The organism is Streptomyces sp. NPDC038135 (assembly GCF_055601245.1).
On the sequence record NZ_JBVJXS010000003.1, the window covers coordinates 280,748 to 337,433 of the forward strand.

A 56,686-nucleotide genomic window follows, 5' to 3' on the forward strand; every position below is an offset into this window, starting at 1 on the left:
GATCGAGGAGCTCAACTCGCTCGTGGGTATGGTCCGCGGGCGTCTGGGGCGCTGAGGCGGGGGTAGGCGCACAACCATCGTCTGCGGCCGTGTGTCGTGCATAGCAGCGGACTGTGGGCACAATTGGATTCGGCGTCGGACAGCGTGCAACGGATGGGGAGGCAGGGACGACGGTGGCGGAACGGAGCACGGCTGCCGTCGACGTGGCAGACAACAGCGGTGACAAGCCGCTGACCGCCAAGGCGGACCAGTCCACGGCCGACGGGGTGGCCCATAACCCGGAGCGGGACACGGACAGCGACGAGGCACAGGGGAGCGCCGGGACGGAGGGCCCCGGTAAGAAGGCTTCGCCGCCCGAACTGCACAGCGGTCACAAGCTCGCCAGACGCTACCGTCTCGAGGAGTGCGTCACCCGTCTGGACGGATTCAGCAGTTGGCGCGCGGTCGACGAGAAACTCCGTCGTGCCGTCGGCGTCCACATCCTCCCCGCGGATCATGCGCGGGCACGGTCGGTGCTGGCCGCCGCCCGGTCCTCGGCGCTGCTCGGTGATCCGCGCTTCGTCCAGGTCCTCGACGCCGTCGAGGAGAACGACCTCGTCTACGTCGTGCACGAATGGCTGCCCGACGCCACCGAACTGACCGCGCTGCTCGCGGCCGGCCCGCTGGAGCCGCACGACGCCTACCAGATGGTCAGTCAGGTCGCCTCGGCCATGGCCGCCGCCCACCGCGAAGGCCTCGCCCATCTCCGGCTGAACCCCAACGCCGTCCTGCGCGCCTCCACCGGTCAGTGGCGCATTCGCGGTCTCGCCGTGAACGCGGCGCTGCGCGGCATCAGCTCCGACACCCCGCAGCGCACGGACACCGAATCCATCGGCGCCCTGCTGTACGCGGCGCTGACCCAGCGCTGGCCGTACGAGAACGACGCCTACGGCCTGTCAGGACTGCCCAAGGACATCGGCCTCATCGCACCGGACCAGGTACGGGCCGGTGTGCACCGTGGCCTGTCCGAACTCGCCATGCGGGCCCTGGTCAACGACGGGGCCACCGCCTCGCGTCACGAGGCCGCGTGCACCACGCCGGAGGAACTGGTCAAGGCGATCGGGGAGATGCCCCGTATCCGCCCGCCGGAGCCGGCTTTCACCGCACCGCCGGAGTACCAGCGCACCACGTACCAGCAGGGCACCTACGGGCGTCCCACGCCGCACTCCGGCGTCACCCAGCCGCTCGTCTCCCCGCCGCCCCCGCTGCAGAGCCGCACCGGCAAGGTGCTGAAGTGGGCGGTCTCCGCCCTGCTCATCGCCGCGCTCGGCCTGGGGAGCTGGCAGCTCGCGGAGGCCCTGATGGACCAGGGCGACAACTCGAACGACACCAACAACACCCAGACGCAGGACGGCGGCGACAAGAGCCCGAAGAAGCCCACGGACGGCAAGCCCATCGCCATCAAGGGCGCCCGTGACTTCGACCCGTTCGGCACCGACCAGTCCGAGAAGCCGGCCGACATAGACAAGGTCTACGACAGCAGCACCGCTTCCTACTGGCAGACGGACTACTACCTGAGCCCCGAGTTCGGCAATCTGAAGTCGGGAGTCGGCGTCAAGCTCGACCTCGGCAAGGTCCAGCAGGTCGGCCAGGTGAGCATCACGTTCGTGGGCGAGACCTCGGTCGAACTCCGCGCCGCAGACGCGGGCGCGGGATCCGAGCCGACGACCTTCAACGCCTACAGCAAGGTTGCCGGCGGCTCGGGCACCACGGTGACGCTCAAGCCCGGCAAGTCGCTCAAGACGCAGTACCTCCTCGTGTGGTTGACCAAGCTGCCCGCGGACAACGAGGGCCACTGGCGCGGCCGAGTGGCAGACATCAAGGTGACCAGCTGAGGTCTCCACTCGGGAGGGGCCGATGGGAGATGGCGCCGGACACGGCGACGCACGGGACGAGGATCTGCTCGCCCGACACGTAGAGGGCGATCCCGATGCCTTCGCCGAGATCGTCCGGCGGCATCGGGACCGACTCTGGGCCGTGGCGCTGCGGACGCTCGGCGACCGGGAGGAAGCCGCTGACGCCGTCCAGGACGCCCTGGTGTCCGCCTACCGGGCCGCGCACACCTTCCGGGGCCAGTCGGCCGTCACGACCTGGCTGCACCGGATCACCGTGAACGCCTGTCTCGACCGAGCACGGAAGGCCGCCACGCGTAAGACCGCCCCGGTCGATGACACCGAGCGGCTGGAGCAGCTGCTGGAGCCGCATGAGTCGGCCTCGGCTCCCGCCGAGCGCAACGATCTGCACCGGCAGCTCCTCGAGGCGCTCGGCACGCTTCCCTACGACCAGCGTGCGGCTCTGGTCCTCGTGGACATGCAGGGGTATCCGGTCGCCGAGGCCGCCCGGATGCTCGACGTGCCCACCGGCACGGTGAAGAGCCGGTGCGCCCGGGGCAGAGCCAGACTCCTTCCCCTCCTCGGCCATCTGCGGCCCGGAAGCACCGAAGACGGAAAAGAACCCGCTCCGGGACGGAACCGGGTGGAGGGGACATCCGTCCCACCTGCAACGGGCCTTGGCGGCAGAGAAGCCGGGGACGCGGGTCCGAGTGATTCAGCCGTAGCGAAGGGCGGAGGTGGGCGAGCGTGACTTCCACGGCAGACACGGCCGGGCACCCGGACGTCGCGGAGATCTCCGACCTCACCGAAGGTCTGCTCCCACAGGACCGAGGCGCCGAGGTACAGCGGCACCTGGAGGCATGCGAGCCGTGTGCGGACGTCCTTGCCTCACTGGAGGAGATCCGGGGGCTGCTCGGCACCTTCGATGAAGCCCCTCGTATGCCGGCCGACGTTGTCGAGCGCCTCGATGCGGCTCTCGCCGCCGAGTCGCTACCCGTCTCGACCGTCCCTGAGCAGAGCGGTATTCGTGTTTCACGTGAAACATCGATGCAGTCGAACCGCCCCGTTGGTCGTTCCGCCGCTGCGACAGGTCCGGGACGCAAGGACGCACGGCGGGGGCGCCGCCGAAGGACCGTCGTCCTCGGCTCCCTTCTCACCGCGGCGGTCCTGGGCGCCGGGTCCCTTGTGCTGCAGTCCCTCAACGGCGGTGGGTCAGGCACGACGGCCCACGGCAGGACGACGCCGTCCGCCGGCAGCTTCTCCGGAGACAGCGTGCAGAGCCAGGTCAAGGGTCTGCTGGCCACGGGCAAGGCCAGGCAGCACCACTCGTCTGAGCCGCGGTCGGGGGTCGAGACCGAGCAGACCGGCCCTGTGTCCACCCAGAGCGCCAATACATTGCTCCAGGATCAGCCCCCGGTCCCTGACTGTGTCCGCCAGGCGATCAACAGCCGGGACGACGTCCTGGGCTCCAAGACCGGCATCTACGGCGGTAAGAGCGCCTACCTGGTCGTGGTGCCCGACACCGAGGACAGCACCCGGGTGACCGCCTATGTCGTCGACGCGGACTGTGTCCATCAGCGTCCCGACTCCGCCGGCAAGGTACTGATGAAACAGTCGTTTCCCCGGTCCTGAGGCGTCGGAGGATTTCTCGGCGTCGGCGCGGTCATCCGTACCCTGTGCCAACCCCCGTGTGCCCGGACACACCGGGAATGCGAACCCCCTAGGATCCGTTGGGTGGGGTGAGAGCTCCGCAAGGGACTCCACCGGTCGACTGACACAGACCAGAGACGAGGAATCAAGCCGTGAGCGACGTCCGTAACGTGATCATCATCGGCTCCGGGCCCGCCGGCTACACGGCGGCGCTCTACACCGCGCGCGCGTCGCTGAAGCCCCTGGTGTTCGAGGGCGCTGTCACCGCCGGCGGTGCCCTGATGAACACCACCGACGTGGAGAACTTCCCGGGCTTCCGCGACGGCATCATGGGCCCCGACCTCATGGACAACATGCGGGCCCAGGCCGAGCGCTTCGGCGCCGAACTGATCCCGGACGACATCGTCTCCGTCGATCTGACCGGTGAGATCAAGACCGTCACGGACACCGCCGGAACGGTCCACCGGGCCAAGGCCGTGATCGTCACGACCGGCTCCCAGCACCGCAAGCTCGGTCTGCCGAACGAGGACGCCCTCTCCGGCCGCGGTGTCTCCTGGTGTGCCACCTGTGACGGGTTCTTCTTCAAGGACCAGGACATCGCCGTGATCGGCGGTGGCGACACCGCGATGGAGGAGGCGACCTTCCTCTCCCGGTTCGCCAAGTCGGTCACGATCGTCCACCGCCGCGACACCCTGCGCGCCTCCAAGGCGATGCAGGAGCGCGCCTTCGGTGACCCGAAGATCAAGTTCGTCTGGGACAGCGAGGTCGCCGAGGTCCAGGGCGACCAGAAGCTCTCCGGTCTCAAGCTGCGCAACATCAAGACCGGCGAGCTGTCGGAGCTGCCGGTGACCGGCCTGTTCATCGCGATCGGCCACGACCCGCGCACCGAGCTCTTCAAGGGCCAGCTGGACCTCGACGAGGAGGGGTACCTGAAGGTCGCCGCCCCGTCCACCCGCACCAACGTGACCGGGGTCTTCGGCGCCGGTGACGTGGTCGACCACACGTACCGGCAGGCGATCACCGCGGCCGGCACCGGCTGCTCCGCCGCTCTCGACGCCGAGCGCTTCCTCGCCGCCCTCGCGGACGAGGACAAGGCTGAGCCCGAGAAGACCGCCGCCGTCTGAAGCGCCGCAGTCTGACCCTCGCCCACTCCCGCCTCACCGCACGACCAAGTTAAGGAGCCCGCCGTGGCCGGCACTCTGAAGAACGTGACCGACGACTCCTTCGAGCAGGACGTCCTCAAGAACGACAAGCCCGTCCTGGTGGACTTCTGGGCCGCCTGGTGCGGTCCGTGCCGCCAGATCGCCCCGTCGCTGGAGGCGATCGCCGCCGAGTACGGCGACAAGATCGAGATCGTCAAGCTCAACATCGACGAGAACCCGGGCACGGCCGCCAAGTACGGCGTCATGTCCATCCCCACCCTGAACGTCTACCAGCGCGGCGAGGTCGCCAAGACGATCGTGGGCGCCAAGCCGAAGGCCGCCATCGTGCGGGACCTCGAGGAGTTCATCGCCGAGTAGTCGGTCGATGCCGTCGCACCGGCGGCGCATGTTTCACGTGAAACACGAATGGGCCAACCCCGACGGGTTGGCCCATTCGCATGGTCGGGCTTCGCTGGCCGCACGTCCGCTACAGCGGCCGCAGTGCCGGCTCCTTCTGCACCGCCCCCAGCAGCCGGTCCAGCGCCAGCTCCACGTCTTCCTTCCAGGAGAGGGTGGAGCGGAGATCCAGTCGCAGACGGGGGTGCGTGGGGTGCTGCCGTACCGTCTTGAACCCCACGGCCAGGAGGTGATCCGCGGGCAGCAGACAGGCGGGCTCTTTCCAGCGGGCGTCACCGAAGGCCTCGATCGCCTTGAAGCCGCGGCGGAGCAGATCCTTGGCGACCGTCTGGACCATCACCCGGCCCAGTCCCTGCCCCTGATAGCGGGGCATGATGAACGCCGTCATGAGCTGGACGGCGTCCGGTGACAGTGGGCTCGTGGGAAAGGCCGTAGAGCGTGGCACGTAGGCCGGCGGCGCGTAGAGCACGAAGCCGACGGGAACGTCGTCGACGTAGACCACGCGGCCGCATGAGCCCCAGTCCAGCAGCACGGCCGAGATCCAGGATTCCTTCTCCAGCGCGGACGTGCCGGCCTTTACCGCGGCCTCGCCGCTGACGGGATCCAGCTCCCAGAAGACACACGAGCGACAGCGCCGGGGTAGGTCCTCGAGGTTGTCCAGCGTGAGCGGTACGAGCCGTCGCCCCATGAAAGCTGTTCCTCGCTTCCTTCACCCGCCGCATTGCGGGCTGCTGTCAGGACGCTCCGTTGTCTGAGCAGACTGCCGACGAACCCGCCGACCACCCCGATGCCCAGGCCCGCGCTCACCAATCCGGTCCGGCTCATCAATCGCATGGCCCCTGTCTCCCCACTCAGAGATCCGCCAGGTGGATGCGCCATACCCATCCGCATCGTATCCACGATGCGATTTCCTCGATACCGCCTCAAAGCAAAGAGCGGACCGCCTTCCGGTACAACCGGACGCCGTCCGCTCTTCAACTCACCAGGGCGGGGAGCGACGGTCAGTCGTCGGACCCGTCGGCTGCGCTCTCCTGAAGGCTCTGCTGGAGAGCCAGGCGCTCACCGGGGGCGAGCGTGTTCAGGATCCGCTCGAGATCCTCCGGGGAGGCGAACTCCACGGTGATCTTGCCCTTCTTCTGGCCCAGTTCGACCTTCACCCGCGTCTCGAAGCGGTCCGAGAGGCGTGTCGCCAGTTCATTGAACGCCGGAGAGACCCGGCCTCCGGCCCGGGGGCCCTTGGACCGCGAAGCTTTCTGAGGCCGTGAGCCCATCAGCGTCACGATCTCCTCGACGGCTCGGACGGACAGCCCCTCCGCCACGATGCGATGAGCGAGCCGGTCCTGCTCCTCCGAGTCCTCGACGGACAGCAGCGCCCTGGCATGACCAGCCGAGAGGACGCCCGCGGCCACCCGCTTCTGCACGGCCGGAGAGAGCCGCAGCAGCCGGAGAGTGTTGGAGACCTGCGGACGCGAGCGCCCGATCCGGTCGGCCAACTGGTCGTGGGTGCAGTTGAAGTCCTTCAGGAGCTGGTCGTAGGCGGCTGCCTCTTCCAGCGGGTTGAGCTGCGCCCGGTGCAGGTTCTCCAGCAGGGCGTCGAGAAGGAGCTTCTCGTCGTCGGTGGCCCGGACGATCGCCGGGATGGCCTCGAGGCCGGCCTCACGGCAGGCCCGCCAGCGGCGCTCGCCCATGATCAGCTCATAGCGGGCGGGCCCGAGCTGCCGGACGACGACCGGCTGGAGGAGACCGACTTCCTTGATGGAGGTGATCAGCTCGTGGAGCGCGTCCTCGTCGAATACCTCACGCGGCTGGCGAGGGTTCGGCGTGATGGAGTCGAGAGGGAGCTCAGCGAAGTGCGCCCCCACCGGCGGCGCGGGGACCTCGGCGGCCGGAGTCGCCGGGGGCTCCTCGGTTTCATGTGAAACAGACGGCAGCGTGGCCACCTTCGCCGCGGCGACGCCACGGTCCGACATCAACGGCACCGCGGACGGTGACGTGGAAACCTGGCCGCCCATCGTGGCCGGAGCCGGCTCCTTCTCGGTCGGGGCAGCGGGGATCAGTGCGCCGAGCCCACGACCCAGCCCCCTCCGTCGCTCGCTCACTGGATGCCCTCCACCATGTTCGGATCGGTCTGGGCGCCGATGTGGGCCTGGCTCGCGTCATAGCTGACGCCAATGCCCCTCAGCGCGATTTCTCGGGCGGCCTCAAGGTAGGAGAGGGCGCCACTCGATCCAGGATCGTAGGTCAGCACCGTCTGCCCGTAACTCGGCGCCTCGGAGATACGGACCGAACGGGGAATGCTCGTCCGCAGCACCTCGTCGCCGAAGTGGGTGCGCACCTCTTCCGCGACCTGGGAGGCGAGACGCGTCCGGCCGTCGTACATGGTGAGCAGGATGGTCGACACGTGCAAGGTGGGGTTGAGATGCCCTCGCACCAAGTCGACGTTGCGCAGCAGCTGCCCCAGGCCCTCAAGCGCGTAGTACTCGCACTGAATGGGGATGAGGACCTCTTGGCCGGCGACGAGAGCGTTGACCGTCAGCAGGCCCAGCGACGGCGGGCAGTCGATGAGGATGTAGTCGAGCGGCTGCTCATACGCCTGGATGGCCCGCTCCAGCCGACTCTCCCGAGCCACCAGGGAGACAAGCTCGATCTCCGCACCAGCGAGGTCGATCGTGGCCGGGGCGCAGAAGAGGCCTTCGACGTCCGGGACGGGCTGGACGACATCGGCGAGAGGCTTGCTATCCACCAGGACGTCGTAGATCGACGGGACCTCGGCGTGGTGGTCGATCCCCAGCGCGGTAGAGGCGTTGCCCTGTGGGTCGAGGTCGATCACCAGGACGCGGCCGCCGTGCAGAGCCAGCGAGGCGGCAAGGTTGACGGTCGTCGTCGTCTTACCGACGCCGCCCTTCTGGTTGGCGACCACGATGACTCGGGTCTGCTCGGGTCGTGGCAGGCCTTCGCCGGCGCGCCCCAGAGCTTCCACCGCCAGCTGGGCAGCACGACCGATGGGAGTGTCGTCCATCGGAGGCGGTGTTTCACGTGAAACATCCGCCCCCATCGACTCGGTACGGGGACCGGGGACCGGATCGGTCATCGGTCCCGCGATGTTGGCGTCGGACCGCAAGGATTCACTCTCCTCGACTTCAGGCTCGCAATGAACAGAGCCTCCCATGTCTTCGGGGTCGTGAACCAGTGAGGCCTGTTGTTCTGTGGAGAAATCCACCTCTGTGGACAACTCCGCCGCCTTTCCGAGTGAACCGAGAGGCTTACGGTCACGAGGTTCGGCCGCAGCGCGGCCCCGACTGATGATGCCGTGGAGCAGTGAGCGACGTTTCACGTGAAACACGATGCACAGCTACAGCGATCGGATCTCCGCGACACTCCGGCTTGCATGGGTTTGGCAGCTTGTGTGGAGTACGTCTCGTTCTCGGCACGACCCCGAGACGTCGGTTCTACGGGTCAGCGACGTCGTCGCGCCCGACCCGTTCGAGCGGCCTTGGCGCGCTTGGCGGCGAACCGCACCCCGCCCGGGCTCTCACCAACCTCCACCCGGACGACGGTGGACGGCGGATCCACCACACCGTCGCCGACATGAAGAATGGACGTCGACTCGGCGCCCAGCTTGCTGAGGGCCGTGGCGGCCGCCTTCAGCTCCTCCTCGGCGGTGTCCCCCTTGAGCGCGAGCATCTCCCCGTAGGGACGCAGCAGGGGGATGCCCCAGGTGGCCAGTCGGTCCAGCGGGGCCACGGCGCGAGCGGTCACCACATGGACCGGCGGCAGCTTGCCCATGACCTCCTCGGCCCGGCCACGCACCACGGTGACATGGTCCAGGCCCAGCAGTTCGACCACCTCGGTGAGGAAGTTGGTGCGCCGCAGCAGGGGCTCCAGCAGGGTGATGTTCAGGTCGCTCCGGACCAGGGCCAACGGGATGCCGGGCAGGCCGGCTCCGGAGCCCACGTCGCACACCGTCACGCCCTCGGGAACCGCCTCCGAGAGGACCGCACAGTTCAGCAGGTGCCGTTCCCACAGGCGGGGCACTTCGCGCGGGCCGATCAGGCCACGCTGCACTCCCGCCTCGGCGAGCAGCTCCGCATAGCGGACCGCATCGGCGAAGCGCTCACCGAACACTTCCCGCGCCTGTTCGGGCGCGGGGGGAAGCTCCGCTGCCTCCGTCACGGGGACCGTCCTTCCGTACAGCGCCGGGCTTCGTGCACCGGCCACCAGAACTACCAGGCTGACAAAGATCGGCCCCGTCTGCAGGCAGACGGGGCCGTGGAACGAGAGGTGCCGATCAGGCGGGCAGTACGACGACGAACCGCTGGGGCTCCTCGCCCTCGGACTCGCTGCGCAGCCCGGCGGTCTTGACCGCGTCGTGCACGACCTTGCGCTCGAACGGCGTCATCGGCTTGAGCTTCACGGGCTCGCCGCTGCTCTTGACCTCGGCGGCGGCCTTGGCACCCAGCTCCGACAGCTCGGTGCGCTTCTTGGCCCGGAAGCCCGCGATGTCCAGCATCAGCCGACTGCGGTCACCGGTCTCCCGGTGCACGGCCAGGCGCGTGAGCTCCTGGAGAGCCTCGAGCACCTCGCCGTCCCGGCCGACCAGCTTCTGCAGGTCACGGCTGCCGGCGTCGCTGATGATCGACACGGAGGCGCGGTCGGCCTCGACGTCCATGTCGATGTCGCCGTCGAGGTCGGCGATGTCGAGCAGGCCCTCCAGGTAGTCCGCCGCGATCTCGCCCTCCTGCTCAAGGCGGGTGAGGGTGTCTGCACCCTCGGCAGCGGCGGAGGTGGTGCCTTCCGTCACGGGATGGGCTCCTTCTTACTTCTTGGACGGGGACTTGGGCCGCTGCGGGCCACCCTTGCGCTGCCCGGACTGGGCCTTGCTGCGGGTGCCGGAGCCGGGCTTCTGGGGCTGCTTGGCAGCGGCGGGCTTGACGTCGTCCTGCGGCTCGTCGTCGGACTTCTCCAGCGAGGGGCCCTCGCCCGCCGGCCTGGTCGTACCGGACTGACGCTGAGCCTTGGTCTGGCGCTTGGGCTGCTGACGCCGCGCGGCGGTGGCGACCGCGGTGGCCGTACCGTCCTCGGTCTCAGCCAGGGCATGGCTCTCGCTCTTCACCACGGTGCCGTCGGCCTGGGCCGCGAGACCCGCCTTGGTCAGGCCGTTGATGAACTTGCGCTCGAACTCGTTGCGGTCACGACCCTTGGCGACGATCGCCTTGACGATGGTCTTCTCGCTGCGGCGGCGGACCTTGCCGTGCTGGCTGACGTGCTTGGTCAGACGCTCGAGGTAGGCGGCCTGAGCCTTGGAACCCGGGGTCGGGTTGTTGTGGATGACGTACATCTGCTGGCCCATGGTCCACACGTTGGTGGTCAGCCAGTAGATGAGGACACCGACCGGGAAGTTGATGCCGAAGACGGCGAACATGATGGGGAAGACGTACATCAGCATCTTCTGCTGCTGCATGAACGGCGTCTTCACCGTCGTGTCGACGTTCTTAGTCATCAGCTGGCGCTGCGTGTAGAACTGCGACGCCGACATCAGGACGATCATGACCACGGTCACGACGCGGACGTCGGTGACCGAGGCGCCCAGGGCCTCGATCGTGCTGGCGCTGTCCTTGAACTTCGCGGCGAGCGGGGCGCCGAAGATGTGCGCCTTACGGGCGCTCTCCAGCAGCGACGTGTTGATGACGCCGATGGTCTGGCCCGAGGCGATGCCGTTGAGCACGTGGTACAGGGCGAAGAAGAACGGCGACTGCGCCAGGATGGGAAGGCACGAGGAGAGCGGGTTGGTACCCGACTCCTTGTACAGCTTCATCATCTCTTCGGACTGGCGCTGCTTGTCGTTCTTGTAGCGCTCCTGGATCTTCTTCATCTCGGGCTGGAGCGTCTGCATGGCCCGGGTCGCCTTGATCTGCTTCACGAAGAGCGGGATCAGGCAGATGCGGATCAGGATCACCAGGGACACGATGGACAGGCCCCAGGCCCATCCGGTGTCGGGACCGAAGATGGCGCCGTACACCGTGTGGAACTGGACGATGACCCATGAGACGGGTGTCGTGATGAAGCTGAAAAGGCTGGCAATCGTGTCCACTAATCATGCTCCTTGGGCATGGGACGAAGTCTCTGCGGCCGGGCTCGAAGGAAGCTCGGATCGAGTCTTCTCCTCGGTGGCCGGTTCGGCGGCGGAGGTTCCGCCCTTGCGTGCGCGCCAAGCGTTGCGCAGCATTTCGTGCCACCGCGGGCGCTTGCGCGGCGGGACATGGTCCACGCCGCCCAGCGACCACGGATTGCACCGGAGGATGCGCCAGGCGGTGAGAGCCGTTCCCTTGATCGCACCGTGCCGGTCGATGGCCGTGTAGCCATAGTGGGAGCACGAGGGGTAGTACTTGCACACCGGCCCAAGGAGTGGACTGATCGTCCACTGGTACAGCTTGATCAGGGCCAGCAGTGGGTACTTCATCGCGCGCCCCCTCCCAGCAGCCGCTCGACGGCGGCGTCCAGGTCTCGGGCCAGCTGTGCGTGGTCTGCGTCGCCCGCTCCGGGCAGCGCTCGTACGACTACCAGGCTACCGGGGGCGAAAAGAGCGACTCGGTCACGCATCAGGTGGCGCAGTCTGCGCTTGACCTGATTGCGCACGACCGCGCCACCCACTGCCTTGCTCACGACGAAACCCGCACGCGTCGGGGGAGCGCTCTCCCCAGGCGCGTGCGGGTCCGTGGCACCGCTACGAAGGTGGACGACGAGGAGCGGGCGGCCGGCCCGGCGACCCCGTCGTACAGCGGTCGCGAAGTCCTCGCGCCGCCTCAGCCGATGCTCGGTAGGCAGCACGACGTCATGACCTGATCGAATCAGGCGGACAGGCTGGCGCGACCCTTGCTGCGGCGGTTCGCGAGAATCGCGCGGCCGGCACGGGTGCGCATCCGCAGGCGGAAGCCGTGGGTCTTCGCGCGACGACGGTTGTTCGGCTGGAAGGTGCGCTTGCTCACTCGGGGGCTCCAGAAAAGAATCGGTGGTGGCGGGGTGCCGTCCTGGCTGTCACCGTGCGCCCACGAGTAGCTCGCTTCACGCCCGAGTGCACCGCTTCCCGATCACCTGCTAGTGATCTGTGCCCATCGGAGGCAGGCGGCAGCAGCCATCGACAACTCGACCTGGTTACGGTACGCGGGGCCGCGCCATTCGGTCAAACCAGCAGCCAGGAGGGACACTGTCCACAGGCTGGGGACAACAACTTGAACCCTACCCGCCGCGCTGACTACCGTGGCTGGACTCCGATTCGTTCCTTTGTCCCCGCCCGAGCGGGATCGCCCCACCCGTCCACCCGATCTTCATCCCGAACCCGTCCCCGAACCACACGTTCGTGGGACCTGCGAGAGAGCGTGCCCTGTGGCTGACGTACCTGCCGATCTTGCCGCAGTGTGGCCACGAGTACTGGAGCAGCTCCTCGGCGAGGGTCGTGGCCAGGGCGTCGAGGTGAAGGACGAGCACTGGATCCGGCGCTGCCAGCCGCTCGCGCTGGTCGCGGACACCGCCCTGCTCGCGGTGCCGAACGAATTCGCGAAGGGCGTACTGGAGGGCCGTCTCGCGCCGGTCGTGAGCGAGACCCTCAGCCGCGAGTGCGGGCGCCCCATCCGCATCGCGATCACCGTCGACGACTCCGCGGGCGAACCGCCGACCCCGCAGCCGTCCGCACCGCAGTCGCAGCCGCGCTACGAGGAGCCCGAGCTGCCCTCCGGACCGTACGAGGGCTACGGCCGCCACCGTGCCGCCGATCCGCAGCAGGGCGGCGAACCTCCGTCCCGCGGTGACCAGCTCCCCACCGCGCGGCCCGCCTACCCGTCCGAGTACCAGCGCCCCGAGCCCGGCGCCTGGCCGCGGCACGCACGGGACGAGTACGGCGGCTGGCAGCAGCCGCGGCTCGGCTTCCCCGAGCGCGACCCCTACGCCTCCTCGCAGGACTCGTACGGCGGTCCCTCCCAGGACAACTACGGGCCGCCGGCGCAGGACTACCGCTCGCCGGGCCGGGAACGCCAGGCCTACGAGCAGCAGCGCGGCGAGTACGACGGCCCCCGCTCCGACTACGACCGCCCGGAGTACGACTCCCGGCAGGACTACGAGCGCAAGGACCGCAAGGACTACGAGCGCCCGGAGCGGCAGGACTACGACCGCCCGGACTACGACGCGCCCCGCGCCGACTACGACCAGCGCGACCCGGTCCGCCGCGAGCTGCCCGACCAGCCGTCGGGCGCCGGTCCCGCGCGCCGCGGCGGCCCGGTCCGTCCGGACCTGCCGCCGGCCGGCAAGGGCGGCGCCCCCGGCCCGCTGGCCGCGCAGCCCGCGCCGGCGAGCGGCCCCGGCGAGCCCACCGCGCGACTGAACCCCAAGTACCTCTTCGACACCTTCGTCATCGGCGCCTCCAACCGGTTCGCGCACGCGGCCGCGGTGGCCGTCGCCGAAGCGCCGGCGAAGGCGTACAACCCCCTCTTCATCTATGGCGAGTCGGGGCTCGGCAAGACGCATCTCCTGCACGCCATCGGGCACTACGCGCGCAGCCTCTACCCGGGCACGCGGGTGCGGTACGTCAGCTCCGAGGAGTTCACCAACGAGTTCATCAACTCCATCCGCGACGGCAAGGGCGACAGCTTCCGCAAGCGCTACCGCGAGATGGACATCCTGCTCGTCGACGACATCCAGTTCCTCGCGGACAAGGAGTCGACGCAGGAGGAGTTCTTCCACACCTTCAACACGCTCCACAACGCCAACAAGCAGATCGTGCTGTCCTCCGACCGGCCGCCCAAGCAGCTGGTCACGCTGGAGGACCGGCTGCGGAACCGTTTCGAGTGGGGTCTGATCACCGACGTCCAGCCGCCCGAGCTGGAGACGCGCATCGCGATCCTGCGCAAGAAGGCGGTCCAGGAGCAGCTCAACGCCCCGCCGGAGGTGCTGGAGTTCATCGCCTCCCGGATCTCACGCAACATCCGTGAGCTGGAGGGCGCGCTGATCCGGGTGACGGCGTTCGCGTCGCTCAACCGGCAGCCGGTGGACCTGGGTCTGACCGAGATCGTGCTGAAGGACCTGATCCCCGGCGGTGAGGACTCCGCCCCGGAGATCACGGCGCCGGCCATCATGGCGGCCACCGCCGACTACTTCGGTCTGACGGTGGAGGACCTGTGCGGCACCTCGCGGGGCCGTGCGCTGGTCACGGCCCGGCAGATCGCCATGTATCTGTGCCGTGAGCTGACCGACCTGTCGCTGCCGAAGATCGGCGCGCAGTTCGGCGGCCGCGACCACACGACGGTCATGCACGCCGACCGGAAGATCCGCGCGCTGATGGCCGAGCGGCGCTCGATCTACAACCAGGTGACCGAACTGACGAACCGGATCAAGAACGGCTGACCCAGCCGCAGGTCCGCACAGAAGACAAGAGGGCGCCCCCGGGAGGAGATCCCGGGGGCGCCCTGCTGTGCGTCCGGACCTGGAAGGCCTTGCGCTGTCGTCGCGGCCCGGGACGGCCCTTCGCTGTCGTCGTGACCGGGACGGCCCCGCGCTGTCGCCGGCATCCCACGGCGGCGCTTCCACGACCGTCTGCCGACGTGTGGGCCGCCTCGATCGCCCCCGTTCACCGCCGTCGGCCGCCGTTGTCCGCGCTCGCGACCGTCCCTCCCCGGCCACCTGGTGTTCGAATACCTGCGTGGTTACGGCCGCTCTCCACAGATTCACCGACTTTCTTCCCTCCACATGCTGGGGACTGCGGAGTTGTCCCGAACCGCGTCCACAGGAACGCTGGGGAGATGACGTCCGTGCAGCTCAGCGGCCTGTGGAATCGTGGACGAAGGATCTCCACAGACTGTGGACGAGCCGGAGATCCACAGGCTGTGCACGGAGTTGTCCACGGGTGGCCCACAGGCCGGCGGCGGTTGTCCCCAGCGATCACCGGCTTCTCCACATGGCTGTCCACTGTTCGGCAACGCCACGCGCCGGATCACCGCGTCGAGTGAAAGCCGTCACACGAGGCTGCCGGATTGGGGTGTGGGAAACGTGGGTAAACCTGGGGACGCAGCTGGGGAGAACTGCGCTCGGGCTGTGGGCGGTGTGTGCAGAACTTTCCGTTCTCCACAGAGACCCCTGGTTGTCCACCGCCTCCACCCACAGGGTCAGTGGACAAAATTCCGGCGCTGAGCTGGGAAAACGTGGTTATCCACGGTATCCACAGCCCCTACTACTACTCCCGACTAGAGAGAGCTGGGAATCCGTTTCGAAGCGGGGCCTGTGCACAACTCGCCGTCTCGAGCCCGGCTGCCCCTCGGAGCGACTTGACCCCGACCGGCACCTACTGTCAGTGCGGTGCGTCAGACTGGTCCCCGGTGTCCTTCCCGTCGCTGTGGGCGGTGACACCGAGTCGGAGGACTCAGTAGCAACAGCAGGAGGCGGCTTACGGTGAAGATCCGGGTGGAACGCGACGTACTCGCGGAGGCAGTGGCCTGGGCGGCACGCAGCCTCCCGGCCCGTCCGCCGGCGCCTGTCCTCGCCGGCCTGCTGCTGAAGGCCGAGGACGGCCAGCTGAGCCTGTCGAGCTTCGACTACGAGGTCTCCGCGAAGGTCAGCGTCGAGGCCGAGGTCGACGAGGACGGCACCGTCCTGGTCTCCGGCCGCCTGCTCGCCGACATCTCCCGCGCCCTCCCCAACCGGCCGGTGGAGATCTCCACAGACGGTGTACGGGCGACCGTGGTCTGCGGTTCCTCGCGGTTCACACTCCACACCCTGCCTGTGGAGGAGTACCCGGCGCTGCCGCAGATGCCGAACGCGACCGGCACCGTGCCCGGCGAGGTCTTCGCGGCCGCCGTGTCCCAGGTGGCCATCGCCGCCGGCCGCGACGACACGCTGCCCGTCCTCACCGGTGTGCGCATCGAGATCGAGGGCGACACCGTCACCCTGGCGTCCACCGACCGCTACCGCTTCGCGGTCCGCGAGTTCCTGTGGAAGCCGGAGAACCCGGACGTCTCCGCGGTCGCCCTGGTGCCCGCCAAGACGCTCCAGGACACCGCCAAGGCGCTCACCAGCGGGGACAGCGTCATCCTGGCGCTGTCCGGCTCGGGCGCCGGTGAGGGCCTGATCGGCTTCGAGGGCGCCGGCCGGCGGACGACGACCCGTCTCCTCGAGGGCGACCTGCCGAAGTACCGCACGCTGTTCCCGACGGAGTTCAACTCCGTCGCGGTGATCGAGACCGCCCCCTTCGTGGAGGCCGTCAAGCGTGTGGCCCTGGTCGCCGAGCGGAACACCCCGGTGCGGCTGAGCTTCGAGCAGGGCGTGCTGATCCTGGAGGCCGGTTCCAGCGACGACGCACAGGCTGTGGAAAGGGTCGACGCCCAGCTCGACGGCGACGACATCTCGATCGCCTTCAACCCCACGTTCCTGCTGGACGGCCTGAGCGCGATCGACTCCCCGGTGGCGCAGCTGTCGTTCACGACGTCCACCAAGCCGGCGCTGCTCAGCGGCAGGCCCGCGCTGGACGCGGAGGCGGACGACGCCTACAAGTACCTGATCATGCCGGTGCGGCTCAGCGGCTGAGGCCGTCCACAGCTGTGCACAGTCGTCGGGCGCCGTCGCGGCGCCCGACGGCGTGACCGGGCGACGAGCCCCGCAGCCGGATGGGATTCCGCAGGTCAGACCGTGCGTGTGAGCGCGTATGCCCACAACTGTGCACGCGCGTCCGGGTTTAGGCTCGGCTCGGCACTCCGGTGCCTGTCACGGCACACACCGACCTAAGGAACACAACTGATGGAGCTCGGTCTCGTCGGCCTCGGCAAGATGGGCGGCAACATGCGCGAGCGGATCCGCCGCGCGGGCCACACCGTCATCGGATACGACCGCAACGCGGACCTCGCGGACGTCCACAGCCTGGAAGAGCTTGTGGGCAAGCTCTCCGCTCCCCGCGTGGTCTGGGTGATGGTCCCGGCCGGCGAGCCCACCCAGAGCACGGTCGACCAGCTGGCCGAGCTGCTGGAGCCCGGTGACGTGGTCGTGGACGGCGGCAACTCCCGCTGGACGGACGACGAGAAGCACGCCGAGGAGCTGGCCGCCAAGGGCATAGGTTTCGTGGACTGCGGCGTGTCCGGCGGCGTCTGGGGCCTGGAGAACGGGTACGCGCTGATGTACGGCGGCGACGCCGAGAACGTCGCCAAGGTGCAGCCGGTCTTCGACGCGCTCAAGCCGGAGGGCGACTTCGGCTCGGTGCACGCCGGCAAGGTCGGCGCGGGCCACTTCGCGAAGATGGTCCACAACGGCATCGAGTACGCGATGATGCAGGCCTACGCCGAGGGCTGGGAGCTGCTGGAGAAGGTCGACTCCGTCACGGACGTGCGCGAGGTCTTCCGCTCCTGGCAGGAGGGCACCGTCATCCGTTCCTGGCTGCTCGACCTCGCGGTGAACGCGCTGGACGAGGACGAGCACCTCGACGGCCTGCGCGGTTACGCACAGGACTCCGGTGAGGGACGCTGGACGGTGGAGGCCGCCATCGACAACGCGGTGCCGCTCCCCGCGATCACCGCCTCGCTGTTCGCGCGGTTCGCCTCCCGGCAGGAGGACTCGCCGCAGATGAAGATGATCGCCGCGCTGCGCAACCAGTTCGGCGGCCACGCCGTAGAGAAGAAGTAATCCACAGGATCCCTCCGGGATCCACAACCCTGGGGGAGGTCGGCGGACGACCATGCACGTGACGCATCTTTCGCTGGCCGACTTCCGCTCGTACGCCCGGGTCGAGGTCCCGCTCGACCCGGGCGTCACCGCCTTCGTCGGCCCCAACGGGCAGGGCAAGACCAATCTCGTCGAGGCCGTCGGCTACCTCGCCACCCTCGGCAGCCACCGGGTCTCCTCGGACGCACCCCTGGTCCGCATGGGCGCCGAGCGCGCGTTCGTCCGGGCGCAGATCCGGCAGGGCGAGCGGCAGCAGCTGATCGAGCTGGAGCTGAACCCGGGCAAGGCCAACCGGGCCCGGATCAACCGTTCCTCGCAGGTCAGACCGAGGGACGTGCTGGGAATCGTGCGGACGGTGCTGTTCGCGCCGGAGGACCTCGCGCTGGTCAAGGGCGACCCCGGTGAGCGGCGCCGGTTCCTGGACGAGCTGATCACCGCGCGCTCTCCGCGCATGGCGGCGGTGCGCTCCGACTACGAGCGGGTGCTCAAGCAGCGCAACACCCTGCTGAAGTCCGCCGCTCTCGCGCGCCGGCACGGCGGACGCTCCATGGATCTGTCCACCCTGGACGTCTGGGACCAGCATCTGGCCCGCGCGGGCGCCGAGCTGCTCGCCCAGCGCCTGGACCTGATCGCCGCGCTGCAGCCGCTGGCGGACAAGGCGTACGAGCAACTGGCCCCCGGCGGCGGTCCGGTGGCGCTGGAGTACAAGCCGTCGGCGCCCGGTGAGGCCCACACGCGCGAGGACCTCCACGGTCAGCTGATGGCGGCCCTCGGAGAGGCGCGCAAGCAGGAGATCGAGCGGGGCGTGACCCTCGTGGGTCCCCACCGGGACGATCTGGTCCTCAAACTCGGTCAGCTGCCGGCCAAGGGGTACGCGTCGCACGGCGAGTCCTGGTCGTACGCGCTCGCGCTGCGGCTGGCCTCGTACGACCTGCTGCGCGCGGAGGGCAACGAGCCGGTGCTGGTGCTGGACGACGTCTTCGCCGAACTGGACGCCCGCCGCCGGGAGCGGCTGGCGGAGCTGGTCGCGCCCGGCGAGCAGGTGCTGGTCACCGCGGCTGTGGACGACGACGTACCGCATGTGCTGGCCGGAGCGCGGTACGCGGTGGCCGGCGGGACGGTGGAGCGCGTATGAGCACCGAGGAACCCACCCCGAAGAAGGACGAGCCGTCCGGTGTCGACCTCGCGCGCGTGGCGTTGCGCGCGGCGAAGGAGCAGGCACGCGCGCGGGGGGACGCGGCGCGGCAGAAGAAGCAGGCGCGGCGCGGCGGCGGGCTGCGCTCGGGCGCGCGGGCCGACGGCCGTGACCCGATGGCGCTCGGCGCGGCGATCAACCGGCTGCTCACCGAGCGGGGCTGGGAGACGCCGGCCGCGGTGGGCGGCGTCATGGGCCGCTGGCCGCAGATCGTCGGCGAGGACCTGGCGAAGCACTGTGTGCCGCAGCGGTACGACGAGGACGAGCGGGTGCTGTCGGTGAGCTGCGACTCGACGGCCTGGGCGACCCAGCTCCGGCTGCTCGCGCCGACGCTGGTGGCCCGGCTCAACGAGGACCTCGGGCACGGCACGGTCCGGCTGATCAAGGTGAACGGTCCGGGCGGTCCTGCCCGGCGTTACGGGCCGCTGCGGGCCCCCGGGAGCACCGGGCCCGGCGACACCTATGGGTGACGTACCTCACGTCCCGATGCCTCCGCGCGGTGCCGTTCCGGCCCGTGTGGCAGGGCTGTGCACAGGTGTGGATCACGTGCTGACCCGCCAGTAGCCAAGGGTTGACGGCTCGAAGCGCTGAGTGCCGCTGTGAGCCCCTTGGAGCCCCCTTCCGTATATCGGTACCCGGCGGAGACCGGTTCAGGGCGGCACATGGGGACTCAGGTACCCGCAAACCCCCATCACTGTCGGCGCTACCGGTAGACTGGGAGACAATCCCGCCCCAGTCGTGGGGACGTCCGGGAAAAGCTGAGCAACGCTGATCAAGGCTTACCGACGCAACATGCCGCAGCCGCTCCGGTAACCCCTCTCCAGGGAGGGGTCGTCCCAGGAGCCTGGCTCGTGCTGTGCCAGAAAGGGCGCTTCGTGGCCGATTCCGGCAACCCCAACGAGAACATCCCGTCCACCGACGCCGGCGACACCGGCGAGGCCGCGGCACCCGGCACGGTCTCCGCCTCCTACGACGCCAGCGCCATCACCGTGCTCGAAGGGCTGGACGCGGTCCGCAAGCGACCCGGCATGTACATCGGCTCGACCGGTGAGCGGGGCCTGCACCACCTGGTGTACGAGGTCGTCGACAACTCGGTCGACGAGGCGCTGGCCGGTCACGCGGACACCATCGACGTCACGATCCTCGCCGACGGCGGCGTGCGCGTCGTCGACAACGGGCGCGGCATCCCGGTGGGCATCGTGCCCTCCGAGGGCAAGCCGGCCCTGGAGGTCGTGCTGACCGTGCTGCACGCGGGCGGCAAGTTCGGCGGCGGCGGCTACGCGGTCTCCGGTGGTCTGCACGGCGTCGGCGTCTCCGTCGTGAACGCCCTGTCCTCCAAGGTCTCCGTCGAGGTCAGGACCGACGGTCACCGGTGGACGCAGGACTACAAGATGGGCGTCCCGACCGCCCCGCTGGCCAAGCACGAGGCCATCGAGCAGACCGGTACGTCGGTCACGTTCTGGGCCGACCCGGAGATCTTCGAGACCACCGAGTACTCCTTCGAGACGCTGTCGCGGCGTTTCCAGGAGATGGCGTTCCTCAACAAGGGCCTGACGCTCCGGCTCACCGACGAGCGCGAGTCGGCGAAGGCCACCAGCGGCGCGGACGAGGCGGGCGCGGACGAGAAGGCCGAGGTCAAGTCGGTCACGTACCACTACGAGGGCGGCATCGTCGACTTCGTGAAGTACCTCAACTCCCGCAAGGGCGACGTGGTGCACCCCACCGTCATCGACCTGGAGGCGGAGGACAAGGACAAGAGCCTGTCCCTCGAGGTCGCGATGCAGTGGAACAGCGGCTACAGCGAGGGCGTGTACTCCTTCGCGAACATCATCCACACGCACGAGGGCGGTACGCACGAGGAGGGCTTCCGGGCGGCCCTCACGAGCCTGATCAACAAGTACGCGCGTGACAAGAAGCTGCTGCGCGAGAAGGACGACAACCTCACCGGAGACGACATCCGCGAGGGTCTGACCGCGATCATCTCGGTCAAGCTGAGCGAGCCGCAGTTCGAGGGCCAGACGAAGACCAAGCTGGGCAACACGGAGGCGAAGACCTTCGTGCAGCGGGCGGTGTACGAGCACCTCAACGACTGGCTGGACCGCAACCCGGTCGAGGCCGCGGACATCATCCGCAAGGGCATCCAGGCGGCCACCGCGCGCGTCGCGGCCCGCAAGGCGCGCGACCTGACCCGGCGCAAGGGCCTGCTGGAGTCGGCGTCGCTGCCGGGCAAGCTGTCCGACTGCCAGTCGAACGACCCCACCAAGTGCGAGATCTTCATCGTCGAGGGTGACTCCGCCGGCGGCTCGGCCAAGTCGGGCCGCAACCCGCAGTACCAGGCGATCCTCCCGATCCGCGGCAAGATCCTCAACGTCGAGAAGGCCAGGATCGACAAGATCCTGCAGAACCAGGAGATCCAGGCGCTGATCTCCGCGTTCGGCACCGGCGTGCACGAGGACTTCGACATCGAGAAGCTCCGCTATCACAAGATCATCCTGATGGCGGACGCCGACGTCGACGGACAGCACATCAGCACCCTGCTGCTGACCTTCCTGTTCCGCTTCATGCGGCCGCTGGTCGAGGCCGGGCACGTGTACCTCTCCCGCCCTCCGCTGTACAAGATCAAGTGGGGCCGCGACGACATCGAGTACGCGTACTCGGACCGCGAGCGCGACGCGCTGATCGAGATGGGCCGGCAGCGCGGCAAGCGCGTCCGCGAGGACTCGATCCAGCGCTTCAAGGGCCTCGGCGAGATGAACGCCGAGGAGCTGCGCGTCACCACGATGGACCAGGAGCACCGCGTCCTCGGCCAGGTCACCCTGGACGACGCCGCCCAGGCCGACGACCTGTTCTCGGTCCTCATGGGCGAGGACGTCGAGGCCCGCCGCGCGTTCATCCAGCGCAACGCCAAGGACGTCCGCTTCCTCGACATCTGAGTCGGTCTCAGCTGACCGCACCAGGAAGGATCTTCACCAGCAATGGCCGACGAGAACACTCCGGAAACCCCTGAGACCGAGGGCGGCGAGCTCGCGATGCGCGTCGAGCCCGTCGGGCTCGAGACGGAGATGCAGCGCTCGTACCTGGACTACGCGATGTCCGTCATCGTGTCCCGTGCGCTGCCCGACGTCCGGGACGGTCTCAAGCCCGTCCACCGCCGCGTGCTGTACGCGATGTACGACGGCGGCTACCGCCCCGAGCGCGGCTTCTACAAGTGCGCCCGTGTCGTCGGCGACGTCATGGGCAACTACCACCCGCACGGCGACTCCTCGATCTACGACGCGCTGGTCCGCCTCGCACAGCCGTGGTCGATGCGGATGCCGCTGGTGGACTCCAACGGCAACTTCGGCTCCCCGGGCAACGACCCGGCGGCGGCGATGCGCTACACCGAGTGCAAGATGGCGCCGCTGTCGATGGAGATGGTCCGCGACATCGACGAGGAGACCGTCGACTTCACGGACAACTACGACGGCCGCTCCCAGGAGCCGACCGTCCTGCCGGCGCGCTTCCCGAACCTGCTGATCAACGGCTCGGCCGGTATCGCGGTCGGCATGGCGACCAACATTCCGCCGCACAACCTGCGCGAGGTCGCGTCCGGCGCCCAGTGGTACCTGGAGAACCCGGAGGCCTCCCACGAGGAGCTGCTGGACGCGCTCATGGAGCGCATCAAGGGCCCGGACTTCCCGACCGGCGCCCTGGTGGTCGGCCGCAAGGGCATCGAGGAGGCGTACCGCACGGGCCGCGGCTCCATCACGATGCGCGCGGTGGTCGAGGTCGAGGAGATCCAGAACCGCCAGTGCCTGGTGGTGACCGAGCTGCCGTACCAGGTGAACCCGGACAACCTGGCGCAGAAGATCGCCGACCTGGTGAAGGACGCGAAGATCGGCGGCATCGCCGACGTCCGCGACGAGACCTCGTCCCGCACGGGCCAGCGCCTGGTCATCGTGCTGAAGCGGGACGCGGTCGCCAAGGTCGTCCTGAACAACCTGTACAAGCACACCGACCTGCAGACGAACTTCGGCGCCAACATGCTGGCGCTCGTCGACGGCGTGCCGCGCACCCTGTCCCTGGACGCGTTCATCCGCCACTGGGTGGCGCACCAGATCGAGGTCATCGTCCGCCGGACCCGGTTCCGGCTGCGCAAGGCCGAGGAGCGGGCGCACATCCTGCGCGGTCTGCTGAAGGCCCTGGACGCCATCGACGAGGTCATCGCGCTGATCCGGCGCAGCGACACCGTCGAGATCGCGCGCGGCGGCCTGATGGGCCTGCTGGAGATCGACGAGATCCAGGCCAACGCGATCCTCGAGATGCAGCTTCGGCGGCTGGCCGCCCTGGAGCGCCGGAAGATCGTCCAGGAGCACGACGAGCTCCAGGCGAAGATCAACGAGTACAACGAGATCCTCGCCTCGCCGGTCCGCCAGCGCGGGATCGTCAGCGAGGAGCTGGCCGCGATCGTCGAGAAGTACGGCGACGACCGGCAGACCAAGCTGATCCCGTACGAGGGCGACATGTCCATCGAGGACCTGATCGCCGAGGAGGACATCGTCGTCACCGTCACGCGTGGCGGCTACGTCAAGCGGACCAAGACGCACGACTACCGGGCGCAGAAGCGCGGCGGCAAGGGCGTGCGCGGCACGAAGCTGAAGGAAGACGACATCGTCGACCACTTCTTCGTCTCCACCACGCACCACTGGCTGCTGTTCTTCACGAACAAGGGCCGGGTGTACCGGGCGAAGGCGTACGAGCTGCCGGAGGCCGGCCGGGACGCGCGCGGACAGCACGTGGCGAACCTGCTCGCCTTCCAGCCGGACGAGGCGATCGCCGAGATCCTCGCGATCCGCGACTACGAGGCGGCGCCGTACCTGGTCCTCGCCACGAAGTCGGGTCTGGTCAAGAAGACGCCTCTGAAGGATTACGATTCGCCCCGCGCCGGCGGTGTGATCGCGATCAATCTGCGCGGGCGGGAGGACGGAACCGACGACGAACTGATCGGTGCCGAACTCGTCTCCGCCGACGACGATCTGCTCCTGGTCAGCAAGAAGGCGCAGTCGATCAGGTTCACCGCCTCGGACGACACTTTGCGACCGATGGGCCGTGCCACCTCGGGCGTCAAGGGCATGAGTTTCCGTGAGGCGGACGAGCTTCTCTCGATGAATGTCGTTCGACCCGGTACGTTCGTGTTCACTGCTACGGACGGCGGGTACGCGAAGCGGACCGCCGTCGACGAGTACCGCGTCCAGGGTCGCGGCGGCCTCGGCATCAAGGCCGCCAAGATCGTGGAGGACCGCGGCTCGCTCGTCGGCGCGCTGATTGTCGAGGAGAGCGACGAGATCCTCGCCATCACCCTGTCCGGCGGTGTGATTCGTACGCGAGTCAGCGAGGTCAGGGAGACGGGCCGTGACACCATGGGCGTCCAACTGATCAACCTGGGCAAGCGCGATGCCGTCGTCGGCATCGCACGTAACGCCGAGGCGGGGCGCGAGGCGGAGGGGGTCGACGGCGAGGACGCCGCCGACGAGACCGCCGAGGCGTCCGCGCTCACCGGCACGGACGAGGGTGAGGCGCCCTCGGCCGAGTAGCACGAGGAGAGAGTCATCGTGAGCGGAGCCACGGGCGCCGGATCGGCCGGTACCCCCACGGGTACGGAAACGGGCGGCGGCCGTGGCTCCGCCGCGCACGGGGCGGGTGCGGCGGACCCGCACACGACCCAGCTGAGGGCGGTCAGGCCCGCGGCGAAGGACTCGCCCTCCACCGATACGCCGGCATCCCAGGGGGGAACCGTGACGGACACCCGAGGCTCGCAGACCCAGCCCGCCGAGGGCCAGTCCGCCTCCCCGCTCCCCGGTGAGCGGCGCTCCGAGCAGCAGTCCGGTCCCTACCACCCGCCGCAGGCGTACCCGGCGCAGACGCCCACCGGCGCCGTGCGCCGGCCGCGCACCGGCGCGCGGACCGCGCCGCGCACCCGCAAGGCGCGGCTGCGGGTGGCCAAGGCCGACCCGTGGTCGGTGATGAAGGTCAGCTTCCTGCTCTCCATCGCGCTGGGCATCTGCACGGTCGTCGCCTCGGCGGTGCTGTGGATGGTCATGGACGCGATGGGCGTGTTCTCGACGGTCGGCGGCACGATCTCGGAGGCGACCGGCTCCAACGAGGCGAACGGCTTCGACCTGCAGTCCTTCCTCTCCCTGCCGCACGTGCTGACCTTCGCGTCGATCATCGCGGTCATCGACGTCATCCTCGCCACGGCGCTCGCCACGCTGGGCGCCTTCATCTACAACCTGTCCGCGGGCTTCGTGGGCGGCGTCGAACTGACGCTGGCCGAGGACGAGTGACCGGCTGCCGGCCTCGCCCGGCAGCCCCCTGACAACCGATTTTGGGACTGCCGCCCTCGTGCGCTAATCTTCAGGAGTCAGCGCGCGGGACACACACCGCAGAGCGCGGCGGGGCTATAGCTCAGTTGGTTAGAGCGCATCCCTGATAAGGATGAGGCCACAGGTTCAAATCCTGTTAGCCCCACATACGAGAAGACCCTCAGTCGATACCGGCTGAGGGTCTTCGGCATCCGTGGCCGGCATCAGCCCATGAGCGGGTGCTCCAGTGGCGCACGGTCCGTGCCCGGTGCCCCGCGCCCGCCGCCGCGGCCGGGAAAATCACTGTCCGATCGTCGGACCGCGGTGATAGAGAGTCCGTGTGACGACGACACTCGCGTTCCCCGTTCTGTTGCGACTGATCGACGAACGGGCGAGCGCCTTCCGCGCCGCGGTCGCCTCCGCGCCCAGCCTCGACGTGCGGGTGCCGACCTGCCCCGAGTGGACGCTGTTCGATCTGGCGCAGCACATCGGCGAGGGGCGCCGCGACTGGGCCGCCACCGTCGCCGCAGGGCCCGCTCCGGCCAAGTCCGCGGCGGAGGGCGCCCCGGCCGCGCCTCGGGAGCGCGAGGCCCTGTCGGCCTGGCTGGCGGAGTCCACGGGTCAACTGCTGGACGCGCTGCGGGAGGCCGGCCCGGACCGCGGCTGCTGGACGTGGTGGGGCGCGTCCCAGTCGCCGCGGACCTGTGGCGCCGTCGCCCGGCACCAGCTCCAGCAGATGGCGGTGCACACCTACGACGCCCAGATCACCGTGGGCGCCCCGGAGCCGCTGCCGGAGGAGGTGGCACTCGACGGTGTCGAGGAGTTCTTGTTCACCTGCGTCGCGACGTCGAGTGCCTGGCCGCACAAGCCCACTGCCTTCGACTTCCACGCCACCGAGGGCCGCTCCTGGCGCCTCACGGTCGACGGCGACGGCGCACGCTCCGCCCGTGTCCCCGCGCCCGGCACGACGCCTGTCGCCGATGGCGGCGAGGGCCCGGACGCGGCCGGTGTCTCCGTGCGTGGCACGGCCAGTGAGCTGGTGCTCTTCGTGTACGACCGCATCCCGGCGGACTCCCTGCGGATCGAGGGAGACGCAGGCCTGTTCGACCTGCTCCGCGCATGGGAGCCGGAGGAGTAGGACGGGCGCGGCATGCGGAAGGCCCGACCGCTGGCGACGGGGGATGCACCAGCGATCGGGCCATGGCCAAGGGTAACAAGGTTGGGGTGGTTGTGGGAGGCAACCGGCTTGTAGGGGCGGGGAGTTGGCCGATCTTGATCGGTCAGCGGCACGGGGGGTCGTAGGACAGGCGGGGCAGGTACTCGTGCCATTTCCGCTCGGTCAGCACGCCCCGGGTGACGGCGCAGATGTGCCGGATGGCCGCGTCGGCGTCCAGGCGCCACAACCGGACCGTGTCCGCGCCGCTGGACACCCCGAGCACACGGCTGTTGGGGCTGAACGCCAGGAAGTTGCCGGTCTTGGCGTAGGGGCTCATCGACTGGCCGATGGCGCTGGCCGACGAGGGCCGGGTGACGTTCCACAGCCGCACGGTGTTGTCGTTGCCGCCGCTCGCCAGGATGTGGCCGGATTCGCCGAACGTCAGCGACGTGACCGCCTCGGTGTGTCCGGTGAGCGGCCGCCCCGGCTCGGTCGCCGCACGGGGGTCTGCCACGTCCCAGAGCCGGACCGTGTCGTCGTCGCCGCCGCTGGCCAGGGTGTGCCCGTCGGGGCTGTAGGCGAGCGTGTTGACGGGGCCGGAGTGCCCGGTGAGCGGCTTGCCGAGCGGTGCGGCACGGGCGGGGTCGGTGACGTTCCACAGCCGGACGGTGCTGTCCGCGCTGCCGCTGGCCAGGGTGTGCCCGTCGGGGCTGAAGGCGAGCGCGTTGACGAAGCCCCGGTGCCCGGTGAGGGGCTTGCCGAGCGGTGCGGCACGGGCGGGGTCGGTGACGTTCCACAGCCGGATGGTGCGGTCGTCGTAGGCGGTGGCCAGGGTGCGCCCGTCGGGACTGTAGGCCAGCGCGTCCGGGCCCATGAACCGGGTCCGCAGGCGCAGCGGCGGCCCGGCGGAGACCGGGCGGGCGGGGTCGGCGACGTTCCACAGGCGCACCGTCCGGGTTCCGGTCAGCACCGCGAGGGTGCAGCCGTCCGGCGAGAACACCAGGGACCGCTGGTCGCCGCTCGTCCGCATGAAGGGCCGGCCCAGGGGCACGGGCCGGCCGGGGGCGGTCACGTCCCACAGCCGGATCGCGCCGTCGCGCGCGGCCGTGGCGAGCACCTTCCCGTCCGGGCGGAACGCCCCGCCGCGACCGGTCATGTCCGACGTCGGCACCGACCACAGGCGGGCCTTGCCGTCACCGTTGCCGGTGGCGAGGGTCCGGCCGTCCGGACTGAACCCCAGGGCGTACATCTCGCCGCTGCCGCCCGCCAGCGGCTCGCCGACCTGGGACGCCGACGCCGGGTCGCCGACGTTCCACAGGCTCGCCGTGCTGTCCGCGCTGGCCGCGGCGAGCCGGTTGCCGTCGGGACTGAAGGAGACGGACCAGACGGGGCCGGTGTGACCGGTGAGCGGTGAGCCGGCCGGCGTCGCGCGCGCGGGGTCGGCGACGTTCCACAGCCGGATGGTGTCGTCCGCGCTGCCGCTGGCCAGAGTGCGTCCGTCGGGGCTGAACGCCACCGAGTGCACGAGGTCCGTGTGGCCGGTGAGCACCCTGGGCAGCGGGCGCGGGTGCCGTGGGTCGGCCGTGTTCCACAGCCTGACCGTGCCGTCGTCGCCGCCGGCCGCGAGGGTGCGTCCGTCGGGGCTGAACGCCACGCAGCGCACCGCGGCCGTGTGCCCGCCCAGCGCGCCGAGCGGTTCGGGCCGGCGCGGTTCGGAGACGTTCCACAGGCGTACGGTGCGGTCCTCGCCGGCGGCGGCCAGGGTGCGTCCGTCGGGGCTGAAGGCGACCAGGTAGATCGTGCCCTGACGGCCGGGGAGGGGTTTGCCCAGCGGGGCTGGGCGGGCGGGGTCGGTGACGTCCCACAGCCTGATCGTTCCGTCGTCCCCGGCGCTGGCGAGGGTGTGGCCGTCCGGGCTGAAGACCGCGCTGCTGACCCAGCTCGTGTGCCCGGTGAGGGGCTTGCCCAGCGGCTTCGGGCGGCCCCGGTCCGCCACGTTCCACAGGCGGACCGTCCGGTCGTAGCCGGCCGTGGCGAGGAGTTTGCCGTCGGGGCTGAACGAGGTGAGGTAGACGGCGCCGTGGTGGCCGAGGAGCGGGGTGGCGAGGGGGGCGTTCACGATCGAGATCAGCCTGCTGTACGTCCCCTCGTCGTCCGGCCGCAGGTCGTGGGCGACCAGGTCCAGCTGGGCGGCCAGCGACGGATCGGTGTGCTGGACCCGGTCCGCCTCCGCGATCACCTGCTCGAACACGGCGTCGTCCCGCTGCTGCCAGGCCACCACCGCCGAACCGGCCGCCAGCACGGCGAGCACGACCAGGGCCGCCACCGCGGCGCGGCTGATCAGGACGGTGCGCCTGCGCAGCCGGACCGAGGCGGCCAGGAACTGCACCGCGCCGCGGGTCAGGTAGGTGTCCCCGGCCGACTTGGCCCAGCCGCGGGCCTGTTCCAGGCGGGAGCCCCGGTAGAGCAGCGCGCTGTCCCGGTCCGAGGCCTCCCAGGCGCGGCCGTCCTCCTCCAGCCGCTGGCGCAGCAGATGGTCGCCCCGGTCCTCGTCGATCCAGTGGCGCAGCCGCGGCCAGGCGTGCAGCAGGGCCTCGTGGGTGATCTCCACGGTCTCCGCGTCCAGCGTGACCAGCCGGGCGCGCACCAGCGCCTCGAGGGACTCCTCCGTCTTGCCGGGGTCGGCCGACTCCTGCGCCAACTGGCGCCGGGTGCCGCGCCGGCGGGTGGCCTGGGTGTCCTCGCCCAGCCGGACCAGGCGCAGCAGCAGCAGCCGGGCCGCGGTGCGGGCGGCCGGGTCGAGGCTGGTCCAGGCGCGCTCGGCGGTCGCCGCCACCGCGCCCTGGATGCCGCCCGCCGCGCGGTAGCCGGCCAGGGTCAGCCGGCCCGCCTTGCGGCGCTGCCAGGTGGCGAGCAGGGCGTGCGAGAGGAGCGGGAGCACTCCGGCGTCGTGCGCTCCGCGCGGGCCGTCCGCGCTCACCTCCCGCACGATCAGCTCCGCGAGCCCCGGTTCCAGCTCCAGGCCCACCGCCTTGGCGGGCCCGGTCACCGCCTCGCGCAGTTCCGCCGTGGTGAGCGGCCCGAGCACCATGTGCCGGTGCTGCAGCGCGTCGGCCAGCTCGGGGTGGCCGAGGCACTGCTCGTAGAAGTCGGCCCGGACGCCGAGGACCACGAGGGCGGGGGCGGCCCCGGGCGGGTCCGCGGGCGGGGTGCAGGCCGCGTGCAGTAACCGGACGAGGGCGCGGCGGTCGGCCTCGTCGGGGCAGAGGGTGAAGGTCTCCTCGAACTGGTCGACGATGATCACCGCTCGCGGCCGCGCGGCGGGGGCGGGCGGGTGCGGGGAGGGGGCGCCGGTGGCGTCGTCCGGGGTGCGGAGCGGGGCGCCGGACTGGTGCGGGATGGGGAGCGTGCCCTCGGCGCCGCCCCGGTCCGCCCGCGCGGCGGCCGTGTCGGGCCCGGGCACCCGGGTGTCCGGCGAGCCGGCCCCTGTCGGCGACGCTTCGTCGGCCTCCTCGTCCGGGGCGGAGGTCTCCCGGCGCGCCCACGCCGTGACCGCCGCGCGCACCGCGCGGGTGAAGCGCGGGGCGCCGGTGGCCGGTGCGGCCGGCCGGCCGGCCGTCTCGGTCTCGGCGGCGCGCGCGTCGGCGGCGAGGGCGGCCAGTTCCGGGATCCGGCGGCTCAGCTCGCCCAGCGGATCGGCGCCCGGCACCAGCTGGAGCACGGCCGGCGGCGGGCCGCCTGCGTCGCCGAGCGCGCCGTCCCGTACCGCGGGCACCAGGCCGGCGTTCAGCAGGGACGACTTCCCGGCGCCTGAGGCGCCGACGATCATGATCAGTCCGCCGGTGCGCTCCGCGGCGCGCAGCTGGGCCACGAGGGCCTCGGTGCTCCGCTCCCGCCCGAAGAACCACCGGGCGTCCTCCTGGCGGTAGGGAGCCAGGCCCCGGTACGGGCACACACCGCCGGCGACGGGCGGCGCCTGGGTCGGCGGCCGCCGGTTCTCCTGGGCGGGCACCGCGGGGCGGTCGCCGGCCGGATCGGCCAGCGCGCGCTCCCACAGGCGCTGCCACTGGGACAGGTCGTACAGCCCGCTGGAGACCGGGACCGGCCGGGCGCGGCGGGCCTCCGGGATGAGGATCTGCAGGACGGCCGCGAGGGCGGCGAACTGGGCCGGTACGTTCTTGGCGCGCCGCCAGTCGCTGATCCGCTGGGCGGACACCCGCACCGGCCGTCCGCGCTCGTCCACCCGCTGCAGCCGTACGACCGCCTCGGACACGCTCTTCAGGGGTGGATTGCCGGCCTCCTTGTACAGCAGCGCGAGCCGCTCGGCGAAGGCCGTGCGTGTCCCTGAGTCGGAACTCAAGGTCCCACCCCTTACTCCCCCCGCTTCAGGACGTCCGGACCGGAAAACTCACCCTATACGGCTGACCTGCGGCTAAGCCCTGGACCGGATGCCGGGACCTCCTCGTTCGGGGCCGTAAATGGCAGGATCACGACGCGGTAGCGGAACCGTCACACTCGGTCCGGACAGGCCACCGGCCCGGGTACCCGGGCGGGCGGCCCGGGGCGCCGAACGTATCCGGCCAATGTGCCCGCCGGGCGCGGTGGACGTCGACAAGCCCGAGCGCCTCGAGGTCCCGGACGCCTGGCCCCCGCGCCGATACGCCGACACGGCGCGGGCGACGCCACCCGATCCGTCCGGTAGCGGTCCCCACGAGGGGAGGGACCGGTGCCGGACGGACCGGGTACGGGCCGGCGGTTCACCGGGCGGCCGAACCGGGCAGTCACGTCCTGGCAGTCCGTCACCGACCGCCGGCCGGCCCGCGAGGGCGCCGGGGTCCCGCAAGGCTGGAGGACGCATGAAGGTCTCCGTGGACCGTGCCGTGTGCTACGGCTCCGCCGAGTGCGCGCACCGTGCCCCGTCCGTGTTCGCGTTCGAGGACGGGTACGGCGTGGTCCGGCCCGGCCGGGAGGACGCCGGGGACGACCCGTCGGTGCGCGAGGCCGCCGAGAGGTGCCCCTCGCAGGCCGTCGTGCTCACCGAATGACGCGGACGGCCGCGGCTCACCGGCCGGCCGGACAGGCCCAGCCGAGGTCCGCGAGGGCACGTGCCCGGGCCTCCACCACCGCCATGCGGGCGTCCCGCTCGTCCGGGTCGGTGTGCGCGGCCTGACCGGTCACCTGTCCCTCCCACTTCCGGTACAGCAGTCCGGCCTCCCCGTTGAACCAGCCGCGGCTGACCGCGTTCAGCGCCAGCAGCAGGCCGGTGTCCTCGGAGGCGGGCAGGGCCATCCAGCCGCCCAGGGCCGTCAGCAGGTCCCGGCGGACGCAGAGCGACGCCGGATGGACCTGCGCGCGGTACCCGTGCTCCTTCCAGAAGCGCAGGACGGCGCCGCGTTCGACGGGGCCGGCGTCCGGGTCGCCGGGGAAACCGGCCGTGGAGCCGTCGGGAAGCAGGTCGAGCGTCCGCGAGGTGGTCCAGCCGATCGTGCGGTCGGCCTCCAGGACGGCCAGGTCACGGGCGAGCGCGCCGGGCGTGAGCCGGTCGTCGGCGTCCAGGACCTTCACGTACGCGCCGTCCGCGCGGGCCAGCGCGATGGTGCGGGCGACGCCCGGGCCGCCCGGCCGGCCCTGCCGGAAACTCACCCGCGCGTCGTCCGGCACGTACGGGCGCACCTCGTCGGTCCGGCCGTCCTCCTGGATCAGCCACTGCCAGTCCCAGCCGTCCGGGAGCCGCTGCTCGCACAGGGATCTGTGGGCCTCCGGCAGGAAGCGGGCGGACGGGGCGTGGACAGCGGTGACAACGGTGACGCGCCGGGGCACGGCGGCATCCACCACCTTTCCGGGCACGTGGTGAGGAGCGGTTCCGTACGGCCGCCGGGCCGCGCGAGGCGCGGGGCCTTGGGCATCCGCCCAGGCTACGGCGCTGGGTTGGACGTGACGACCCGGTGCCGAACGCCCCCGGACAGCGCGAGACCCCCGGCCGATCCCGGCCGGGGGTCTGTCCGTGTCGACTGATGCGTACGCAAGTCGCCCTGGTGTCGAAACGTTGCGTTCTCAGTACTGCGGGGGATTCAGCAGTTCAGCGGGTCCGCGGACTGGAGGTCGGGCTCGGTCTCGGCTTCCGTCTCGGTGAGGGGGCTGTGCCGGCAGCTCGGGGACTTTCCGTGGGCCTCGGCCCGGATGCGCTGCTTCATCGTGGGGGGCAGGGCCCTGGCATGGGGCCGGGTCCAGAGATTCGCCATGGGGCTCGTCGGGACGGTCCGCTGCGCCACGCGGTCCTGCGGCGCCTCGGTCCGGGGTGCGGCCGCCGCGGCGGTGGCGGTGGTCGCGGTGACGAGTCCGAGCGCCGTGCACAGCGCGAGGAATGCGGTGACGATGGCGGTCCACAGCTGCACGACCTTGTTGTTCCCGGTCATGGCCCCTCACTTTCGGGTTGGGCGATTTGCGTACTTTGCTCATGATGTGTATGAGCGTCGCGAAGTGGTGGACCTGGAGCCGTGGCGCGTCGATGTTCTGATCAACACCACTCGGATGGACGTAAGAGACCCGGAAATCTCCAGAAACCGGTCGAGGTCGAGCGAAACGCGGGGAAAGTGACGGCCCGTGCGGGTGTGATCACCCTGCGGCGACGGCGGCGCCGGTCCGGCCTATCGCGCTCCCGGGGGGCGGGAGTTGAGGCCCGGCGCAGGTCACCGATCGATATCGGCCGGTGTGTATAGTCGGGCGCCAGAGGTCCCCTACGTCAAGGAAAGACGAGGTCGCGCGGTGAAGAAGCTGCTCCTGGTCGCACTGGCCGCCATCGGCGGGCTCCTCGTGTACCGCCAGATCCAGGCGGATCGCGCCGAGCAGGACCTGTGGACGGAGGCGACCGACTCCGTGCCCACGGGTTCCTGAGTACCGATTCAGAATCTGATCAGACCCCGGCCGCTTTCGCGGTCGGGGTTTTGTGTTGCCCGGTCCTCTTGTCCGATTGTCCTGTGGTCCTACGGTTCGTGTTGCCGGTTCGCGCGAGGTGGTGTAGGCGTCGCCGGGCCGCCCGAGGGACGAGGCTTCCCCGGTACCGGTGATTCGGACGGCCGTACGGAATCCCCGGATGGCGCAGGGGCGCTCGGGGCAGGATGGGCCACGGCCGGATGCGCGGCGCGGAACGTGAAGGAGCGGCACGTGCGGGGGCGAGGGCGTAGGACGCGGTGGCGGCGGGGCGACGGACGGCCCACGGGCGCCGCCGCCCGGGCGGGCGCCGTGGCGGCCGCGCTGTGCGCCGCGGCCGCGCTGCCCGGCGGTTTCACGGCGACGGCCGGAACCCGGGACGCGTACGCCTTCGACCCGGCCGGCCGGTCCGTCACGGGCGCCACCGGCACCGCGGGCGCGCCGCGTCTGGAGCCGGGCCGTGCCTACCGCGACTCCCTCCCGGTGCGCGGCTCGCTCACCTACCGCCTCGACCTCACCGCGGCCGAGTCCGCGTACGCCCCGGTCACCGCCGTGCCCCCGGCGGGCACCACCGGCAACGCCACCGACGGCATCCGCGTGTCCCTGGAGGACGCGCGCGGCACCCGCTGCTCCACCGCCTCCGCGCTGTTCGGCGCGGGCCTCAGCGCCCGCCCGGTGACCGCCCTGGGACAGCGGCAGACCGGGCGCTCCCTGTGCCAGGGAGCCGGGGCCTACTACCTGCGCGTGGAGCGCCTGAGCACCGGCGGCTCCGCGAGCGGTACGGCGTCCCCGGCGCCGCGCTGGGACCTGGAGATCGCACCCGTCACCGAACCGGGCCTGGCCGCCACCGGACCCACCACCGCGCCCCCGGCCCAGGACTCCGCCTCTCCCGGGCCGCTCGCCGGGAACCCTCAAGAACGCACCGGCGGCGCCGGATTCACCACCGCCCGCCCCCTGGGCCAGGGGGTCTGGCGGACCGGCATCACACCCGGGAGCACCCTCTTCTACAAGGTCCCGGTCGACTGGGGCCGCCGGATGCACGCCGTCGCCGAACTCGACGCCGCCACGAGCGGCCACGGCTACGTCGGCGGCGCCCTGAACCTCTCGCTGTACAGCCCCGTGCGCGGTTACGTCGACGGCGCCTCCCTCGGCTACACCGGCACCCGCAGGACCGCGGCCCTCGATCCGCTGCCGCCCGTGGAGTACGCCAACCGGTACGCCGTCCTCACCGGGGAGAACGCGGTGCGCTTCGCCGGCGACTACTACCTCGTGCTGCACCTCAGCGAGAAGATGGCCGACACCTTCGGAACGGGCCCGTTCCACGTGACACTGCGGGTGCGGGTCGACGGGCAGGCGCACGCCGGACCGCGGTACGCCGGGCGCCCGGAGCCGGGGGACGTCTTCACGGTCACGGAGCGGGACCGGCGGGCCGCGGCGTCCGGGGAGACCGGGGGAGGCGGCGTCGCGATGAAGGCCCTGGCGGCCGGCGGCATCGGCACCGGGACCGCGCTGCTGCTGGTGCTCGGCGGGTGGACCGTGGCGGTCCGGCGGGCTCAGACGCGGCTCAGCGCCCAGAAGCCGACGGCGTAGCAGGCCAGCGCCAGCAGCAGGATCGGGATCGCCGCCTTCGCCGGGGGCCCGGGGCGGCGGGCCGCCCGGCGGGCCCGGCGGCCGCGCCCGGCTCGGGGGTTGCCAACAGGCACGGCCGTGGGACCGGTCGCTGCGGCGGGCGGGGGGACGCGGGGGTCCTGGGCGGTGTACGACGCCGTGGAGGCGTCCGTGCGCGGCCGCTCCCATGGCGCCGGCGGCGCGGAGGCCGCCGCCGCCGCGTGAGCCGCCGGGGCCACCGGGGCTGCCGGGGGTTCCGGGGTGGGGGCCCGGCCGGGGGAGGGCGGCGGGTGGTGTGCCGGGAGGTGCGGGGCGCGGGGCTCCGTGACCGGCGTCGGCGCGTGCCCGTCGTTCCACGGCGGCGGAGAGACCGCCTGCTCCGCGTGCCGGGCGTACGGCTGCGGGCTGGGGGTCGGCTGCGGGGGCGGAAGGTGGAAGCTCCCGGTGTCCGACATCGAGCCGGTGCCGGAGTGCTCCGCCCCGGTGCTCCCCGTACCGCCGCGCCCGGCACCACGGCCGGTGTCCGTGGCCGGCGACGGCTGCCGTGCCCGCACTCCGGAGGCGGTGCGCAGCGGCCCTTCGGGTCCGAACCCGGGCGGCAGCGGGCCGAGTTGATCGAAGATCTCGATCAACTCGTCGTCCGGGCCGGGCTCCGGGAGGAGTTCGGCGGCGGAGGCGAGCGCCTTGCGCGCCCCCGTGGCGGTGCGGAATCGGGCCGCCGGAACGGGCTGGAGCAACGTGGCGACGACCTGCCAGAGCGGCTCCGGAACTCCCCTGGGCGCGCCGGGCGTTCCGTGTTCCGCGAAGTACTGCACCAGCGCCTTGGCGTCCGGCTTGGCGCCCTCGAGCAGATACAGGGCGACCAGACCCACCGCGAACAGGTCGGCCGGGAAGTCCGGTTCGGAGCCCAGCAGTTGCTCGGGCGCGAGATAACCCGGCGTCCCCACCACGAGGTTGGTCTCCGTGAGGCGGGGCTCGCCGAACCGCATGGCGATACCGAAGTCGGACAGCCGCAGCCGCGGCCGGCCGGTGCCGGTGGCCTCGAGCAGCACGTTGGCGGGCTTGATGTCGCGGTGCACGACACCCTCCGCGTGCACCGCGGCCAGCCCGGACAGAAGCTGGTCCAGCAGAACGCACACGAAGCCCGGCGGCAGCGGGCCGTAGTCACCGACGAGGTGGACCAGCGAGCCGCCCCCGACCAGGTCCATGGTGAACAGCACCTTGTCGTCGTCGGCCGCCCAGCTGGCCGGGGCGAGGACATGGGGATGATCGATGCGCAGCGCCTGCTCGCGCACGAAGCGCAGCAGTGAGTGGGCGTCGCTCTGCTGGAGCACCTTGGCGGCGACGTAGCGCCGGCGGCGGTGGTCCCAGGCGCGCCATACGGCGCCCACACCGCCGCGCCCGATCGGATCGGCCAGTTCGTACCGGCCGGCGAAGACCTCACCCATGGCAGTCCGCCGCTCCTCCCCCCGGCCCCCTCGACGAGGGACACGCCCTCGGCCCCCACCGGGAAACGGTCATTTCCCGCACCCCCCTGCGACACACCCGTGGCCCGGTCCCGGACCCCCTCCGAGGACCGGGCCGTGGGATCAGTTCTGGTGGGACTGGTAGTGCGCGACCGCGTCGGAGGTACGGCCGGCCCCGTAGACCCGGAGGAACTCTGCCAGCTCGGGGTGGGTCCGGGCGAGGCTGTCGGCGGCCTCGATTATGTCGCCGGCGGCGGCCACTGAGCGCAGCAGCGACTGGATCTCGCGCACCACGCGCTTGACCGTCGGCGCACCGGAACTGTTGGTCGTATGCGTGGTGTTGCTCAGCACCGAGCCCCCCTGGGACTTCTTGATCTCGTCCATCCGGTCGGTCGCCTCGGCCGCGCTGACGCTGCCGTCCGCGACCTGGGCCGCCAGCTCCTGCAGCAGCTGCACCCGCTGGACCACGGCGGGATTGCCGATCTTGGCGCGCTGGCCGCTCATCAGCTGCGACAGCATCGGAGCCGACAGCCCGAGCACCGCCGCGAGCCGGGCCTGGTTGAGCCCGAGATCGTCGATGAGCTTACGGAAGAGCGCCCCCAACGGCTCTCCGTACCAGTTCCGCTGCAGCTCCCGCGCTCTCGCGGTGGCTTCCTGCTGTGCGGCGTCCATTGCGTCTCCCCATCGCTTCCCCTGAAACCGTGGTTCGCTGTAGCGAACCACGTCGAGCATCTTACGGAGAGTGGTCATTCGCCGGGACCCCCAATCTTTTTGCGGGATACGGGGGGTGACCCGGTACTCTGGTGCCCGGCGCCCGCCCGGGACGAGGTTCCTCCGGCCGGACGCTTCCTTTCCGGGGCCTTAGCTCAGTTGGTAGAGCGCCGTCTTTGCATGGCGGATGTCAGGGGTTCGACTCCCCTAGGCTCCACCTGGAAAAGCCCTCCGAACTGCGGGAACGCAGCTCCGGAGGGCTTCTTTGTCTCTTGGGGGCGGTCCGTCTCACCGGCCGTTTCACGTGAAACAGCTGTGGGGCGGACGACTCGACGGTCGTCCGCCCCACAGCTGTCTCCGGGCAGGTGGAGTGCCCCCGCCTCAGTCCTTGTCGTCGCGGTCGGTGGCCTCGTCCTCGGCCTGCTTCGCCTGGACCTCCGGGTCCAGCACCGCGGAACCGCTGCCGTCCACCGAGCCCAGGCCGGACTCCGGCACCTCGGTCGCCGCGGGCGGCTCCACCAGCCAGTCGGGGTTGGCCTGCTTGTCCCACCACTTCCAGGCCGCGAACGCACCCCCCGCGACCAGGCCGACGAGCGCGAACACCTTCATGGCACGGCCGGCCCGGCAGCGCCGCTCGTTCCTGCGCGCGAGCTTCCGGATGTCCTCGGCCGTCACCTGGCCGCGCAGGGCGGCCAGAGCGGCGGCGCCCCGCGTGGCGGCCTCGTCGGCTACCGGCGCGGCCGCGGCCACGGCCTGCTCGATCCTCGGACGCGAGTACTCGGCCGCCTGCCGGGCGGCCTTGCGAGTGCGGACGGCGGCCTCGTGTGCGGCCATGTCCACCTTCGGCGGCACATGCGCACGGGCCTGCTCCAGACGTGGGGCGAGCCGGGCGTCGTACTGCTCGCGGGCCTGTTCGGCGGCCTGCGACACCACGGGCGCCAGCCGTACGCGTGCCTCTTGCGCGTAATACGCGGCACGCTCCTTGGCCGTGTCGGCGTAGGGCGCCACCACTTCCGCGGCGTGCAGCACGCTGTCCTTCGCCGAGCCGGTCGCGGCGCGCACGCTGTCAATGCGGGTCACGGGTTCCTCCTCCTCGGTGGCGTACGGTAATTCGACTTTCCACCCTTTTACGGATCATGCCTCCCGGGAGCCGGTGCGGCATGCGAGGGCGGGCATATGGGTGCAACAGGGGCTTGTCGTCGACACTGCCACGAATCGTCGCCGAGCGCTCCCTCTCCGCGGAACTCGGCACGCCGGGCGCCGCCCGATCCGCGCCGTGCGAGGATCGGGGGGTTACACGAGGACAACGGAAGGCACACCGTGGCCGAGCAGCTCTACGCCACCCTGAAGACCAACCACGGCGACATCGAGGTACGGCTGTTCCCGAACCACGCGCCGAAGACCGTCAGGAACTTCGTCGAACTCGCACAGGGCGAGCGTGAGTGGACCCACCCGGGCACCGGCGCCGTGACCACGGACCGGCTCTACGACGGCACGGTCTTCCACCGGGTGATCAGCGGTTTCATGATCCAGGGCGGCGACCCGCTGGGCAGCGGCATCGGCGGTCCCGGCTACGAGTTCGAGGACGAGTTCCACCCGGACCTGTCCTTCAACAAGCCGTACCTGCTCGCCATGGCCAACGCCGGCCCGGGCACCAACGGCTCGCAGTTCTTCATCACGGTCTCCCCGACGACCTGGCTGAACCGCAAGCACACCATCTTCGGCGAGGTCAGCGACCCGGCCGGCCAGAAGGTGGTGGACGCCATCGCCGCCGTGCCCACGACCAAGCCGAACGACCGGCCGGTCAACGACGTCGTCATCGAGTCGGTCGTCATCGAGAAGCGCGCGAGCTGATCGCGGGCGCGCTCGCGCCCCGGGCCGCCGCAGGGAACCAAACGCCCCGCTCGTCCGTATGGAAGAGCGGGGCGGGGTAGTTGCCGGGGGAAGGCCCACGACCAGCAAGGGGTGCTCATGGACCACGCCGCAGACCGCACGCACGACGCCCGGAGCGTGCCCGTGTGCTACCGGCACCCGGACCGCGAGACCGGCGTGCACTGCACCCGCTGCGAGCGCCCCATCTGCCCCGAGTGCATGGTCAGCGCCTCGGTCGGCTTCCAGTGCCCCGAATGCGTCCGCGCCGGCTCCGGCACCGGACACTCCCCGGCCGCCTCCCGCCCGCGCACGGTCGCGGGGGGCACCGTGACGGCGGATCCCCGGCTGGTCACCAAGATCCTCATCGCGATCAACATCGCCGTGTTCATCGCGGTGCGGGCCGAGAGCTCGCTGGTGGACCACCTGGTCCTCATCGGCGAGTGGCCCCCGAAGCCCTACCAGCCGACGATGGGTGTCGCCGAGGGCGAGTACTACCGCTTCCTGAGCTCGATGTTCACCCACCAGGAGATCTGGCACATCGCGTTCAACATGCTCAGCCTGTGGTGGATCGGCGGACCGCTCGAGGCGGCTCTCGGCCGGGCCCGCTACCTGGCGCTGTACTTCGTCTCCGGACTGGCCGGAGGCGCCCTGACGTACCTGCTCGAAGGGCCTTCCACGGCCTCGCTCGGCGCCTCGGGCGCGATCTTCGGGCTCTTCGGGGCCACGGCGGTGCTGATGCGCCGGCTCAACTACGACATGCGCCCGGTCATCGCCCTGCTGGTGATCAACCTGATCATCACCTTCGGCTGGGGCGGTATCGCCTGGCAGGCCCACATCGGCGGCCTGGTCGCCGGCGTCGTCACGGGCTACGCCATGGTGCACGCCCCGCGTGAGCGGCGGTCGCTGATCCAGTACGGCACCTGTGCGCTCGTACTGGTCGCGGTCGTGGTCATGGTGCTGGTCAGAACCGCTCAGCTCACCTGACGTCGAACCGTTGTCCACAGTGTGTGGCGAATCTTGTGCATACTGTGCGGGCACAGCTGCGCCCCCTGCCGCTCGGATGTGTTTCCGCAGGTGAGGCAGGGGGCGAACGGTTTTCCAGGGGCCGGTAGGGCAGTCACACCGGCGTCAACGCCCGATGGGTTATCCACAGATCGTAGTCTTTTCCCCAGGAGGGTGTGGACGACGTTGCAATCCTGTGGATAACTCAGTGAACAGCCGTGGGCAGAGCCGGTCGGGACCGGTCTACTTCCACTGGGTGGAGACGCCGAAGCCGGCGGCGATGAAGCCGAATCCGACCACGATGTTCCAGTTGTCCAGGCTGTCGATCGGCAGCGAGCCGTCCGTGACGTAGAAGACGACGATCCAGGCCAGGCCGATGAGGAACATGGCCAGCATGACCGGCGCGACCCAGGCGCGGTTGGTGAGCTTGATGGCCTGCCCCTGCTTCGCGGGCGGGGGCGTGTAGTCGGCCTTCTTGCGGATACGTGACTTCGGCACGAGGGTCTCTCCTGTCGATGCGCTGCGTGGCCGCGCAGGTAACTGGGTCGGTCCGGGGCAGCGTACAAGGGGACGCTTAGCGCTCCCCCGGGCGTCCGTTAGCGTAGTGCTTCCGCGGCGCCGAAGGAGATAAGGGTACGTTGAGCAATTCTGCCGACTCCCCCGGGACGGGATCAACGGGTTCCGGGCCCGTTCGTTCGTCGCGCCTGCGTCCGGCGCGGATTCTCACGGTGGCCGTGTTCGCGCTGGCCGGTCTGATCTTCTTCACCAGCTTCAACACGGCCAAGGGCACCGACATCCGGCAGGACGCCTCGCTGCTCAAGCTGTCCGACCTGATCCAGGAGCGCAGCCACAAGAACAAGCAGCTCGACGAGTCGAACGCGGCCCTGCGGGACAACGTGGAGTCGCTCGCCGAGGGCGACGACGGCAGCACCAGGGCGCAGGACGAGAAGCTGAGCGGTCTGGAGAAGAGCGCGGGCACCCAGCAGGTCAAGGGCAGCGCGATCACCGTCACCCTCAACGACGCCCCGCCGAACGCCACCGCCAAGCTCCCCGGCTACCCCGAGCCGCAGCCCGACTACCTGGTCATCCACCAGCAGGACCTGCAGGCCGTGGTGAACGCGCTGTGGCAGGGCGGGGCCAAGGGCATCAAGGTCATGGACCAGCGGCTGATCTCCACCAGCGCGGTGCGCTGCGTCGGCAACACCCTGATCCTCCAGGGCCGCGTCTACTCGCCGCCGTACAAGATCACCGCGGTGGGCGACCCGGAGCGGCTGCAGCAGTCGCTTGCCGCGAGCAAGGCGATCCAGACGTACATGGTGTACGTGAACGTCTACGGCCTCGGCTGGAAGGTCACCGAGGACGGGACGGCGACGCTGCCGGGCTACTCGGGCACCGTGGACCTGCACTACGCGAAACCGGTGCAGTAGCCACCCACCCGCGGGGCCGGCGGCGCGCGGTCCGGCGGAACCGCCGCGGCCGGCGTTGAGGCGATCGGCCCCCTGTCACGTACGTCCGGGTACACACGTCCGGACGGGTCCCCCGCGCTGACCACGCAGCCCGCCGAGTCAGGCCGACCAAGGGCTGCACGCCGTTAGTCTGGTGCCGTACGGCGTGGGTTACCGGTGCCGTGGCGAGACGGGAAGGGACGGCATGTACGGCTGGATCTGGCGGCATCTGCCGGGGAACGTGTGGGTGAAGGCGACGGTCTCGCTCGTCCTGGTCCTGGCCGTGGTCTACGTCCTGTTCCAGTACGTCTTCCCCTGGGCCGAACCGCTGCTGCCCTTCAACGATGTGACGGTGGACAACCAGTGAGCGCGCGGATTCTCGTCGTCGACAACTACGACAGCTTCGTCTTCAACCTGGTCCAGTACCTGTACCAGCTGGGCGCCGAGTGCGAGGTGCTGCGCAACGACGAGGTGTCGACCGCGCACGCCCAGGACGGCTTCGACGGCGTGCTGCTGTCGCCGGGACCGGGCACGCCGGAGCAGGCGGGCGTGTGCGTGGAGATGGTCCGGCACTGCGCGGCGACCGGCGTCCCCGTCTTCGGGGTGTGCCTCGGCATGCAGTCGATGCAGGTCGCGTACGGCGGTGTGGTGGACCGGGCGCCCGAGCTGCTGCACGGCAAGACCTCGCTGGTGGAGCACGGCGGCCGGGGCGTCTTCGCCGGGCTGCCCTCGCCGTTCACGGCGACCCGCTACCACTCGCTGGCCGCGGAGCCCTCGACCGTCCCGGACGAGCTGGAGGTCACCGCCCGTACCCACGACGGCATCGTCATGGGGCTGCGGCACCGTGAACTCCCGGTGGAGGGCGTGCAGTTCCATCCCGAGTCGGTGCTGACCGAGCACGGACACCGGATGCTGGCCAACTGGCTGGTGGAGTGCGGCGACGAGGGCGCGGTGGCGAGGTCGGCGGGGCTCGCCCCGGTGGTGGGCAGGGCCACGGCGTGACCGCGCTGCGCCCGGAGCGCGAGACCGATGCCTCGTACGGGGATCAGTCGTACGGGGCTTCCGGTGCGCTTGGGGACTGGCAGGCCGCGGGGCCGGCGCCGGGGGAGCCGTACCGGGCCGCCCTGGACGACGAGACGATGGCGCTGCGGCTCCCCGACCCGGTGCAGGGGCCCGGGAGCGGGGCCGCACGCGCCTCTGGAGCCTCTTCCGCCTCCTCCGTTCCCGGAACCCCGCCGGGTGGCCGCGCGGCCCGCAGGAAGGCCGCCAAGCGGCGCGGCGGGCGCCACGGCGGAGCGCACCGGGAAGCCGCGGCCCCGGAGCCGGAGACCGGGCGGCCGCTGTCCCGGGTCGAGGCCCGGCGGCAGGCGCGGCTGCGCAAGGCGAGTCCGGGTGTCATCGCGAGCCGGGCGATCGGCGAGGTGTTCATCACCACCGGCGTGCTGATGCTGCTGTTCGTCACCTACCAGCTCTGGTGGACGAACGTCCGCGCGCACGCGCAGGCGGGCAGCGAGACGCACCAGCTGCAGGACGACTGGGCGAGCGGCAAGCGGGCCCCGGGGGTGTTCGAGCCGGGCCAGGGCTTCGCGATACTCCACATCCCCAAGCTGGACGTGGTCGCGCCGATCGCCGAGGGCGTCAGCAACAAGAAGGTGCTCGACAAGGGGATGGTCGGGCACTACGGCGAGGCCCCGCTGAAGACGGGGATGCCGGACGCCAAGACGGGCAACTTCGGCCTGGCGGCGCACCGCAACACCCACGGTGAGCCGTTCCGGTACATCAACCGGCTGACGCCGGGTGACCCGGTCGTGGTCGAGACGCAGGACGAGTACTTCGTGTACAAGGTGACCTCGACGCTGCCGGTGACACCGCCGTCCAACACCAGCGTCCTGAACCCGGTGCCCAAGGGCTCGGGCTTCACCGGGCCGGGCCGCTACATCACCCTGACCACCTGTACGCCGGAGTTCACCAGCAAGTACCGGCTGATCGTCTGGGGCAAGATGGTCGAGGAACGCCCGCGCAGCAAGGGCAAGCCGGACGCGCTCATCGAGTAGGGGCAACAACACTGTGGCAGCCACCGCCGACGACACCGAAGACCACACGGACGCGCCCGGCGCGACGCCCGACCCGGGCCGCCGCGGCCCCGGCCGGGTCGCGCTGGCGGTCAGCTTCTTCGGGGAACTGCTCATCACCGCGGGCCTGGTGATGGGACTGTTCGTCGTCTACTCCCTGTGGTGGACGAACGTCATAGCGGACCGCAGGGCGGACCGGCAGGCCGACCGGGTCCGCGACCACTGGGCCCGGTCCGCCGACACCGGTCCCGGCGCCCTGGACACCAAGGACGGCATCGGCTTCCTGCACGTGCCCGCGATGCGCAACGGCGCGGTGCTGGTGGAGAAGGGCACCGACGAGGACGTCCTCGACGACGGCGTGGCCGGCTACTACACGGACCCCTTCAAGGCCGTGCTGCCCACCACCGGGAAGAAGGGCAACTTCACCCTCGCCGCTCACCGGGACGGCCACGGCGCGAAGTTCCACAACATCGACAAGCTGAAGGAAGGCGACCCGATCGTCTTCGAGACGAAGGACGACTGGTACGTCTACAAGGTCTACTCGATCCTCCCGGAGACCTCGAAGTACAACGTCAAGGTCCTCTCCCAGGTCCCCGAGGAGTCCGGCAGGAAGAAGCCGGGCCGCTACATCACCCTGACGACCTGCACGCCCGTGTACACCTCGCGCTACCGGTACGTGGTGTGGGGCGAACTGGTCCGCGTGGACAAGGTCGACAGCGGGCGGACGCCGCCGGCGGAGCTGCGCTGAGGCGCCCACCCCGACCGGCGCACTCGCCGGCAACGCGCGGCGCCCGGCCGGGAGTTCCCAGCCGGGCGCCTGCGTGAACCGCTGCGGACCGGTCCGTCGACCGTGTGCCGGCTAGCCTCCGACGCCGCCGAAGATGTTCGGGCCGCCGTTGTTGCCGTTCTGGGCCACGGTGAACAGGGTCACCGTGTCGCCCTTGTTCACGGGGCTGCCCGGCGTCGGGTTGGACGTGAGGACCCGGGCGTTGTCGTCCTGCGAGCCGCCCTGGACGGCCACCTGGAGCCCGAGGTCCTCGAGCATCTTCCGGGCGTCCTTGAGGCTCCGGTTCTGCACCTGCGGAACCTGGACCTGCTGGTTCTGCACCTTGCCGACGTTGATCGTCACCGGGGTGTTCTTGGCGACCTCGCTGCCCGCCTGCGGGTTGGTCGAGAGGACCTTGCCGTCGTCGTCCGGGTTGTCGGTGGGGGTGTCGTTGCAGGTCGCGTTCGGGGCCAGGCCCTTGGACTGCAGCTCGGCCCTGGCCTCGTCACAGGTCTTCCCGGTGACGTCCGGGACCGCGACCTTCTCCTCGGCCTTCGCGACCGTGAGGACGATGGTGGAGCCCTTCTGCCGGCTGGTGCCGCCGTCCGGGTCCTGCTTGGTGACCACGTTGGGCGTCTGGCTGGACACCTCGGTCTTCTTCTCGACCTCGAAGCCCTTCTTCCGCAGCTGGGCCTCGGCCTGGTCGTACTGGATGCCGAGCACGTCGGGGACGGTGACCTTGGGCGCGCCGGTGGACACCACCAGCTTGATGGTGTCGCCCTTCTTGACGTCCGAGCCCTCCGTCGGGTTCTGCTCGCAGACGTTGCCCTTCGGCTGGTTTGCGCAGGGCTTGCGGGTGGGGGGCGCCAGCTTCAGGCCGCGGTTCTCGGCCATCTTCTGGGCCGTGCCGTAGCTGTTGCCGACGAAGTTCGGGGCGCCGAACGTGTCGCCCTCGCCGTCGTGCGAGCTGAACACGTACTGGCCGATCAGGATCGCGCCGATCAGCACCAGGATGCCCGCGACCACGAGGAGGATCGTCGAGGAGTTGTTCTTCTTCTGCTGGCGGCGGCGGTCCGGGCGCTCGTCGTAGCCGTAGCCGCCGTCGTCGGGGCTCATCGGCGGGAGCATGGTGGTCGCCCCGCCGCCCGCGTCCGAGCGCAGCGCGGTCGTCGGCCGGTCGTCGGGGTAGCCGCCGTAGCCCGCCGCGCCCACGGCGCCCATCGCGGCCGTGGCGGCGACCGGCTGGCCGTCGAGGCAGGCCTCGATGTCGGCGCGCATCTCGTCGGCCGACTGGTAGCGGTAGTTCGGGTCCTTGACCAGGGCCTTCAGGACGATGGCGTCCATCTCGGGCGTGATCTCGGGGTCGAAGACCGAGGGGGCCTGCGGCTCCTCGCGGACGTGCTGGTAGGCCACGGCCACCGGTGAGTCGCCGACGAAGGGCGGGCGGACCGTCAGCAGCTCGTAGAGGAGGCAGCCCGTCGAATAGAGGTCCGAGCGGGCGTCGACCTGCTCGCCCTTGGCCTGCTCCGGGGAGAGGTACTGGGCCGTGCCGATGACGGCCGCGGTCTGGGTCATGGTCATGCCGGAGTCGCCCATGGCACGGGCGATGCCGAAGTCCATGACCTTGACCTGGCCGTTGCGGGTCAGCATGACGTTGGCCGGCTTGATGTCGCGGTGGACGATGCCGGCCCGGTGCGAGTACTCCAGGGCCTGGAGGATGCCGATGGTCATCTCCAGCGTCCGCTCCGGCAGCAGCTTGCGGCCGGAGTGGAGGAGCTCACGGAGCGTGGAGCCGTCGACGTACTCCATGACGATGTACGGGATCGAGACCCCGTCGATGTAGTCCTCGCCCGTGTCGTAGACCGCGACGATCGCGGGATGGTTGAGCGAGGCGGCCGACTGGGCCTCCCGGCGGAACCGGGCCTGGAAGGACGGGTCGCGCGCGAGGTCCGCGCGCAGCGTCTTCACCGCCACGGTGCGGCCGAGACGGGTGTCATGCGCGAGGTAGACCTCCGCCATGCCACCACGACCGAGCACCTGGCCCAGCTCGTACCGGCCGCCGAGGCGACGCGGCTCTTCCATAGCTACCTACCAGCCCTCTCCGTCGGTCTCGGCCGCGCACATGTCGTGTGCGGCCGGAGGCTGCCGTCCGGGCCTACCGTACCCGGCTCGCTCCGTGTGCCCTGGCCAAGCCCGGAACCCGATACAGGACCGGTATCGCAACGTGCAACGATGTGAAGGGGACGTGAGCGGGTTCACTTCTTGGAGTCGATGACCGCCTCCATGACGCTCTTCGCGATCGGCGCGGCCAGGCCGCCGCCGGAGATGTCGTCACGGTTGGCGTTCTCGTCCTCGACCACCACGGCCACGGCGACCGGCGAGCTGTTGTCGCTGAGCTTGGCGTACGAGATGAACCACGCGTACGGGTTCGCGCTGTTCGCCACGCCGTGCTGGGCGGTGCCGGTCTTGCCGCCGACGGTCACCCCGCCGCCGATCTGCGCCCGCTGGCCCGTGCCGCTCTTGACGACCGTCTCCATCATCGACTGCAGGATCTGCGCGTTCTCCGGGGACAGCGGCCGGCTCAGCTCCTCGGGGTCGGTCTTGGCGACCGGGTCGAGGTTGGAGGACTGCAGCTGGTCGACCATGTACGGCTTCATCAGCTTGCCGTCGTTGGCGACGGCCGAGGCGACCATGGCCATCTGCAGCGGGGTGGCGGCGGTGTTGTACTGGCCGATGGAGGACAGCGCGGTCTGCGACGGGTTCATGTCGTCGGAGAACACCGAGGCGCTGGAGCGGACCGGGGTGAACTGCTCGGCGTCGAAGCCGAACTTCTTCGCCTCGTCCAGCATCTTGTCGTTGCCGAGGTCGGCGCCGATCTTGCCGAAGACGGTGTTGCAGGACACCCGCAGCGCCTCGCGCATGTTGGCGTCCTTGCAGGGGATGTTGCCCTCGTTCTTCAGCTCGGTGGTGGTGCCCTTCATGATGTAGGGCAGCGGGGAGTCGGTCTTCTCGTCGGCCGACTTGTACAGGCCGTTCTCCAGCGCGGCCGCCGCGGTGACCACCTTGAAGGTGGAGCCCGGCGGGTAGGTCTCGCGCAGCGCCCGGTTGAGCGCCGGGTCGGACGGGTCGTTCTTCTTGAGGATCTTGTTCCAGGCCTTGGAGTCCTTGTCCGTGTTGCCCGCGAAGCTCGACGGGTCGTACGAGGGGTAGGACGCCAGGGCGAGGATCTTGCCGGTGGAGGGCTCAAGGGCCACCACGGCGCCCTTGCCGCCCTGGGACTTCAGGCCGCCGTACGCGGCCTTCTGCGCGGCGGCGTTGAGCGTGGTGACGACGTTGCCGCCCTGCTGGTCCTTGCCGGTGATCATGTCGAGCGTCTTGCGGAAGAAGAGCCGGTCGTCGTTGCCGGTGAGGATGCCGTCCTCGATGCTCTCCAGCTGGGTGGCGCCGAACGCCTGCGAGGAGTATCCGGTGACGGGGGCCCACATGGGCCCGTCCTTGTAGGTGCGCTTGTACTTGAAGTCGCCGCTCTTGGACTCGACCGACCCGGTTATGGGGTCGCCGTCGACGACGATGTCGCCCCGCGGGTTGGCGTACCGCTCGATGGCGACCCGGCGGTTGGCCGTGTCGGTGCGCAGCTGGTCGGCCTTGACGTACTGGAGCCAGTTGTCGCGGATCAGCAGGGCCAGGACGAGCAGGCCGCAGAAGATCGCGATCCGGCGCAGGGGCTTGTTCATGACGGGCGGACCACCTGGGTCATCTCGGCGTCGGGGTTGGCGGCGGGTGCGGGTGCCGGGCGGCGCGCGGTGTCGCTGATCCGGATGAGGATGCCGATCAGGGCCCAGTTGGCGATCACGGAGGAACCGCCGTAGGCGAGGAACGGCATCGTCATACCGGTCAGCGGGATGAGGCCCATGACACCGCCGGCCACGACGAACACCTGGAGCGCGAAGGCGCCGGACAGGCCGATGGCGAGCAGCTTGCCGAACGGGTCGCGGGCGGCGAGCGCGGTGCGCACGCCGCGCTCCACGATCAGGCCGTAGACGAGGAGGATGGCCATGACGCCGGCCAGGCCCAGCTCCTCGCCGAAGGTGGCGAGGACGAAGTCGGAGTTGGCGGCGAAGCGGATCAGCTCGGAGTGGCCCTGGCCCCATCCGGTGCCCAGGGTGCCGCCGGAGCCGAAGGCCCACAGGGCCTGCTGGAGCTGCTCGGAGTGGACCTTGCCGTCGTGGACGCCGGAGCGGCTGGCCAGGTACTCGTGCATGGGGTTGAGCCACGCCTGCACACGGGTCTGGATGTGCGGTTCGAAGCTGGCCACACCGACGGCGCCGAGGGCGGACATCAGCAGGCCGAAGACGATCCAGCTGGTCCGCTCGGTGGCGACGTACAGCATGATCACGAACATGCCGAAGAACAGCAGCGAGGTGCCGAGGTCGGTCTCGAAGACGAGGATGAGGATCGAGATCGCCCAGACGACGAGGATCGGGCCGAGGTCGCGGCCGCGAGGCAGGTACATGCCCATGACGCGGCGGCTGGCCAGGGCCAGCGCGTCACGCTTGACCATCAGGTAGCCGGCGAAGAACACGGCCAGGACGATCTTGGCGAACTCGCCGGGCTGGATGGTGAAGCTGCCGACCTTGATCCAGATCTTGGCGCCGTAGGTGAGGTCGGCGCCCAGGCCCGGTACCAGCGGGAGCAGCAGCAGCACCAGCGCCGCCGCCATGGAGATGTACGTGTAGCGCTGCAGCGTGCGGTGGTCTTTGAGGAAGATCAGCACGGCGACGAACAGCCCGATGCCCAGCGCGGTGTAGATGAGCTGGTTGGTCGCCTTGCCACCGGCGACGCCGATGCTCTGCAGCAGCTTCGACTGGTCCAGCCGCCAGATGACCACCAGCCCCAGCCCGTTCAGCAGCGTCGCCAGGGGCAGCAGCAGCGGGTCGGCGTAGGCGGCGAACTTGCGCACCACGAGATGGGCGATGCCGGCCAGCAGACCGAGGCCCAGGCCGTAGCCGAGCAGGCCGGCCGGGACCGAACCGTCGATGGCCAGGCCCACGTTGGCGTAGGCGAACACCGGGATGACCACCGCGAAGACCAGCAGGGCCAGTTCGGTGTTGCGTCGGCTCGGTGCGCCGATGGCGCCGATCGTGGACGTGTGGTGCGTCGGTGTGTTCGAAGTGCTGCTCATCGTGTGACAGGGCCTCTCACGGCGTGCTTACTGCTTGCCGCACTGATCGACGACCTTCTGCTCATTCTCGGAGAGGCTCGGGCCGGGACTGGGCTTGGCGGTCGGGGACTTCGAGGGGGACGACGGGGACTTCGACGACGCCGACGGATTCGGCGTGGGCGATGCCTTGGACGTGAAGGAGGCCGGGGTGGTTCCCGTGGTGCCTCCGGCCTCGCCCTCGCCGGTCTTGGCGTTCTTCTCCGTCTCGGCGGCCGCGCGCTCCGCCTGCTTGCGGCACGCGGAGGCCTGCACGGACAGGGCGTCGATCTTCGCCCGGGCCTGGTCCAGGCCACCCGCCGTGATCGTGTTCTTGACCTGCTTCTGCTGGTAGGGCGGCAGGTACTTGAGTTCGATCTCGGGGTGGTCCTTCTCGACCTTGGACAGCGACACCCAGGCCAGGTCCTGGCTGATGCCGCGGTACAGGGCGACGTGCTCGCCGTTGGTGCCGACGTAGTACTGGGTCTGCGTCCAGCGGTAGCCGCCGTACAGGCCGCCGCCGATCACGGCGAGGGCGAGGACGCCGTAGAACGATCTCTTCAGCCACCTGCGGTTCTTGCGCGGCTTGGTGAAGTCCTCGTCGCCGTAGTCCCCGTATCCGTCGGTGGGGACGTAGCCGGTGGTGTCGCCGGAGCCGGGCGGGCCGAACTCGCCGCCGCCCCCGGGGTGGCCCTGGCGGCCCAGGTGGGAGGCGCGGCCGGCCGGGGTCTGCATGATGCCGTTGTCGTGCAGGTGGTGCTGGTTCTCCGCGACGGCGCCGACCACGACCGGGGTGTCGGACAGCTGCCCGGCGAGGGTGTCGCCGGTGTCCAGGTCGAGCACGTCGGCGATGATCACGGTGATGTTGTCCGGGCCGCCGCCGCGCAGCGCGAGCTGGATCAGCTCCTGCACGGTCTCCTGCGGGCCCTGGTAGCTGGCGAGGGTCTCCTCCATCGTCTGGTGGGAGACGACGCCGGACAGACCGTCGGAGCAGATCAGGTAGCGGTCGCCGGCCCGGACCTCGCGGATGGACAGGTCGGGCTCGACGTGGTCGCCGCTGCCGAGGGCGCGCATCAGCAGGGAGCGCTGCGGGTGGGTGGTGGCCTCTTCCTCGGTGATGCGGCCTTCGTCGACGAGCCGCTGCACCCAGGTGTGGTCCTGGGTGATCTGGGACAGCACGCCGTCGCGCAGCAGGTACGCGCGCGAGTCGCCGACGTGCACCAGGCCGAGCCGCTGCCCGGTCCACAGCAGGGCGGTGAGCGTGGTGCCCATGCCCTCGAGCTGCGGGTCCTCCTCGACCATGGAGCGCAGCTGGTCGTTGGCGCGCTGCACGGCGTGGCCGAGGGAGGTGAGGATGTCGGAGCCGGGGACGTCGTCGTCGAGCGTGACCAGGGTGGAGATGACCTCGGAGGAGGCGACCTCGCCGGCCGCCTGGCCGCCCATGCCGTCGGCGATCGCGAGCAGGCGGGGACCGGCGTAACCGGAGTCCTCGTTGCCCTCCCGGATCATGCCCTTGTGCGATCCGGCGGCGAAGCGCAGTGACAGACTCATGCGCACCTCGCCCGTCGGCTCCGGGTACAGCCGGTCGTGTCGAGCCACACTGCCCACCCTCCGGTCGGGAGCGCGCCGCAGACCGGGGTGCGGCCTGCCGCTGCGTGCTCGCTCCGCTCGCGCTCACTCATGACGTAGCACTACTTCCGCAGCTCGATGACGGTTTTGCCGATGCGGATCGGCGCGCCCAGCGGGATCGGCGTGGGAGTCGTCAGCCGGGACCGGTCCAGGTAGGTGCCGTTGGTGGAGCCGAGATCCTCGACGATCCACTGGCCGTCGCGGTCCGGGTAGATCCTGGCATGGCGGCTGGAGGCGTAGTCGTCGTCCAGCACGATCGTGGAGTCGTGCGCCCGGCCCAGGGTGATGGTCTGTCCCTGCAGCGCGACCGTGGTGCCGGTGAGGGTGCCCTCGGACACGACCAGCTTGGTGGGGGCGTTGCGGCCGCGGCGGCCGCCGCCCTGCTGGCCGCGCTGCTGCGGGGGCGCGGACTGCTGCCGGGCGGCCTGCTGCGGCCGTGCCGCCTCCCTGCGCGCTCCGCGCTGGGTGACGCGTGTGCCGAACAGGTCACTACGGATGACCTGCACGGCCACGATCACGAACAGCCACAGTACGGCCAGGAAACCCAGCCGCATGACCGTGAGGGTCAGCTCTGACATTGCCCCCGCTTCACCCTTCGGCTTGCCGGTAAATGATGGTGGTGCTGCCCACGACGATCCGCGAGCCGTCGCGGAGCGTAGCGCGGGTGGTGTGCTGCCCGTCCACCACGATGCCGTTGGTGGAGCCGAGATCCTGGATCGTCGAGGGCGTTCCGGTCCGGATCTCACAGTGCCGGCGGGAGACGCCGGGGTCGTCGATCCGCACGTCGGCCTCGGTGCTGCGGCCCAGCACCAGGGTCGGGCGGGAGATCTGATGGCGGGTGCCGTTGATCTCGATCCAGTAGCGGGTGCGTCCGCCGGCCATGGGCGCGGCCGCGGGCCGCTGGGTGGCGGGCTGCGGGTATCCGTAGCCGCCGGGGCGGGTGCCGGGCGGCGGTGCGGACGGCATGGGGGGCGCTGCGGCGGGAGCGGCGGGCGGGTAGCCGTATCCGCCGCCCTGGGCGGGGCCGGGTCCGGGGCGGCCGGCGGGCGGCGCGGGGGGCGCCTGCTGGCTGCTGGAGGAGGCCAGGGTGCGGCTGCGCACCCGGTACAGGCCGGTGTCCAGGTCGTCGGCCTTCTCCAGGTTGACCTTGATCGGGCCCATGAAGGTGTAGCGCTGCTGCTTGGCGTAGTCGCGCACCATCCCGGCCAGTTCGTCGCCGAGCTGCCCGGAGTAGGGGCTGAGGCGCTCGTGGTCGGGCGCGCTCAGCTCCACGATGAAGTCGTTGGGGACGACCGTGCGGTCCCGGTTCCAGATGGTCGCGTTGTTGTCGCACTCCCGCTGGAGCGCGCCGGCGATCTCCACGGGCTGGACCTCGGACTTGAAGACCTTGGCGAAGGTGCCGTTGACCAGACCTTCGAGACGCTGCTCGAACTTCTTCAGGACTCCCATGGGGCACCTCCTCCGTCGCTGCCGTCGTGCCTTGCCCTGCTCTGTGCCTGCTGCGGGCCGCCGTGCCGCCCGTACTGCTCACTGATCGTATCTACGCGTCCTGCATTCAGCCGGTTCCCCGAGCGGCTCCCCTTCGAACTCCTGCAGACAGGATCGTAGAGGCGGGCAAGGACCAGTGTCCCGCACCCGGCTGTGGACCCGGGCCTCCTCATGGAGAGATGACCGGGACCGGTACGAGGTTGATACGTGAACAGGCTCTCCTCGATACGCGGCCGTCGCCTGGGCTCTCCCTACCCGGTCGGGCGGCAGGTAAGGGATGTGAATCCCACCCGTACGACGTGCTAATGTTCTGGATGTCGGAAGGCGCCGGGCCGCAAGGAACGGAGCCGGAAGACACACCCAATGCGCGGGTGGCGGAATAGGCAGACGCGCTGGATTCAGGTTCCAGTGCCCGCAAGGGCGTGGGGGTTCAACTCCCCCCTCGCGCACAGAGGAGCGTCCTCGGACCGCTCCGGTAGTACCGCTGGAACGGGCGGCATCGTGATGACGATGCCGCCCGTTCCGCGTTGCCCGGGAGGCTTCGCCGGTGGCCGGCGCAGGGGCGTCCGTCATCGGATGCCGTGGGCGGCCGTACGGTCCTTCCCGGCTCATGGTGTGTGAGGAAGCTCTCAGGGGGCGGGGCATGGCCGTTCGGGTGTGGGTCGTCGACGCGAGGACCGCCGACGAGGCGGAGGCGGCGCGGCTGTTGTCGGAGGCCGAGCTGGACCGGGCCGGGGAACTGGACGTGGCGTCGGTACGGCGGACGTTCGTGCTCTCGCGCGCCCTCCAGCGGACGCTGTGCAGCCGGTATTCGGGGGCGCCCGCCGCCGAGGTGGACATCACCCGGGCCTGCGCCCACTGCGCGCACCCCGGCCACGGCAAGCCCCGGTTCGCCGCGGCGCCGGAACTCGACTACTCCGTCTCGCACTCCGGGGACCTCGTGGCGATCGCCGCTTCCACGGACACCCGGGTGGGCCTGGACGTGGAGGCGGGCAGCCGGCACGTGGAGCCGGAGCGGATGATCCCGCTGCTGGCCACCGAGAGCGAGCGCACGGCGCTGGCCGGGCTGTCCGGGCAGGCGCTGCGCCGGGAGCTGTTCCGCCTCTGGGCGTGCAAGGAGGCCGTGGTGAAGCTCACCGGGCACGGACTGCTGGCGGTGCCTTTCACCGCGCTGGGCGTGGACGGCCCCGTCGTGCGGCTCACCGCCCCGCTGGACCACTGGCCCGACGAGGCGATCCGGCTGACCGGGCTGTCGCTGGACGAGGGGTATGTGTCGGCGCTCGCCACCACGGGGCCGCCGCCCGAGGTCGCCGTCGACCGGCTTGCGCGGGTGACGGACCTGGCCTGGTGACGTGCCGGGCGGCGGCCGCCCGGCGGCCGCCGCCCGGCGTCGTCGTCGGCGATCGTGGTCAGTACGCGTCTCTCGCCGCGTGGAGCACCCGGACGTCTCGGTAGGCGCCGGCGGCGAAGCGGTGGGAGCGCAGCAGACCGGTTTCGGTGAAGCCGTGGGCGCGGTAGCCGGAGGTGTCGAGGGACTCCGGGACGAGAGCCACGAACGAGGTGCACCGCTGGTAGGTGTGCAGGAAGTCGAGCAGGGCGCCGAGGGCGTCCGGGTCGGCGGTGGTCGCGGCGACCTCGGCCTGCCGCGGCTGGTCGGGATTGACCCGGCAGCCGAGGACGGTGTCCGCGTAGCGGAAGGCGGCGGCCCCGCCGGCCAGCTCCCGGGCGAGCAGCGGCTCGTTCTGGGTGACCGGGTCGAGTCCCAGGAACCCGCGCCCGTCGTCCCCGGCCGCGGTCAGCGCGGCCGCGGCGGCGGACGGGGTCAGCAGTTCCAGCTCAGGCATCGACGACTCCCCACACCTGACGTTCGACGGGACGGCCCGCGAGCCACAGGGCCTGCGGGATCGTGGCCTCGTGCCGGAAGCCGGCCGCTGCCAGGGCGGCGTCCGGCGGGTGCGCGGCGGGGGTGACGAGACCGTGGAGGCGGTGCAGGCCGAGCACCCGGAACCCGTGGTCGACCGCGGCCGCCAGGAGCCGGGCCGGATCCTCCGGAACGGTGTGCAGGCCGGTCTCCAGGCGGGCGCGCCGGTGGATCCAGTCGATCTCCGCGAAGCGGACGTAGCCTGCGCCGGGTACGACGCACACCTCGCTGGTGTCGTCGGCGGGGGCCGCCACCACGGACGGCTCGGCCAGCGGCGGCCGGCCGGCGACCGGCAGCCCCAGCATCTCGCCGGGCAGCCAGTCTCCGGTCAGCAGGGTGCGGTCGGCCTCTCGGTAGCCTCTCAGCCTCATGACGCGGGTGCCCAGATCTGTGAGAAGAAGACGGTGCCGCACGGCTTGCCGTCGTGCAGGGTGACGTGGGCGAGCGTGCCCTCCTCGGTGAGGCCGGCGGCCCGGGCGGCGGCGAGGCCGCGGGCGTCGTGCTCCCCCACGCGGACGGTCACCCGCACCAGTTCGCGGCGCCAGCGCAGCCCGTCCAGTACGGCCCGATAGGCCGCCGGCCACCAGTGGCCGGGCGCGCGGGCGTGCAGCCGCAGGTCGAGCTGGACATGTGATCCGTGTTCACTGCCCATGTCCTCCACGGCGTAGAGGCCGACCGGGACGGAGTCGGCCAGCAGGATGCGGGTGCCGTCGTCGAGGAGTCCGAGGAGCTCCCACTCGGCCCGGGTGTCGGGCTGGGCGGTGCGGAAGTGGAAGTCCGGCTCGGTGAAGAAGGCCAGGGCCGTCTCGCGGTCCGCCGCCCGTTCCGGGTCGTACGGGCGGGCGGACCAGTGGGGCGGGCCGGTGTCCGCGGGTGTGGTCATGGGTCCTTCCTCAGCCGTGCGGCCGCTGCCGCGTCACAGGTCGCGGGCGATCTGGAGTCGCTGGATGTTGCTCGTGCCGTCCATGAACTCGAAGGCGTACACATCGCGGCTCCACTTCTCCAGGAGCGGGTGGTCCAGCAGCGACGCCGGGCCCAGGGCCGTGGCGGCCCAGTGGGCGGTGGTCACGGCGAGGCGGGTGGCGTGCAGTTTGGCCATGGAGGGCGGGCGCTGGTCGTCGGGGTCGTGGTCGACCGAGGCCGCGGCCTCGTAGACCATCTGGCGGGCGGCGAGCAGCCGGGCCGTCATCACCTCGGCCGCGGTCAGGGCGGGCCGGTGCTCCCGCACGTACTCGGTGAGCGCCATGGCGGTGCCCAGGGCCAGTGCGGCGATGTGGACGCGCATGTAGTTGAAGGTGCGCATGACGCCCCACAGGCCGCGCTGGGACAGCCGCAGGTGGTTGCCGAGGACCATGTCCTCGGCCACGCGCACGCCGTCGAAGCTCAGTTCGCTGATGCGGGCGCCGCGCAGGCCGGTCATGTCCAGCGCGCGGCTGGTGAAGCCGTCGGCGGGGCAGTGGACGAGGACCGCGCGGATGGACAGCGGTGAGGGGCCGGTGCGGGCGAAGACGGCGCCGACGCTGCCGCGGGTGCCGTTGCTGATGTACCGCTTGGTGCCGTGCAGCCGGTATCCGCCGTCGGGGTCGCGTTCCAGGCGGGTGCTCAGCCGGGTCGCGTCGCTGCCCAGGCCGGGTTCGGTCATGCCGAAGAAGGTCCAGGTGCGGCCGTCGCCGATGGTCTCGTAGAAGTGGTCCTGCTGGGCCTCGCTGCCGAGGGCGTCGACGACCGTGCCGGCCAGGGAGGGGCCGGGGGCCGCGGTGAGCATCGCGGCGTCGCCGCGGGCGAGTTCGACGGTGCCGACCACCCGGGCCAGGCAGGTCTCCGTGTCGTAGGCGTCCAGCGGGGTGGCCGCGAGCCGGCCGCGGTGGCGCTTGGGTGTGGTGGCGCTGCGGACGATGTCGAGGCCCGGCGCGTCCAGGTGGCCGGCGACGGCGGTGGGGTCGGCGTCCACGGACAGGGCGCGCGAGCGCAGGTCGGGGACGGCGTCCGCGAAGCAGTCGCGCATCGCGCGCAGGGCCGGGTCGAGATCGGTCATCGCGTGCCTTCCCTCACGACCCAGCAGTTGGCGGTGAGTTGGGAGACGTGCGCGCTGCGGCCGGGGCTGTCGGTGAGGAAGC

Annotated in this window: 52 protein-coding genes, 3 tRNA genes and 1 pseudogene (2 of these 56 cut by a window edge); 29 read left to right on the forward strand and 27 right to left on the reverse strand. The window is 70.7% G+C overall.

Annotation, left to right across the window (positions count from 1 at the left end):
• The 6 genes from murJ to trxA all read left to right on the forward strand — a co-directional run.
• Positions 1-55, forward strand: partial view of a murein biosynthesis integral membrane protein MurJ gene (murJ, locus tag ACZ7JA_RS09715; protein ID WP_470807842.1) — the 3' portion only. It extends 2,291 nt beyond the left edge of the window; the window shows 55 of its 2,346 coding nt (coding positions 2,292-2,346); its start codon lies beyond the left edge, outside the window; it ends in the stop codon at positions 53-55.
• A 118-nt stretch (positions 56-173) separates the two neighbouring features.
• Entirely contained in the window at positions 174-1,874 is a 1,701-nt protein-coding gene (locus tag ACZ7JA_RS09720) for a protein kinase family protein (protein WP_470807843.1), read from the forward strand.
• A gap of 22 nt (positions 1,875-1,896) precedes the next feature.
• Complete coding sequence (gene sigM / locus ACZ7JA_RS09725; protein ID WP_389451876.1) at positions 1,897-2,622, forward strand: RNA polymerase sigma factor SigM; 726 nt, start codon at positions 1,897-1,899, stop codon at positions 2,620-2,622.
• A 188-nt stretch (positions 2,623-2,810) separates the two neighbouring features.
• Complete coding sequence (locus ACZ7JA_RS09730) at positions 2,811-3,503, forward strand: hypothetical protein (protein WP_470807844.1); 693 nt, start codon at positions 2,811-2,813, stop codon at positions 3,501-3,503.
• A gap of 170 nt (positions 3,504-3,673) precedes the next feature.
• Complete coding sequence (gene trxB, locus ACZ7JA_RS09735) at positions 3,674-4,645, forward strand: thioredoxin-disulfide reductase (RefSeq protein WP_351661749.1); 972 nt, start codon at positions 3,674-3,676, stop codon at positions 4,643-4,645.
• A 63-nt stretch (positions 4,646-4,708) separates the two neighbouring features.
• A complete protein-coding gene (gene trxA, locus ACZ7JA_RS09740; protein WP_351661752.1) occupies positions 4,709-5,041 on the forward strand; it encodes a thioredoxin in 333 nt (110 codons plus the stop codon).
• Positions 5,042-5,150: 109 nt separating this feature from the next.
• Here the strand turns inward: trxA and ACZ7JA_RS09745 are convergent, their stop codons facing one another.
• The 9 genes from ACZ7JA_RS09745 to rpmH form a co-directional block, all read right to left on the reverse strand.
• Complete coding sequence (locus ACZ7JA_RS09745; protein WP_351661755.1) at positions 5,151-5,768, reverse strand: GNAT family N-acetyltransferase; 618 nt, start codon at positions 5,766-5,768, stop codon at positions 5,151-5,153.
• Between the two features lie 313 nt (positions 5,769-6,081).
• Complete coding sequence (locus tag ACZ7JA_RS09750; RefSeq protein ID WP_450742557.1) at positions 6,082-7,179, reverse strand: ParB/RepB/Spo0J family partition protein; 1,098 nt, start codon at positions 7,177-7,179, stop codon at positions 6,082-6,084.
• Positions 7,176-8,249, reverse strand: coding sequence for a ParA family protein (locus tag ACZ7JA_RS09755; protein ID WP_470807966.1), 1,074 nt, complete (start codon positions 8,247-8,249; stop codon positions 7,176-7,178). The genes ACZ7JA_RS09750 and ACZ7JA_RS09755 overlap by 4 nt, the downstream gene beginning before the upstream one ends.
• A gap of 287 nt (positions 8,250-8,536) precedes the next feature.
• A complete protein-coding gene (gene rsmG, locus ACZ7JA_RS09760) occupies positions 8,537-9,253 on the reverse strand; it encodes a 16S rRNA (guanine(527)-N(7))-methyltransferase RsmG (protein WP_389300216.1) in 717 nt (238 codons plus the stop codon).
• A 115-nt stretch (positions 9,254-9,368) separates the two neighbouring features.
• Positions 9,369-9,881 (reverse strand): Jag family protein, encoded by a 513-nt coding sequence (locus tag ACZ7JA_RS09765; protein ID WP_351661763.1) that lies wholly within the window; start codon positions 9,879-9,881, stop codon positions 9,369-9,371.
• A gap of 15 nt (positions 9,882-9,896) precedes the next feature.
• Positions 9,897-11,171 carry a membrane protein insertase YidC gene (yidC, locus tag ACZ7JA_RS09770; protein WP_351661766.1) on the reverse strand — a complete coding sequence of 425 codons (1,275 nt, stop codon included), beginning with the start codon at positions 11,169-11,171 and terminating at the stop codon, positions 9,897-9,899.
• A gap of 3 nt (positions 11,172-11,174) precedes the next feature.
• The gene (gene yidD / locus ACZ7JA_RS09775) at positions 11,175-11,540 is read right to left on the reverse strand and encodes a membrane protein insertion efficiency factor YidD (protein WP_351661769.1); all 366 of its coding nucleotides are present in this window, start codon (positions 11,538-11,540) and stop codon (positions 11,175-11,177) included.
• Positions 11,537-11,908: a ribonuclease P protein component gene (rnpA, locus tag ACZ7JA_RS09780; protein ID WP_351661771.1), complete on the reverse strand. Its 372-nt coding sequence runs from the start codon at positions 11,906-11,908 to the stop codon at positions 11,537-11,539. Before rnpA ends, yidD begins: the two co-directional genes overlap by 4 nt.
• Before the next feature lie 20 nt (positions 11,909-11,928).
• Entirely contained in the window at positions 11,929-12,066 is a 138-nt protein-coding gene (gene rpmH, locus ACZ7JA_RS09785) for a 50S ribosomal protein L34 (protein WP_005482975.1), read from the reverse strand.
• 397 nt (positions 12,067-12,463) lie between these two features.
• On the opposite strand from rpmH, the gene dnaA reads away from it, so the two are divergent.
• The 10 genes from dnaA to ACZ7JA_RS09835 all read left to right on the forward strand — a co-directional run bounded on the left by dnaA (position 12,464) and on the right by ACZ7JA_RS09835 (position 26,444).
• On the forward strand, positions 12,464-14,473 hold the full coding sequence (gene dnaA / locus ACZ7JA_RS09790) for a chromosomal replication initiator protein DnaA (RefSeq protein WP_470807845.1): 2,010 nt from the start codon (positions 12,464-12,466) through the stop codon (positions 14,471-14,473).
• Positions 14,474-15,514: 1,041 nt separating this feature from the next.
• Positions 15,515-16,645, forward strand: coding sequence for a DNA polymerase III subunit beta (gene dnaN, locus ACZ7JA_RS09795; protein ID WP_351661777.1), 1,131 nt, complete (start codon positions 15,515-15,517; stop codon positions 16,643-16,645).
• A 210-nt stretch (positions 16,646-16,855) separates the two neighbouring features.
• Positions 16,856-17,731 carry a phosphogluconate dehydrogenase (NAD(+)-dependent, decarboxylating) gene (gene gnd, locus ACZ7JA_RS09800; protein ID WP_351661780.1) on the forward strand — a complete coding sequence of 292 codons (876 nt, stop codon included), beginning with the start codon at positions 16,856-16,858 and terminating at the stop codon, positions 17,729-17,731.
• Between the two features lie 52 nt (positions 17,732-17,783).
• Positions 17,784-18,905, forward strand: a complete 1,122-nt coding sequence (gene recF, locus ACZ7JA_RS09805) for a DNA replication/repair protein RecF (protein ID WP_389300226.1) — start codon at positions 17,784-17,786, stop codon at positions 18,903-18,905.
• A complete protein-coding gene (locus ACZ7JA_RS09810; RefSeq protein WP_351661786.1) occupies positions 18,902-19,435 on the forward strand; it encodes a DciA family protein in 534 nt (177 codons plus the stop codon). The genes recF and ACZ7JA_RS09810 overlap by 4 nt, the downstream gene beginning before the upstream one ends.
• Positions 19,436-19,816: 381 nt before the next feature.
• Positions 19,817-21,898 (forward strand): DNA topoisomerase (ATP-hydrolyzing) subunit B, encoded by a 2,082-nt coding sequence (gene gyrB / locus ACZ7JA_RS09815; RefSeq protein ID WP_351661789.1) that lies wholly within the window; start codon positions 19,817-19,819, stop codon positions 21,896-21,898.
• 42 nt (positions 21,899-21,940) lie between these two features.
• Positions 21,941-24,538 carry a DNA gyrase subunit A gene (gene gyrA / locus ACZ7JA_RS09820; protein ID WP_470807846.1) on the forward strand — a complete coding sequence of 866 codons (2,598 nt, stop codon included), beginning with the start codon at positions 21,941-21,943 and terminating at the stop codon, positions 24,536-24,538.
• 18 nt (positions 24,539-24,556) lie between these two features.
• Positions 24,557-25,288: a DUF3566 domain-containing protein gene (locus tag ACZ7JA_RS09825; RefSeq protein ID WP_351661795.1), complete on the forward strand. Its 732-nt coding sequence runs from the start codon at positions 24,557-24,559 to the stop codon at positions 25,286-25,288.
• Positions 25,289-25,398: 110 nt separating this feature from the next.
• A tRNA-Ile gene (locus ACZ7JA_RS09830) sits at positions 25,399-25,472 on the forward strand.
• Positions 25,473-25,646: 174 nt separating this feature from the next.
• Entirely contained in the window at positions 25,647-26,444 is a 798-nt protein-coding gene (locus tag ACZ7JA_RS09835; protein ID WP_470807847.1) for a maleylpyruvate isomerase family mycothiol-dependent enzyme, read from the forward strand.
• Between the two features lie 142 nt (positions 26,445-26,586).
• On the opposite strand, the gene ACZ7JA_RS09840 is transcribed toward ACZ7JA_RS09835, so the two are convergent.
• Positions 26,587-30,822 carry an nSTAND1 domain-containing NTPase gene (locus tag ACZ7JA_RS09840; RefSeq protein ID WP_470807848.1) on the reverse strand — a complete coding sequence of 1,412 codons (4,236 nt, stop codon included), beginning with the start codon at positions 30,820-30,822 and terminating at the stop codon, positions 26,587-26,589.
• Positions 30,823-31,318: 496 nt separating this feature from the next.
• Between ACZ7JA_RS09840 and ACZ7JA_RS09845 the strand changes: the two genes are divergently transcribed.
• Positions 31,319-31,507, forward strand: coding sequence for a ferredoxin (locus ACZ7JA_RS09845; protein WP_389451904.1), 189 nt, complete (start codon positions 31,319-31,321; stop codon positions 31,505-31,507).
• Between the two features lie 16 nt (positions 31,508-31,523).
• On the opposite strand, the gene ACZ7JA_RS09850 is transcribed toward ACZ7JA_RS09845, so the two are convergent.
• Positions 31,524-32,282 carry a glycosyltransferase family 2 protein gene (locus ACZ7JA_RS09850; protein ID WP_470807849.1) on the reverse strand — a complete coding sequence of 253 codons (759 nt, stop codon included), beginning with the start codon at positions 32,280-32,282 and terminating at the stop codon, positions 31,524-31,526.
• Positions 32,283-32,533: 251 nt separating this feature from the next.
• On the reverse strand, positions 32,534-32,878 hold the full coding sequence (locus ACZ7JA_RS09855; RefSeq protein WP_351661810.1) for a DUF6344 domain-containing protein: 345 nt from the start codon (positions 32,876-32,878) through the stop codon (positions 32,534-32,536).
• A gap of 349 nt (positions 32,879-33,227) precedes the next feature.
• Between ACZ7JA_RS09855 and ACZ7JA_RS09860 the strand changes: the two genes are divergently transcribed.
• Positions 33,228-33,356 (forward strand): DLW-39 family protein, encoded by a 129-nt coding sequence (locus ACZ7JA_RS09860; protein WP_003999697.1) that lies wholly within the window; start codon positions 33,228-33,230, stop codon positions 33,354-33,356.
• Between the two features lie 270 nt (positions 33,357-33,626).
• Positions 33,627-34,982 (forward strand): hypothetical protein, encoded by a 1,356-nt coding sequence (locus ACZ7JA_RS09865; RefSeq protein ID WP_470807850.1) that lies wholly within the window; start codon positions 33,627-33,629, stop codon positions 34,980-34,982.
• Here ACZ7JA_RS09865 and ACZ7JA_RS09870 read toward each other — a convergent pair.
• Together ACZ7JA_RS09870 and ACZ7JA_RS09875 are read right to left on the reverse strand one after the other, a co-directional pair.
• Entirely contained in the window at positions 34,946-36,448 is a 1,503-nt protein-coding gene (locus ACZ7JA_RS09870; RefSeq protein WP_470807851.1) for a serine/threonine-protein kinase, read from the reverse strand. The two genes, ACZ7JA_RS09865 and ACZ7JA_RS09870, sit on opposite strands and share 37 nt — an antisense overlap.
• A 141-nt stretch (positions 36,449-36,589) precedes the next feature.
• The gene (locus tag ACZ7JA_RS09875; RefSeq protein ID WP_351661817.1) at positions 36,590-37,138 is read right to left on the reverse strand and encodes a helix-turn-helix domain-containing protein; all 549 of its coding nucleotides are present in this window, start codon (positions 37,136-37,138) and stop codon (positions 36,590-36,592) included.
• Positions 37,139-37,321: 183 nt separating this feature from the next.
• Between ACZ7JA_RS09875 and ACZ7JA_RS09880 the strand changes: the two genes are divergently transcribed.
• A tRNA-Ala gene (locus ACZ7JA_RS09880) sits at positions 37,322-37,394 on the forward strand.
• A 164-nt stretch (positions 37,395-37,558) separates the two neighbouring features.
• Here the strand turns inward: ACZ7JA_RS09880 and ACZ7JA_RS09885 are convergent.
• Entirely contained in the window at positions 37,559-38,257 is a 699-nt protein-coding gene (locus tag ACZ7JA_RS09885; RefSeq protein ID WP_351661820.1) for a DUF5324 family protein, read from the reverse strand.
• Positions 38,258-38,497: 240 nt separating this feature from the next.
• Here ACZ7JA_RS09885 and ACZ7JA_RS09890 point away from each other — a divergent pair, with 240 nt between their 5' ends.
• Positions 38,498-39,031: a peptidylprolyl isomerase gene (locus ACZ7JA_RS09890; protein ID WP_351661823.1), complete on the forward strand. Its 534-nt coding sequence runs from the start codon at positions 38,498-38,500 to the stop codon at positions 39,029-39,031.
• Between the two features lie 117 nt (positions 39,032-39,148).
• Positions 39,149-40,033, forward strand: a complete 885-nt coding sequence (locus ACZ7JA_RS09895) for a rhomboid family intramembrane serine protease (RefSeq protein WP_389451913.1) — start codon at positions 39,149-39,151, stop codon at positions 40,031-40,033.
• Between the two features lie 261 nt (positions 40,034-40,294).
• On the opposite strand, the gene crgA is transcribed toward ACZ7JA_RS09895, so the two are convergent.
• The gene (crgA, locus tag ACZ7JA_RS09900; RefSeq protein WP_143630171.1) at positions 40,295-40,549 is read right to left on the reverse strand and encodes a cell division protein CrgA; all 255 of its coding nucleotides are present in this window, start codon (positions 40,547-40,549) and stop codon (positions 40,295-40,297) included.
• 140 nt (positions 40,550-40,689) lie between these two features.
• On the opposite strand from crgA, the gene ACZ7JA_RS09905 reads away from it, so the two are divergent.
• The 5 genes and pseudogenes from ACZ7JA_RS09905 (at position 40,690) to ACZ7JA_RS09925 (ending at position 44,316) form a co-directional block, all read left to right on the forward strand.
• Entirely contained in the window at positions 40,690-41,478 is a 789-nt protein-coding gene (locus tag ACZ7JA_RS09905) for a DUF881 domain-containing protein (RefSeq protein WP_351661829.1), read from the forward strand.
• A 195-nt stretch (positions 41,479-41,673) separates the two neighbouring features.
• Positions 41,674-41,863 (forward strand): annotated as a pseudogene (locus ACZ7JA_RS09910) (hypothetical protein).
• The gene (locus tag ACZ7JA_RS09915; RefSeq protein ID WP_351661834.1) at positions 41,860-42,498 is read left to right on the forward strand and encodes an aminodeoxychorismate/anthranilate synthase component II; all 639 of its coding nucleotides are present in this window, start codon (positions 41,860-41,862) and stop codon (positions 42,496-42,498) included. Before ACZ7JA_RS09910 ends, ACZ7JA_RS09915 begins: the two are co-directional and overlap by 4 nt.
• A complete protein-coding gene (locus ACZ7JA_RS09920; protein WP_470807852.1) occupies positions 42,495-43,550 on the forward strand; it encodes a class E sortase in 1,056 nt (351 codons plus the stop codon). Before ACZ7JA_RS09915 ends, ACZ7JA_RS09920 begins: the two co-directional genes overlap by 4 nt.
• A 13-nt stretch (positions 43,551-43,563) precedes the next feature.
• Positions 43,564-44,316: a class E sortase gene (locus tag ACZ7JA_RS09925; protein WP_470807853.1), complete on the forward strand. Its 753-nt coding sequence runs from the start codon at positions 43,564-43,566 to the stop codon at positions 44,314-44,316.
• Positions 44,317-44,427: 111 nt separating this feature from the next.
• Here ACZ7JA_RS09925 and pknB read toward each other — a convergent pair whose 3' ends face one another.
• The 6 genes from pknB to ACZ7JA_RS09955 all read right to left on the reverse strand — a co-directional run bounded on the left by pknB (position 44,428) and on the right by ACZ7JA_RS09955 (position 52,609).
• The gene (gene pknB, locus ACZ7JA_RS09930) at positions 44,428-46,416 is read right to left on the reverse strand and encodes a Stk1 family PASTA domain-containing Ser/Thr kinase (protein ID WP_389300264.1); all 1,989 of its coding nucleotides are present in this window, start codon (positions 46,414-46,416) and stop codon (positions 44,428-44,430) included.
• A 173-nt stretch (positions 46,417-46,589) separates the two neighbouring features.
• Positions 46,590-48,068 carry a penicillin-binding transpeptidase domain-containing protein gene (locus ACZ7JA_RS09935; protein ID WP_351661845.1) on the reverse strand — a complete coding sequence of 493 codons (1,479 nt, stop codon included), beginning with the start codon at positions 48,066-48,068 and terminating at the stop codon, positions 46,590-46,592.
• Positions 48,065-49,516, reverse strand: a complete 1,452-nt coding sequence (locus tag ACZ7JA_RS09940; RefSeq protein ID WP_351661847.1) for an FtsW/RodA/SpoVE family cell cycle protein — start codon at positions 49,514-49,516, stop codon at positions 48,065-48,067. Before ACZ7JA_RS09940 ends, ACZ7JA_RS09935 begins: the two co-directional genes overlap by 4 nt.
• A 27-nt stretch (positions 49,517-49,543) precedes the next feature.
• Complete coding sequence (locus tag ACZ7JA_RS09945) at positions 49,544-51,082, reverse strand: Stp1/IreP family PP2C-type Ser/Thr phosphatase (RefSeq protein ID WP_389451955.1); 1,539 nt, start codon at positions 51,080-51,082, stop codon at positions 49,544-49,546.
• A gap of 140 nt (positions 51,083-51,222) precedes the next feature.
• Complete coding sequence (locus ACZ7JA_RS09950; protein ID WP_061922349.1) at positions 51,223-51,738, reverse strand: FHA domain-containing protein FhaB/FipA; 516 nt, start codon at positions 51,736-51,738, stop codon at positions 51,223-51,225.
• A 10-nt stretch (positions 51,739-51,748) separates the two neighbouring features.
• Positions 51,749-52,609: a DUF3662 and FHA domain-containing protein gene (locus ACZ7JA_RS09955; protein WP_351661854.1), complete on the reverse strand. Its 861-nt coding sequence runs from the start codon at positions 52,607-52,609 to the stop codon at positions 51,749-51,751.
• Positions 52,610-53,013: 404 nt separating this feature from the next.
• On the opposite strand from ACZ7JA_RS09955, the gene ACZ7JA_RS09960 reads away from it, so the two are divergent.
• Together ACZ7JA_RS09960 and ACZ7JA_RS09965 are read left to right on the forward strand one after the other, a co-directional pair.
• Positions 53,014-53,097, forward strand: a tRNA-Leu gene (locus ACZ7JA_RS09960).
• A gap of 194 nt (positions 53,098-53,291) precedes the next feature.
• A complete protein-coding gene (locus tag ACZ7JA_RS09965; RefSeq protein ID WP_450748451.1) occupies positions 53,292-53,999 on the forward strand; it encodes a 4'-phosphopantetheinyl transferase family protein in 708 nt (235 codons plus the stop codon).
• A 58-nt stretch (positions 54,000-54,057) separates the two neighbouring features.
• Here the strand turns inward: ACZ7JA_RS09965 and ACZ7JA_RS09970 are convergent, their stop codons facing one another.
• The 5 genes in view from ACZ7JA_RS09970 to ACZ7JA_RS09990 are tightly spaced (at most 33 nt apart) and all read right to left on the reverse strand, a layout consistent with a single transcriptional unit that may run on beyond the window.
• Positions 54,058-54,492, reverse strand: a complete 435-nt coding sequence (locus ACZ7JA_RS09970) for a hypothetical protein (protein WP_351661858.1) — start codon at positions 54,490-54,492, stop codon at positions 54,058-54,060.
• Entirely contained in the window at positions 54,485-54,940 is a 456-nt protein-coding gene (locus ACZ7JA_RS09975; protein ID WP_393432398.1) for a GNAT family N-acetyltransferase, read from the reverse strand. The genes ACZ7JA_RS09970 and ACZ7JA_RS09975 overlap by 8 nt, the downstream gene beginning before the upstream one ends.
• Complete coding sequence (locus tag ACZ7JA_RS09980) at positions 54,937-55,452, reverse strand: hypothetical protein (RefSeq protein ID WP_351661864.1); 516 nt, start codon at positions 55,450-55,452, stop codon at positions 54,937-54,939. Before ACZ7JA_RS09980 ends, ACZ7JA_RS09975 begins: the two co-directional genes overlap by 4 nt.
• A gap of 33 nt (positions 55,453-55,485) precedes the next feature.
• The gene (locus ACZ7JA_RS09985; RefSeq protein WP_470807854.1) at positions 55,486-56,604 is read right to left on the reverse strand and encodes an acyl-CoA dehydrogenase family protein; all 1,119 of its coding nucleotides are present in this window, start codon (positions 56,602-56,604) and stop codon (positions 55,486-55,488) included.
• Positions 56,601-56,686, reverse strand: partial view of an acyl-CoA dehydrogenase family protein gene (locus ACZ7JA_RS09990; protein WP_450742536.1) — the 3' portion only. The gene runs 508 nt beyond the window's last position; 86 of the gene's 594 nt are visible here — the last part of the coding sequence; its start codon lies off the right edge, out of view; the stop codon is at positions 56,601-56,603. Before ACZ7JA_RS09990 ends, ACZ7JA_RS09985 begins: the two co-directional genes overlap by 4 nt.

Bases quoted from the DNA above. Each gene is read 5' to 3' on its own strand.
- gnd (WP_351661780.1), top strand. From the start codon at position 16,856: ATGGAGCTCGGTCTCGTCGGCCTCGGCAAGATGGGCGGCAACATGCGC.
- ACZ7JA_RS09855 (WP_351661810.1), bottom strand. From the start codon at position 32,878: ATGACCGGGAACAACAAGGTCGTGCAGCTGTGGACCGCCATCGTCACC.
- ACZ7JA_RS09955 (WP_351661854.1), bottom strand. From the start codon at position 52,609: ATGGGAGTCCTGAAGAAGTTCGAGCAGCGTCTCGAAGGTCTGGTCAAC.
- ACZ7JA_RS09980 (WP_351661864.1), bottom strand. From the start codon at position 55,452: ATGACCACACCCGCGGACACCGGCCCGCCCCACTGGTCCGCCCGCCCG.
- gyrA (WP_470807846.1), top strand. From the start codon at position 21,941: ATGGCCGACGAGAACACTCCGGAAACCCCTGAGACCGAGGGCGGCGAG.
- ACZ7JA_RS09845 (WP_389451904.1), top strand. From the start codon at position 31,319: ATGAAGGTCTCCGTGGACCGTGCCGTGTGCTACGGCTCCGCCGAGTGC.
- sigM (WP_389451876.1), top strand. From the start codon at position 1,897: ATGGGAGATGGCGCCGGACACGGCGACGCACGGGACGAGGATCTGCTC.
- ACZ7JA_RS09755 (WP_470807966.1), bottom strand. From the start codon at position 8,249: ATGGGAGGCTCTGTTCATTGCGAGCCTGAAGTCGAGGAGAGTGAATCC.
- ACZ7JA_RS09975 (WP_393432398.1), bottom strand. From the start codon at position 54,940: ATGAGGCTGAGAGGCTACCGAGAGGCCGACCGCACCCTGCTGACCGGA.
- ACZ7JA_RS09935 (WP_351661845.1), bottom strand. From the start codon at position 48,068: ATGAACAAGCCCCTGCGCCGGATCGCGATCTTCTGCGGCCTGCTCGTC.
- ACZ7JA_RS09730 (WP_470807844.1), top strand. From the start codon at position 2,811: ATGCCGGCCGACGTTGTCGAGCGCCTCGATGCGGCTCTCGCCGCCGAG.
- ACZ7JA_RS09745 (WP_351661755.1), bottom strand. From the start codon at position 5,768: ATGGGGCGACGGCTCGTACCGCTCACGCTGGACAACCTCGAGGACCTA.
- ACZ7JA_RS09810 (WP_351661786.1), top strand. From the start codon at position 18,902: ATGAGCACCGAGGAACCCACCCCGAAGAAGGACGAGCCGTCCGGTGTC.
- ACZ7JA_RS09875 (WP_351661817.1), bottom strand. From the start codon at position 37,138: ATGGACGCCGCACAGCAGGAAGCCACCGCGAGAGCGCGGGAGCTGCAG.
- yidD (WP_351661769.1), bottom strand. From the start codon at position 11,540: ATGAAGTACCCACTGCTGGCCCTGATCAAGCTGTACCAGTGGACGATC.
- ACZ7JA_RS09965 (WP_450748451.1), top strand. From the start codon at position 53,292: ATGGCCGTTCGGGTGTGGGTCGTCGACGCGAGGACCGCCGACGAGGCG.
- recF (WP_389300226.1), top strand. From the start codon at position 17,784: ATGCACGTGACGCATCTTTCGCTGGCCGACTTCCGCTCGTACGCCCGG.
- ACZ7JA_RS09985 (WP_470807854.1), bottom strand. From the start codon at position 56,604: ATGACCGATCTCGACCCGGCCCTGCGCGCGATGCGCGACTGCTTCGCG.
- ACZ7JA_RS09950 (WP_061922349.1), bottom strand. From the start codon at position 51,738: ATGTCAGAGCTGACCCTCACGGTCATGCGGCTGGGTTTCCTGGCCGTA.
- ACZ7JA_RS09970 (WP_351661858.1), bottom strand. From the start codon at position 54,492: ATGCCTGAGCTGGAACTGCTGACCCCGTCCGCCGCCGCGGCCGCGCTG.
- ACZ7JA_RS09945 (WP_389451955.1), bottom strand. From the start codon at position 51,082: ATGAGTCTGTCACTGCGCTTCGCCGCCGGATCGCACAAGGGCATGATC.
- ACZ7JA_RS09940 (WP_351661847.1), bottom strand. From the start codon at position 49,516: ATGAGCAGCACTTCGAACACACCGACGCACCACACGTCCACGATCGGC.
- pknB (WP_389300264.1), bottom strand. From the start codon at position 46,416: ATGGAAGAGCCGCGTCGCCTCGGCGGCCGGTACGAGCTGGGCCAGGTG.
- ACZ7JA_RS09870 (WP_470807851.1), bottom strand. From the start codon at position 36,448: ATGGGTGAGGTCTTCGCCGGCCGGTACGAACTGGCCGATCCGATCGGG.
- ACZ7JA_RS09895 (WP_389451913.1), top strand. From the start codon at position 39,149: ATGGACCACGCCGCAGACCGCACGCACGACGCCCGGAGCGTGCCCGTG.